The organism is Gordonia namibiensis NBRC 108229, from assembly GCF_000298235.1.
Classification (GTDB): domain Bacteria; phylum Actinomycetota; class Actinomycetes; order Mycobacteriales; family Mycobacteriaceae; genus Gordonia; species Gordonia namibiensis.
Window position 1 is genome coordinate 1 of sequence record NZ_BAHE01000044.1, and the last position, 42860, is coordinate 42860.

The 42860-nt window shown below is 68.3% G+C and carries 40 protein-coding genes and 1 tRNA gene; 28 read left to right on the forward strand and 13 right to left on the reverse strand.

What is annotated here, in order from left to right; all coding sequences use genetic code 11:
• Positions 1-471: 471 nt before the first annotated feature.
• The 9 genes from GONAM_RS18235 to GONAM_RS18275 all read left to right on the forward strand — a co-directional run bounded on the left by GONAM_RS18235 (position 472) and on the right by GONAM_RS18275 (position 10243).
• Positions 472-2004, forward strand: a complete 1533-nt coding sequence (locus GONAM_RS18235; protein WP_040536897.1) for an NlpC/P60 family protein — start codon at positions 472-474, stop codon at positions 2002-2004.
• A gap of 142 nt (positions 2005-2146) precedes the next feature.
• Entirely contained in the window at positions 2147-3367 is a 1221-nt protein-coding gene (locus GONAM_RS18240; RefSeq protein ID WP_006868233.1) for an AAA family ATPase, read from the forward strand.
• Positions 3357-4295 carry a DUF58 domain-containing protein gene (locus GONAM_RS18245; RefSeq protein ID WP_040536900.1) on the forward strand — a complete coding sequence of 313 codons (939 nt, stop codon included), beginning with the start codon at positions 3357-3359 and terminating at the stop codon, positions 4293-4295. The genes GONAM_RS18240 and GONAM_RS18245 overlap by 11 nt, the downstream gene beginning before the upstream one ends.
• A gap of 3 nt (positions 4296-4298) precedes the next feature.
• Positions 4299-5267, forward strand: coding sequence for a VWA domain-containing protein (locus GONAM_RS18250; protein WP_006868235.1), 969 nt, complete (start codon positions 4299-4301; stop codon positions 5265-5267).
• An 85-nt stretch (positions 5268-5352) separates the two neighbouring features.
• A complete protein-coding gene (gene fabG1 / locus GONAM_RS18255; RefSeq protein ID WP_005194943.1) occupies positions 5353-6087 on the forward strand; it encodes a 3-oxoacyl-ACP reductase FabG1 in 735 nt (244 codons plus the stop codon).
• 70 nt (positions 6088-6157) lie between these two features.
• Positions 6158-6997: an NADH-dependent enoyl-ACP reductase InhA gene (inhA, locus tag GONAM_RS18260; RefSeq protein WP_006868236.1), complete on the forward strand. Its 840-nt coding sequence runs from the start codon at positions 6158-6160 to the stop codon at positions 6995-6997.
• Positions 6998-7014: 17 nt separating this feature from the next.
• Positions 7015-8106, forward strand: coding sequence for a ferrochelatase (locus GONAM_RS18265; protein WP_006868237.1), 1092 nt, complete (start codon positions 7015-7017; stop codon positions 8104-8106).
• Positions 8107-8470: 364 nt separating this feature from the next.
• On the forward strand, positions 8471-9115 hold the full coding sequence (locus tag GONAM_RS18270) for a hypothetical protein (RefSeq protein WP_006868239.1): 645 nt from the start codon (positions 8471-8473) through the stop codon (positions 9113-9115).
• Positions 9116-9583: 468 nt separating this feature from the next.
• Positions 9584-10243, forward strand: a complete 660-nt coding sequence (locus GONAM_RS18275) for a hypothetical protein (protein ID WP_006868240.1) — start codon at positions 9584-9586, stop codon at positions 10241-10243.
• A gap of 23 nt (positions 10244-10266) precedes the next feature.
• Here the strand turns inward: GONAM_RS18275 and GONAM_RS18280 are convergent, their stop codons facing one another.
• Positions 10267-11097: an Rv1486c family protein gene (locus tag GONAM_RS18280; protein WP_006868241.1), complete on the reverse strand. Its 831-nt coding sequence runs from the start codon at positions 11095-11097 to the stop codon at positions 10267-10269.
• A 119-nt stretch (positions 11098-11216) separates the two neighbouring features.
• On the opposite strand from GONAM_RS18280, the gene GONAM_RS18285 reads away from it, so the two are divergent.
• From GONAM_RS18285 to GONAM_RS18295, 3 genes are all read left to right on the forward strand, one after another.
• On the forward strand, positions 11217-12044 hold the full coding sequence (locus tag GONAM_RS18285) for a DUF3097 domain-containing protein (protein WP_006868242.1): 828 nt from the start codon (positions 11217-11219) through the stop codon (positions 12042-12044).
• A 70-nt stretch (positions 12045-12114) separates the two neighbouring features.
• Positions 12115-12543, forward strand: a complete 429-nt coding sequence (locus GONAM_RS18290; protein ID WP_006868243.1) for an NfeD family protein — start codon at positions 12115-12117, stop codon at positions 12541-12543.
• 44 nt (positions 12544-12587) lie between these two features.
• A complete protein-coding gene (locus GONAM_RS18295; RefSeq protein WP_006868244.1) occupies positions 12588-13772 on the forward strand; it encodes an SPFH domain-containing protein in 1185 nt (394 codons plus the stop codon).
• 8 nt (positions 13773-13780) lie between these two features.
• Here the strand turns inward: GONAM_RS18295 and GONAM_RS18300 are convergent, their stop codons facing one another.
• Genes GONAM_RS18300 through GONAM_RS18310 form a run of 3 tightly spaced genes read right to left on the reverse strand, consistent with a single transcriptional unit; the run spans position 13781 to position 15860 of the window.
• Positions 13781-14428, reverse strand: a complete 648-nt coding sequence (locus GONAM_RS18300; RefSeq protein WP_006868245.1) for a hypothetical protein — start codon at positions 14426-14428, stop codon at positions 13781-13783.
• Complete coding sequence (locus tag GONAM_RS18305; protein ID WP_006868246.1) at positions 14425-15048, reverse strand: hypothetical protein; 624 nt, start codon at positions 15046-15048, stop codon at positions 14425-14427. The genes GONAM_RS18300 and GONAM_RS18305 overlap by 4 nt, the downstream gene beginning before the upstream one ends.
• A 53-nt stretch (positions 15049-15101) precedes the next feature.
• Positions 15102-15860, reverse strand: a complete 759-nt coding sequence (locus GONAM_RS18310; protein ID WP_006868247.1) for a TVP38/TMEM64 family protein — start codon at positions 15858-15860, stop codon at positions 15102-15104.
• A 165-nt stretch (positions 15861-16025) separates the two neighbouring features.
• Here GONAM_RS18310 and GONAM_RS18315 point away from each other — a divergent pair, with 165 nt between their 5' ends.
• The 3 genes from GONAM_RS18315 to meaB are packed head-to-tail and all read left to right on the forward strand — an operon-like array spanning position 16026 to position 21240.
• Complete coding sequence (locus tag GONAM_RS18315) at positions 16026-17975, forward strand: methylmalonyl-CoA mutase family protein (protein ID WP_006868248.1); 1950 nt, start codon at positions 16026-16028, stop codon at positions 17973-17975.
• Entirely contained in the window at positions 17972-20242 is a 2271-nt protein-coding gene (scpA, locus tag GONAM_RS18320; RefSeq protein WP_006868249.1) for a methylmalonyl-CoA mutase, read from the forward strand. Before GONAM_RS18315 ends, scpA begins: the two co-directional genes overlap by 4 nt.
• Positions 20242-21240, forward strand: coding sequence for a methylmalonyl Co-A mutase-associated GTPase MeaB (gene meaB / locus GONAM_RS18325; RefSeq protein ID WP_006868250.1), 999 nt, complete (start codon positions 20242-20244; stop codon positions 21238-21240). Before scpA ends, meaB begins: the two co-directional genes overlap by 1 nt.
• 12 nt (positions 21241-21252) lie before the next feature.
• Here the strand turns inward: meaB and GONAM_RS18330 are convergent, their stop codons facing one another.
• Positions 21253-22203, reverse strand: coding sequence for an LLM class F420-dependent oxidoreductase (locus GONAM_RS18330; RefSeq protein ID WP_006868251.1), 951 nt, complete (start codon positions 22201-22203; stop codon positions 21253-21255).
• A 26-nt stretch (positions 22204-22229) separates the two neighbouring features.
• Positions 22230-23261: a nucleoside hydrolase gene (locus GONAM_RS18335; RefSeq protein WP_006868252.1), complete on the reverse strand. Its 1032-nt coding sequence runs from the start codon at positions 23259-23261 to the stop codon at positions 22230-22232.
• A gap of 149 nt (positions 23262-23410) precedes the next feature.
• Between GONAM_RS18335 and GONAM_RS18340 the strand changes: the two genes are divergently transcribed.
• The 3 genes from GONAM_RS18340 (at position 23411) to GONAM_RS18345 (ending at position 25623) form a co-directional block, all read left to right on the forward strand.
• Positions 23411-24283, forward strand: a complete 873-nt coding sequence (locus GONAM_RS18340) for a hypothetical protein (RefSeq protein WP_006868253.1) — start codon at positions 23411-23413, stop codon at positions 24281-24283.
• Positions 24280-24615 (forward strand): M23 family metallopeptidase, encoded by a 336-nt coding sequence (locus GONAM_RS23045; RefSeq protein WP_006868254.1) that lies wholly within the window; start codon positions 24280-24282, stop codon positions 24613-24615. Before GONAM_RS18340 ends, GONAM_RS23045 begins: the two co-directional genes overlap by 4 nt.
• Positions 24616-24696: 81 nt before the next feature.
• Positions 24697-25623 carry a mechanosensitive ion channel family protein gene (locus GONAM_RS18345; protein WP_006868255.1) on the forward strand — a complete coding sequence of 309 codons (927 nt, stop codon included), beginning with the start codon at positions 24697-24699 and terminating at the stop codon, positions 25621-25623.
• Between the two features lie 71 nt (positions 25624-25694).
• Here the strand turns inward: GONAM_RS18345 and GONAM_RS18350 are convergent.
• A tRNA-Leu gene (locus GONAM_RS18350) sits at positions 25695-25780 on the reverse strand.
• A 107-nt stretch (positions 25781-25887) separates the two neighbouring features.
• On the opposite strand from GONAM_RS18350, the gene GONAM_RS18355 reads away from it, so the two are divergent.
• Together GONAM_RS18355 and GONAM_RS18360 are read left to right on the forward strand one after the other, a co-directional pair.
• Positions 25888-27222: a M20/M25/M40 family metallo-hydrolase gene (locus tag GONAM_RS18355; RefSeq protein ID WP_006868256.1), complete on the forward strand. Its 1335-nt coding sequence runs from the start codon at positions 25888-25890 to the stop codon at positions 27220-27222.
• A 61-nt stretch (positions 27223-27283) separates the two neighbouring features.
• Positions 27284-27829, forward strand: coding sequence for a YbhB/YbcL family Raf kinase inhibitor-like protein (locus GONAM_RS18360; protein ID WP_006868257.1), 546 nt, complete (start codon positions 27284-27286; stop codon positions 27827-27829).
• A 14-nt stretch (positions 27830-27843) separates the two neighbouring features.
• Here GONAM_RS18360 and GONAM_RS18365 read toward each other — a convergent pair whose 3' ends face one another.
• Genes GONAM_RS18365 through GONAM_RS18375 form a run of 3 tightly spaced genes read right to left on the reverse strand, consistent with a single transcriptional unit; the run spans position 27844 to position 30362 of the window.
• Entirely contained in the window at positions 27844-28980 is a 1137-nt protein-coding gene (locus tag GONAM_RS18365; RefSeq protein ID WP_006868258.1) for a quinone-dependent dihydroorotate dehydrogenase, read from the reverse strand.
• Entirely contained in the window at positions 28974-29297 is a 324-nt protein-coding gene (locus tag GONAM_RS18370) for a DUF5703 family protein (RefSeq protein ID WP_006868259.1), read from the reverse strand. The genes GONAM_RS18365 and GONAM_RS18370 overlap by 7 nt, the downstream gene beginning before the upstream one ends.
• Before the next feature lie 3 nt (positions 29298-29300).
• On the reverse strand, positions 29301-30362 hold the full coding sequence (locus GONAM_RS18375; protein WP_006868260.1) for a hypothetical protein: 1062 nt from the start codon (positions 30360-30362) through the stop codon (positions 29301-29303).
• Between the two features lie 157 nt (positions 30363-30519).
• On the opposite strand from GONAM_RS18375, the gene GONAM_RS18380 reads away from it, so the two are divergent.
• The 6 genes from GONAM_RS18380 to GONAM_RS18405 all read left to right on the forward strand — a co-directional run bounded on the left by GONAM_RS18380 (position 30520) and on the right by GONAM_RS18405 (position 35486).
• Positions 30520-31362 (forward strand): undecaprenyl-diphosphate phosphatase, encoded by an 843-nt coding sequence (locus GONAM_RS18380; protein ID WP_006868261.1) that lies wholly within the window; start codon positions 30520-30522, stop codon positions 31360-31362.
• Between the two features lie 58 nt (positions 31363-31420).
• Positions 31421-32158, forward strand: a complete 738-nt coding sequence (locus GONAM_RS18385; RefSeq protein WP_040536901.1) for an MSMEG_4193 family putative phosphomutase — start codon at positions 31421-31423, stop codon at positions 32156-32158.
• 25 nt (positions 32159-32183) lie between these two features.
• Positions 32184-32891: a DUF3090 domain-containing protein gene (locus GONAM_RS18390; protein ID WP_006868263.1), complete on the forward strand. Its 708-nt coding sequence runs from the start codon at positions 32184-32186 to the stop codon at positions 32889-32891.
• Between the two features lie 61 nt (positions 32892-32952).
• The gene (locus GONAM_RS18395; RefSeq protein WP_245548647.1) at positions 32953-33783 is read left to right on the forward strand and encodes an SCO1664 family protein; all 831 of its coding nucleotides are present in this window, start codon (positions 32953-32955) and stop codon (positions 33781-33783) included.
• Positions 33784-33870: 87 nt separating this feature from the next.
• On the forward strand, positions 33871-35121 hold the full coding sequence (mshC, locus tag GONAM_RS18400) for a cysteine--1-D-myo-inosityl 2-amino-2-deoxy-alpha-D-glucopyranoside ligase (RefSeq protein WP_040536907.1): 1251 nt from the start codon (positions 33871-33873) through the stop codon (positions 35119-35121).
• 56 nt (positions 35122-35177) lie between these two features.
• Positions 35178-35486 carry a hypothetical protein gene (locus tag GONAM_RS18405; protein ID WP_006360419.1) on the forward strand — a complete coding sequence of 103 codons (309 nt, stop codon included), beginning with the start codon at positions 35178-35180 and terminating at the stop codon, positions 35484-35486.
• Here GONAM_RS18405 and GONAM_RS18410 read toward each other — a convergent pair.
• Positions 35467-36600, reverse strand: coding sequence for an alpha/beta fold hydrolase (locus GONAM_RS18410; protein WP_040536903.1), 1134 nt, complete (start codon positions 36598-36600; stop codon positions 35467-35469). The two genes, GONAM_RS18405 and GONAM_RS18410, sit on opposite strands and share 20 nt — an antisense overlap.
• Positions 36597-37475 (reverse strand): PAC2 family protein, encoded by an 879-nt coding sequence (locus GONAM_RS18415; RefSeq protein WP_006868267.1) that lies wholly within the window; start codon positions 37473-37475, stop codon positions 36597-36599. Before GONAM_RS18415 ends, GONAM_RS18410 begins: the two co-directional genes overlap by 4 nt.
• Positions 37476-37526: 51 nt before the next feature.
• Here GONAM_RS18415 and metH point away from each other — a divergent pair, with 51 nt between their 5' ends.
• Both metH and GONAM_RS18425 read left to right on the forward strand, forming a co-directional pair.
• Positions 37527-41117, forward strand: a complete 3591-nt coding sequence (metH, locus tag GONAM_RS18420) for a methionine synthase (protein ID WP_040536905.1) — start codon at positions 37527-37529, stop codon at positions 41115-41117.
• A gap of 24 nt (positions 41118-41141) precedes the next feature.
• Positions 41142-41930: a crotonase/enoyl-CoA hydratase family protein gene (locus tag GONAM_RS18425; protein ID WP_006868269.1), complete on the forward strand. Its 789-nt coding sequence runs from the start codon at positions 41142-41144 to the stop codon at positions 41928-41930.
• Positions 41931-42021: 91 nt separating this feature from the next.
• Here GONAM_RS18425 and GONAM_RS18430 read toward each other — a convergent pair.
• Positions 42022-42860: HNH endonuclease signature motif containing protein (locus GONAM_RS18430; RefSeq protein WP_006868270.1), on the reverse strand; the 839-nt coding region annotated here is incomplete at its 5' end.

The window sequence follows — 42860 nt, forward strand, 5'->3', positions numbered from 1 at the left end:
GCTGGGCCCGGTCGCCGCCACGGGCGCGGGCGCCGCGTCGCCCGACGGTGCGGACACCGCTCGCGACGGGACCCCGGCCGAGTCGTCGGCCTCTTCCTGACCCCTCACCACGCCTCTCTCCAGCGTCACTGACGATCGTTTCCCGCGGTCCGGTGGCGCCGGCGGCGTCGTGGTCTCGCCCGATCCGGTTCGTGTACCGGTTTGTTGCGAATTCGAGACCTGAGCCACGGTGGTGAACTATCTGCAGTTCACAGCATTTTCCCAGGTAATAACGCCTTTGTAATTCACAGGTTTCGGTTTTCTCGTGTGGTTGATGTGACGTACGGTTCTGATGTCGCATGTGTGACTTGTGTTTCCTGCAGGGGCAGATGCGACACATGTGCAGTGTGTGGTCGGGGCGGCCCACAGCGGCCGTTCGATCGAGATCCGGAGATCTTGACAGGTCCCCGGAAGGAACCGCGAGGAGTTCAGGTGAGGCGAGTTAGAACAGGTGCGTCCTGGCCGGCGCGCGTCACGGCGGCCATGGCCGCCGTTCTCATCTGTGCGGTCGGCGCCGGGCATGCCGTCGCGACCCCGAAGAAGGCGCCCGAGTCGCCGGTGACCGGACTGATCAACGAGATCGCCTCGGTGAACCAGGACATCGCCGACCTCGACGAGGCCCTCGCGGTCCGGCAGGAGAACGTCAACCGCGCGATCGTCGACTTCCAGAACTCGCTCGCCCAGCGGCGACTGGCGACCGTCGCCGCCCGCGGCGCGCGCACCGAACTCGACCGCGCCGGCCAGGCCGTCACCGAGGCGCAGAAGACCTTCGACAACTTCGTCCGACTCGCATACCAGCAGGGCGCCGAGCAGGGTTCGATGTCGAACTACGTCGCATCCCCGGATCCCCAGGCGGTGCTCGACCGGATGAAGCTGCTCGACCAGGTCGGCAAGAAGCAGCAGGAGACCATCCGTCGCCTCCAGGTCGCCCGAAACCAGAAGGCCAACCGTCTGGCCGCGGTCGAGGCGACCCGCCGGCAGGCGGCGTTCGCCGCCAAGAGTGCCGACCAGCGCAAGCGCGACGCCCTGGCCGCGGTGTCCGAGGCCAAGACCGCCATCGCCGAGCAGTCGGAGCGCAAGGCCTCGCTGGTCGCCAAGCGTGATCGCGTGCAGAAGAAGATCGACTCGATCCGCGGATACGTCCCCAAGAAGCAGGCCGCCGGACCGTCGACCCGTGACCTGCTCAAGAACATCTTCCCGGCAGCCCCGACCCTTCCGGACCTGCCGACGACCAACGTCTCCGACAACGAACTGCTGTCGATCGCGGCGCGGGCCGCCGCCCAGATCGCCGTCGACGTGGGCTCCGCGGCGCTCGGGATGGGCCTCGACGTGGGTTCGCAGATGCTCAAGGGCATCATCGGCGAGCAGCGGTTGCCGCAGTCCGAACTCCTCAACGAGCTCGGTCTGGGCGGAATGGACCTCACCGGCAGCAGCGGCAACGACAGCCTGAGCTCCCGCCTGGGATCAGGAAGCCTCGGCTCCCTGTTCGGCGGCTCCGGCGGTGGCGGTGGATCGGGCGGCATCATGCGGCCGGGTCTCCGCGGCCCGCAGGCGGTCGAGATCGTCGTGAACCGTGCTCTCTCGCAGCTGGGTGTCACCTACGCCTGGGGTGGTGGCGACGTCAACGGTCCGACGCAGGGCATCCGCGACGGCGGCGTCGCCGACAGTTACGGCGACTACCGCAAGGTCGGCTTCGACTGCTCGGGTCTGATGATCTACGCCTTCGCCGGTGTCGGCATCGAACTGCCGCACTACACGGGCTACCAGTACACGTCGGGTCCGCACTTCCCGCTGTCGCAGATGCGTCGCGGCGACATGATCTTCTACGGCCCGAACGCGAGCCAGCATGTCGCGCTGTACCTGGGCGACAACAAGATGGTCGAGGCCCCGCAGTCGGGCTCCGTCGTCAAGGTGTCGCCGCTGCGCACCAGCGGTGCGATGCCCAACGTGGTCCGCCTCCTCTGAGAACGTCCGAACGACGGGCCGCGCATCTTCTTGGCGCCTTTTCAGTTCGCACGGCTAGGCTGGCACAAACACGCGGGGGTGTCTTCGGCCCCGACGTGGCCACACCAGTGAGCAGCAGAGTTCAGACGAACAGGAGCACGGGTTGACCGAATCGCACTCCCTCGACAAGGCGGCCACGGGGGACCCGGCCGCGGCAGGCGCCGATTCGTCGGTGCTGAGCGACGCCGACGTCGCCCTGCTCGAGCGGGCCATCTACGAGGTCAAGCGCGTCATCGTCGGTCAGGACCAGCTCGTCGAGCGGATTCTCGTGGGCCTGCTCGCCCGTGGCCACATCCTTCTCGAAGGTGTCCCGGGCGTCGCCAAGACCCTTGCGGTCGAGACCTTCGCCAGGGTCGTCGGCGGATCCTTCTCCCGTGTGCAGTTCACGCCCGACCTGGTGCCCACCGACCTCATCGGTACGCGTATCTACCGTCAGGGCCGCGAGGAGTTCGACACCGAACTCGGCCCGGTCGTGGCGAACTTCCTGCTCGCCGACGAGATCAACCGCGCACCCGCAAAGGTGCAGTCCGCGCTCCTGGAGGTCATGGCCGAGCGGCACGTGTCGATCGGCGGCAAGACCTACCCGATGCCCGACCCGTTCCTCGTGATGGCGACGCAGAACCCCATCGAGAACGAGGGTGTCTACCCGCTGCCGGAGGCCCAGCGCGACCGCTTCCTGTTCAAGGTGCTCGTCGACTACCCGTCGGTGGAGGAGGAGCGCGAGATCGTCTACCGGATGGGCAACGTCCCGCCGACGGCCTCGCAGGTCCTCGACCCCGCGGCGATGCTGCGTCTCCAGAAGACCGCCGCGAACGTCTTCGTCCACCACGCGCTCGTCGACTACGTCGTCCGCGTCATCAACGCGACGCGTCGTCCGGCCGAGCTCGGTCTCAGCGACGTCGCTTCGTGGCTGTCCTATGGCGCCTCGCCGCGTGCGACGCTCGGCATCGTGGCCGCGGCCCGCGCACTCGCGCTGGTCCGCGGACGCGATTACGTCATCCCGCAGGACATCGTCGAGATCATGCCCGACGTCCTCCGGCACCGCCTGGTGCTGTCCTACGACGCGCTGGCCGACGAGATCGACGCCGATCAGGTCATCACCCGCGTGCTGCAGACCGTGGGACTCCCGCAGGTCGGTGCGCAGCCGGTGCAGGCGTCGTACCCGGCGGCGCCCCAGGGGCAGGGCCAGGCCGGCGCACCCCAGACAGGTGCGCCCCAGACAGGTGCACCCCAGCCGGCTCAGCAGGGCGCCAACGGCTATGCCGGACAGCAGGTTCCGCAGGGCTCCGGTCCGGTGAACCCGAATGCGCGGTATGGCGGCTAATCGCGACCTACCCAGCCTCAGTGCCGGGCTGCTCGAGGAGCCCCAGCTGACCGCGGCTCTGAAGATGTTGGAGCTCACCGTCCGTCGCAAGCTCGACGGCGTGCTGCAGGGGGAGCATCTCGGACTCATCCCCGGCCCGGGTTCGGAACCCGGGGAGGCGCGTGCCTACCAGCCCGGTGACGACGTCCGTCGGATGGAATGGTCGGTCACCGCCCGCACCACCCAGCCGCATGTGCGCCAGATGATCGCCGACCGCGAGCTCGAGACCTGGCTCGTCGTCGACGCGTCGGCGAGCCTCGACTTCGGCACGGTCGGGTGCACCAAGCGCGACCTGGCGGTGGCCGCGGCCGCCGCGATCGTGCATCTCACCACCGGTGGCGGCAACCGGCACGGGGCCCTCGTGGTGACCGGCGACGACGTCGTACGGGTGCCCGCTCGGGCCGGCCGCGCCCATGCCCAGAACCTTCTCAAGGCCATCGCGACCACCCGTCGCAGTGCTCCCGGTGTCCGTGGCGACCTCAAGGCCGGCATCGAGGCACTGCGCCGTCCGCAGCGCCGCCGCGGTCTCGCGGTCGTCATCAGCGACTTCCTCGGACCGATCGACTGGGAACGCTCGCTGCGTGCCATCGGCGCCCATCACGAGCTGCTCGCGGTCGAGGTCCTCGACCCTCGCGACCTGGAACTGCCTGCGATCGGCGAGGTCACCCTGGCCGACGCCGAGTCGGGGGAAATCCACGACGTCACCGTCACCGAGGAGCTGCAGCGCGATTTCGCCGCCGCCGCCCGCGCCCATCAGCAGCGCGTGCATCGGACGCTGCGCAGTTGCGGGGGAGCGACGCTGTCCCTCCGCACCGACCGCGAGTGGATCACCGACACCGTCAAGTTCATCGCCCAGCGACGCCGCGGCCTGGCCGCCGGGGTGGGGTAGCCGATGCTGTCCAGTCCCTTCTGGTTGTTGCTGCTGCTCGTCGTCGCCCTGCTCGGCGCCGCGTACGTGTACATGCTGCGTCGCCGCAAGCAACGGGCGCTGACCTTCGCGAACCTCGATCTGCTGAAGTCCGTCGCACCCGCCGACCGCAACCGGCTGCGTCACGTGCCGATCGCGTTGCTGATCATCTCGCTGATCCTGCTGACGGTCGCGTTGTCCGGGCCGCAGGCCGACCGCAAGGTGCCGCGCAACAAGGCGACGGTGATCCTCGTGATGGACGTGTCGCGGTCGATGAACGCGACCGACGTCTCGCCGTCGCGTATCAAGGCCGCGCAGGAGGCGGCGAAGAAGTTCGCCGACGAGTTGACCGAGGGCATCAACCTCGGCCTGATCTCCTTCGCCGGCACCGCGGCGAGCCTGGTCTCGCCGACCCCGGACCACAACGCGACCAAGGTCGCCGTGGACAAGCTGAGGCTCGACGACAAGACGGCGACCGGCGAGGGCATTTTCGCGGCGCTGCAGCAGATCAGCACACTCAACGCCGTTCTCGGTGGCGGCGAGGCGGCCCCGCCGGCGCGGATCGTGCTCCTGTCGGACGGCAAGGAGACCGTGCCCGACGACCCCGACGACCCGCGCGGTGCCTTCACCGCGGCGCGGAAGGCCAAGGAGGAGAAGATCCCGGTCTCCACGATCTCCTTCGGCACGCGGACGGGCACCGTCGAACTGGAGGGTGATCGCGTCCCGGTTCCCGTCGACGACGATTCGCTGCGCAAGATCGCGAACCTCTCCGGCGGCGACTTCTTCACCGCCGCGAGCCTCGACGAGCTCAACAAGGTCTACGAGAAACTGCAGAACGAGATCGGTTACGAGACACGACGCGGGGACAACTCGAAGCCGTGGCTGATCGCGGGTACGTTGTTCGCGCTGGTCTCGGCGTTCGCAGCGCTCGCGATCAACCGCAGGCTGCCCTGACCCGACCCCGGGACCGGGTGACGGCGAGCCACATCCGACGACCACCGCGACGCCGACCCAAACAGAACGGATAGGTTAGACACCCATGACGGCATCCAGCAACGAAGCGCAGAACCCTTCCCGTTCGGTCCTGGTGACCGGCGGCAACCGCGGGATCGGTCTCGCCGTGGCCCAGCGCCTCGCCGCCGACGGCCACAAGGTCGCGGTCACGCACCGCGGCTCCGGTGCCCCCGAGGGACTGTTCGGCGTGAAGTGCGACGTCACCGACTCCGAGTCGGTCGACGCGGCCTTCGCCGAGGTCGAGGCCCACCAGGGTCCGGTGGAGATCCTCGTGGCCAACGCGGGCATCACCGACAACATGCTGCTCATGCGACTGTCCGAGGAGTCCTTCGAGAAGGTCCTCGACGCCAACCTCACCGGCGCCTTCCGCTGCGCGAAGCGCGCCACCAAGGGAATGCAGCGCGCCAAGTGGGGCCGCATGATCTTCCTCGGCTCGGTCGTCGCGATGTCGGGTATCCCCGGCCAGGTCAACTACGCGGCGTCCAAGGCCGGTCTCATCGGCATGGCGCGTTCGATCGCCCGTGAGATCGGATCGCGCAACATCACGTCCAACGTCGTCGCGCCGGGCTTCATCGAGACCGACATGACCGCGGCCATGGAGGATCGCTACATCGAGATGGCCAAGCAGGCCATCCCGTTGGGTCGTACCGGCAAGCCGGAGGACGTCGCCGCCGCGATCAGCTTCCTCGCCTCCGACGAGGGCGGCTACATCTCCGGCGCGGTCATCCCGGTCGACGGCGGCATGGGCATGGGCCACTGACCCTGCGGGTCACCAACGGCCGACGGCCACACCACATCTCAACCAACGTCGATCTCAGGAGCACATCTTCGTGAGCGGAATCCTGGACGGGAAGACCGTCCTCATCACGGGCATCATCACCGATGCGTCGATCGCCTTCCACGCGGCCGCCATGGCGCAGGAGCAGGGCGCGACGGTGATCATCACCGGTATCCCGGAGCGGCTTCGGCTGATCGACCGGATCGCCAAGCGCCTGCCGAAGGAGGTGCCGCCGGCCATCGGTCTCGACGTCACCAGCGAGGAGGACCTCGAGTCGCTCGCCGGCAAGATCCGCGAGATCGCCCCGCAGGGCATCGACGGTGTCATGCACTCGATCGCGTTCGCACCGCGCACCCTGATGGGCCCGGAGGCCAAGCCGTTCCTCGAGGGCCCCGGCCCCGACGCCGCCAAGGCGTTCGAGATCTCGGCCTGGAGCTACGCGTCGCTGGCCCGCGCCGTGCTGCCCGTCATGAACGAGGGCGGCTCGATCGTGGGTATGGACTTCGACCCCCGCACCGCCATGCCGTACTACAACTGGATGGGCGTCGCCAAGGCCGCCCTCGAGTCGGTGAACCGCTACGTGGCGCGAGAAGTGGGCAACGCCAAGAACATCCGCTCCAACCTGGTCGCCGCCGGCCCCATCAAGACCCTCGCGGCCAAGGCCATCGCCGGCACCGCGACCGACGACGCCAAGCAGCTGAACATGCTCAACGAGTACTGGGACGGCGCGTCGCCCATCGGCTGGGACGTCGACGACCCGACCGTGGTCGCCAAGTCGGTCTGTGCGCTGCTGAGCGACTGGCTGCCCGGCACCACCGGCTCCATCGTCTACGTCGACGGCGGCGCCAGCCACAACACCTGGTTCCCGGAGGGCATGACCTCCGGGTCGTGAGCCCGGGGAGAGACGCCGTGGAGACCGCCTTCGATTCCGTCCTGTTCCTGTCCTTCGGTGGTCCCGAGGGCCCCGACGAGGTCATGCCGTTCCTGGAGAACGTGACCCGGGGCCGGGGTATCCCGCGGGAACGCCTGGAATCGGTGGCGGAACACTATCTGCACTTCGGCGGGGTGTCGCCGATCAACAGGCTCAACCTGGACATGATCGACGGTCTCCGCGCCGACCTGGCACGTCGCGGCGTCGACCTTCCGGTGTACTTCGGCAACCGCAACTGGCACCCGATGGCCGAGGACACCCTGGCCGAGATGTACCGGGCCGGGCATCGCCGCATTCTGGTCTTCCCGACCTCCGCGTGGGGCGGCTACTCGGGGTGCCGTCAGTACCACGAGGACATCGACCGGTCCCTGCAGGCGCTGGCCAGTCGTGAACCCGCGTCCACGACACCCGAGGGTGCGGTGGTGCTCCGCAAACTGCCGCAGTATTGGTCGCACCCGGCATTCACCGCGGCGGGCGCAGACGCCGTCCGTCGCGGGATCGAGAAGCTTGGTGCGTCCGAGGACTCGGTCCGCCTGGTGTTCACCGCACATTCCGTCCCGAGCTCGGCCGATGCCGCGTCCGGACCGGCCGCCGAGGGCGGGAATCTCTACTCCCGCCAGGTGATGGCCGCGTCGCAGGCCGTTGCCGACGCCCTGGGCGTCGACGACTTCGACCAGGTCTGGCAGTCGAGGTCGGGACCCCCGCAGATCCCGTGGCTCGAACCGGACATCTGCGATCACCTCGAAGATCTTGCGGCGCAGGGTGTTCGCCGGGTCGTGGTCTATCCCATCGGGTTCATCTCCGATCACCTCGAGGTGATCTGGGACCTCGACAACGAAGCGGCCGAGACGGCGCAGCGACTCGGAATGGATTACGTGCGCGCCGACACCGTCGGCACCGATCCTCGATTCATCGAGATGATCGGCGAGTACGTGGAGAACTACGTCGGCGGCCTGGGAGATCTCACCGCGATGGGTTGCGGGGACAACGGTCGGGTGTGCCGGGACCGGTGCTGTGTGCCCGCCGCACGGCCCTCGCGGCCGTCGGCCCCTGCGGCCGATGCCACTTAGCAGCGGTCGATCGCAAGTCCATTGTTAACGATCGTTCCTGCGCGGCCGCTCTGATCGTTTGCGTAGATAACAATCGAGTAACAGGAGATGGCACGTGTGGCCATGTTCTTTGTCAGATGACATTCTGTGGATACGCTACCTTCCCCCGGGTGGCGATCTCAGAGAGGAATCTGTAATGGCAGATAAGCTTATCGACATGGACGATGCGTTGCTCGGAACGATCCTGGACACCATCCTCACCGGTTCTCTCGAGGAAGACGACCCTGCGTAAGAAACGCTTGTCGGGTGGGCCGCGTCGACGACGCGGCCCACTTGTCTTTTTGCGGGTTCTTTTTGAATTTCGTGCCGAGAATTGCGGGTTTCGATGATCGATGAACAGCACGAAACGATCGAAACGGGCACTCTCACCGGTGACGATCTCGACGCGGCCATTGAATTGCTTGCCGACGGCCTCGACGAGATACCGCTGTACGCCTGGTTGCTCGGCGAACACATCAACGACCGCTCTCTGCGGAAATGGTTGGCGAACATCCTCGTACGGCCATTGCTGAACGCGGGATATGTCATCGGCGCCCGAAGGGGCGACCGTCTTGTCGGCTTGCTGGTCTTCCAGCCGCACGACGCCGATCTCTCGGTCGGCGGCAAGCCGCCGCTGACGCCGGCCGACTTCGCCGCGGTCGCAACCGTACCCGGAGTGCGGGAACGCGTCGCAGATCTACTGACGGGTTCGAGGCTGCAACCCCCCGCGGAGGACGCGATCAACCTCCGGATCGGGGTCGTGGCGCACACCGAACGCGGCGGCCGGGCAACGGTCGCCATGATGCGCGAGCTGGAGCGGTTCTGTACGGCCGCAGCTCGCCCGTTCTACGCGTGGACGGGCTCGGAGAGCCTGCGTCGCTATTACTCCGAGGTCTGGGGTGCCACCGAGTTCGCGATCGAGAGCTGGAACGGCATCACGATGTATGGACTCGTTTCCGACGGGGCGCCGCGTTCCCGGCGTGCGCTCTAGGGCGAACTCTGCGCTGCAGTGAGGGGATCTGGACGAGTGACCATTCTGCGGGAGCACAATGGGTCGAATGACCATATTCAGCACTCTTTTGAAGTTGATTTCCTTCCGTGAATGGCTGGTCATTTGTCCATATTAGTGGATCATTTGTTCAAATATAACGAATAGTTAACGAAGAATGTCAATCTGATCGGGACCGCCGTATTACGGTGTGACTCTTTCCATTGCGCAGCCCGACCGGGCAGCGAATGTCCAGAGAGGATTTCCCAATGGCTGAAGGACCCATCCGGCTCGAGATCGACGTGCTCGGCCCCCTCCTCGAAGCGATCGTCACCGGTTCCACCAGCGGCAGCGACGACGCAGGGTCGTCTTCGTAGGCAGTCATTCCGGGTGGGCCGCGTCGAGATGACGCGGCCCACCCGCTGTTTATGGAAAAGGCGAAGTATTGTCGTCGATGAGGACGGGTGCGAGATGGAAACGCGACTTCGACAATTCGGGGAAGTGGAGACGTCGACGCTCACCTATGATGATCTCGGGTGCGCGATCGAAGTGCTCGCCCGTCACGTCGACGAGATTCCCCTCTACCGGTGGCTGCTCGGCGAGCATATTTCGGATATCGACCTACGGAAATGGTTGGCCGAGATTCTCGTACGCCCGCTGCTGAAAGCGGGATGTGTCCTCGGTTCGCGGCGCGACGGTCGCCTCGTCGGGCTCCTGCTCTTCCAGCCACACGATGCCGACCTGTCGCCCGACGGTGAACCGCCGCTGGTGCCGGCCGACGTGACGCGCGTGGCAACGATGCCGGGACTGCGCGAGCGGTTCACCGAACTCCTGACCAGTTCGCAGCTCGCGCCGCCCGTTGACGACGCGGTGAGTCTCCGGCTCGCGTTGGTCTTGCCCGAGGAGCGCGGCGGTCGAGCGCTCATCGGCATGATGCGCGAGATCGAACGGTTCTGTACGGCGGCATCGCGTCCGTACTACGCATGGACGGGTTCGGAGACTCTGCGTCGCTACTACACCGAGGTCTGGGGTGCCAACGAGTTCGCAGTCGAGGACTGGAACGGCATCACGATGTACGGCCTCGTCTCCGACCGGCCACCACGACGCCGGACGGAGTCCGGTCCGGCCTGACGCGTTCCCGCGTCGCACGTGAATCAGCGGCGGAGCAGTTCACCGATCGTGGAATTCACCGCGGCCGCACGTGCGGTCCGGGTGAGGGTCTGCAGACCGCGTAGGGCGGAATCGCCCGAATCCCATTGTCCCGCAGTGTCGCCGATCTCGACCCGACGGGTCCCCGCCAGGTCGACGATGGCCTCCACCTGGGCGGCGGTGTCGATGAGTCGCGTGGAGCGGGCGTCGAGTGCGTGCGGTGGCAGCGCGACGCGATGCCGGGCGGTGAGGGCGGCGAGCTCCTCGCGCAGATCACCCGCATCGACCGACCGGCGTCCACCGAGACCCCCGATGATGGACGCCGCATCGCGGACCGCCTGGCGCAGGTCGTATTCCAGGTCACCCGCGGACGGGCCGGATGACACCAGATGGTCGAGGTCGAGCCGGTCGGCATACCGGAAGGTGGTCCACCGGCAGGTCACGTACGGGGGATCGACACCGAGGGTGGAGAACTCGGGGACGAGTGCGAGGGTGCCCGCCGTGTCCGAATCGTCGACCAGGAGAACCTCGCCGGCGGTGAGGGCCCTCGACGTCGCGGGGTTCGGGGGCAGACCCTGCGGATCGCCGGTCGACGGCAGGCGCACCGCCAGGCGTCGGGCCGGTTTCAGCAACCCCAGCAGGTCCAGTACGCCGTTCCCCGATCCCGTTGGGGTCGTGGGCTGTTCGGTCGGCACCTCATGCCGGTCGGCGGATTCGGCGAGCGCCTCGATCACGTCGTCGGGGGAGCAGCGCCCGGTGAGCCACGCGGCCGCCCACGCGCCCAGGGCGCAGGTCGGCCACGCGACGGTGGAGGGGAGGATGTCGCTGCGATTCATCAAGGAACAACGATACCGCCGGCCCCGGAACGGGCGCCGGGCGTGGCAACCCGCCGCCGGGGGCCCGGGCGCTTACGGTGTTGGGCGCAGATGTCCAGGGACCGAAGAGGTGGAACGCGATGGATGACCGGTACGGGCGCGATGTGCTGTCTCAGCCACGCCGGACCAAGCCGCGTCCGGTGGAGGTCGCGGCCGAACGTGACCTGGTCGTGGAGGACGCCGCCTCCGGTTTCTGCGGTGCCGTCGTCGGGCTCGAGAAGAGCTACGCCGGTGACCTGGTGCGCCTCGAGGACCGGCACGGCCGGACCCGCGTGTTCCTGATGAACCCCGGCGCCTTCCTGATCGACGGCCGCACCGTGACCCTCGTCAAGCCGCGCACGCGCGGACCCCAGAAACCGGCGACGACGGCGTCCGGTTCGCGCGCCGCGCCGCGCACCCGCGCGCGCACCGCACGTGCCAGCCGGATCTTCGTCGAGGGCGTGCACGATGCGACGTTGCTCGAACGGGTGTGGGGCGACGACCTACGGGCCGAGGGAGTTGTCGTGGTCAGTCTCGACGGTCTCGACAACCTCGACGCGGCGCTCGCCGAGTTCCAGCCCGCGCCGCATCGCCGCGCGGGCGTTCTCGTCGACCATCTCGTGGCCGGTTCGAAGGAGGCCCACCTCACCGCCGAGGTCGGCGAGCACGTACTGGTGTGCGGTCACCCCTATATCGATGTCTGGGAGGCGGTGAAGCCCGCCTCGGTCAAGATCTCGGCCTGGCCGAGGATTCCGCGCGGCACCGACTGGAAGACCGGGGTGTGTGCCCAGCTGGGATGGGGTGACCCGCGGGACGGCTGGCGCCGGGTGCTGAGCGGGGTCAGCAGCTTCCGCGATCTGGAGGTGCCCCTCCTGCGGTCGGTGGAGGAGCTCATCGACTTCGTCACCGCTGCCGAAGAGGCCGGATAGCGACGGCAGCCCACTCGTCCGCGCCGTCGACGAACCGAGGCTGCTCGGACATCTCTGGCAGACTGGACACATGAGCGCCCTGCTGTGGTTGGCGGCCGCGATCGTCTTGGCGGTCGCGGAGATGTTCGGTGGCGAATTGGTGCTGCTCATGCTGGCCGGCGGCGCCTTCGCCGCGGCCGGTGTGGATTTCGTGTGGGAGCCGCCCCTCTGGGTGGACGGCCTGGTGTTCGCGGCGGTGTCGGTTCTGCTGCTCGTAGCCGTGCGTCCGATTGCCAAGCGCCACATGCTCAATCGCCCCGCCGTGCTCATGAACACCGAGGCCCTGGAAGGGCAGCCGGCGGTCGTCACCGAGACGGTCGACGGCGACGACGGCCGCGTGAAGATCGGCGGCGACATCTGGTCGGCGCGGTCGGTGGACCCCGCAGCGGTGCTCGAACCCGGAACCCATGTGACCGTCGTCGAGATCGACGGTGCGACCGCAGTGGTGTGGCGCGCCTGATCGCTCGACCCGACCTGCTCGACATTCCGCGAGAAAGGTGAATTGTGGACGACTTACAGATCTTCGGCTTGGTGGTGGTGGTACTGCTGGTCGTGTTCGTGGCGGTGGTGCTGGCCAAATCGGTGGCGCTGATCCCACAGGCGGAGGCCGCGGTGATCGAGCGTCTCGGCCGCTACACCCGCACCGTGTCCGGGCAGTTGACGCTGCTGCTGCCGTTCATCGACCGGATCCGTGCGCGGGTCGACATCCGTGAACGGGTCGTGTCCTTCCCGCCGCAGCCGGTGATCACCGAGGACAACCTCACGCTGTCCATCGACACCGTCGTCTACTTCCAGGTCACTAATCCGCGTTCGGCCGTCTACGAGATCGACAACTACATCGCCGGCGTCGAGCAACTCACCATCACCACGCTGCGCAACGTGGTCGGCGGTATGACTCTCGAAGAGACGCTGACCTCCCGTGACTCCATCAACGGGCAGCTGCGCGGCGTGCTCGACGAGGCGACCGGCCGCTGGGGCCTGCGCGTCGCCCGCGTCGAACTCAAGTCGATCATGCCGCCGCCGTCGATCCAGGAGTCGATGGAGAAGCAGATGAAGGCCGATCGCGAGAAGCGCGCGACGATCCTCACCGCCGAGGGCCAACGCGAGTCGGCGATCAAGACCGCCGAGGGCAACAAGCAGTCGCAGATCCTCGCGGCCGAGGGTGCCAAGCAGGCCGCGATCCTCGCCGCCGAGGCGGAGCGGCAGTCGCGCATCCTGCGTGCCCAGGGTGATCGTGCGGCCGCCTACCTGAACGCACAGGGTGAGGCGAAGGCCATCGAGAAGACGTTCGCGGCGATCAAGGCGGCCAAGCCGACTCCGGAACTCCTTGCCTACCAATACCTCCAGCAGTTGCCGGAGATGGCGAAGGGCGAGGGCAGCAAGGTCTGGGTGGTGCCGTCCGACTTCGGCTCGGCGCTCCAGGGTTTCGCGAAGTCCTTCGGCATCCAGGGCGACGACGGCGTGTTCCGGTACGAGCCGACCGACTCGCCGCCCTCGCAGATCGACGAGTCGGAGACCAAGGACTGGTTCTCGCTGGCGTCCGATCCGAAGGTCGCGCAGGCTGTCGCCGAGGCCGAGGCGGTGGCCCGCAAACCTGTCGCCCCCGAGATCGGTACCGGCGTGGGCCGGTCATCACGTTCCGCATCGCTCGACGCCGCGGTCGAGGAGACCGGCACCACCCCCGGTTAAACCGGCGGTCAGGCGGTGATGAGGTGTTCGATGCCGGCGAGGCCGATGGCCCACAGCACCGACGCGAAGGTTCCCATGATGAACTGCTCGGACGCCTGCGGCGCACGTAGCTCGGGATATCGCGCAAGGCTCTTCACCGCCAGGATGATCGCGAGTCCTTCCGGCCACCCGGCCATCAGCGTCGTGACGACGGCCAACCGCTCGAGATAACCGATGACGCGGCCGCCGCGGAGCGGCCCGACCTCGTTCGGGTCGGATGGTGCGGTGTCCGCGTCGTCCGGGGTCTCGGCGTCGTCCGGGGCCTCGGTGTCATCGTCGTTCTCCGAGGCGGGCGTCGGCGCCGGGTCCCCCCGGACGCCACCCAGTTTCAGTACCGCCCGCACCACGGGGCCGCCGCCGGTGACCGCCGCGACAGCTGTGATCACGGTCGCCGTCGCGGCGGCGAGCCCGATCGCGGGTCCGGCGGTGGCGGCGACGATAGCCGTCGCCGTGGCGAGTCCCAGCAGGACCGTCAGGCCGATCGCGTGCACGATGGTCGCCGACCGCGGCACGGTCAGACCCTCGAGTGCGCGGTGACGCAGCAGCTGCTCCACCCCGAGCCACAGCACAGGCGTGACGGCGGTCAGGACGAGGAGGGTGAGGGCGATCGCGGTCATCGGACCACCGTCGCATCCGGGGCCTGCTCGCCGACATGCCGGCGGTCGGCCTCGGCGAGTGCATCGGCGAGCAGATCCAGGGAATCGGGTTCCAGATCCCAGCCGGCGGCGCGGAGTCGTTGGCTCATCGCCTGGGGTGTGATGTCGAGGACGCCCGCCGCGTCCGCCTGGGTGAGTCCGCGTCGCATGAGGGCCACCGCCTCGATCCCGGCCGCACTTCGGGTGGCGACGATGTCGCTGATCAGGCGGCCTGCGGTTTGAGCGTGGCGGCACCATCGGGCATCGGGACCGCGCACGCACAGGGGTATGCGCTGGCGCTTGGCCGCCTCGACCGCGTCCCGGGCGTGGACGAAGGCGGCTCCACGTCCAGCGCGGGTGGACGAGGGGAGAGGCTGTTCGACATCCCCGGTGCCGATGCCGACGCTCCAGTGACCGTCGGCGGTCAGTTCGACGGCGAGCTGTGCCAGGGTCTGCGGGTCGTCGAGGACGCCTTGGATCTCGTCGCCGGCGGTGCGCTCGAAGGGGCGAACCGTGTCGACGTCGCGGAGCCGTTCCAGAACGGCTTCGACCCGGTCGACGTCGGTGCGGCTGCCGCGCTGGTCGACGGTCATGACGAACATCACACAAGCCTACGGACTTGAGCAACTGCGATCAAGCCTTAGGGCTGGATTAATCAGGCTTGTGAACTTGATTCGACCTGATCAAGTCCGGAGGTTTGAGTGCTTCCGGTGGATACCGGCAACCGGGCGTCGAGGATCAGCCCGGCGATCCCGACCGCGAAGAGTGCTCCGCTGACCAGCAGCTGGGCGGGGTTGGCGCCGCCGGTCAGCGAATCGCCGAGCATCACCACGGCCGCGGTTCCGGGAGCCATGCCGATGATGCTCGCGACGGTGAACGGCAGCGGTCGTACGGAGGACAAGGCAGAGCAGTAGTTCGCGACCGAGAACGGGCAGGCCGCGATCAGGCGGAGCGAGCCCACGGCGAGCCAGCCGCGCCGTTCCAGGCGGTATTCGACGGCCTTCACGACCGGCTTCTTGAGGAACGGTCGAACCCGATCGCGGCCGAGGACCCGCACGAGTCCGAAGGCGGCGACCGCCGCGATCGACGAGGCGATCATCGCGCCGACGAAGCCGACGAAGGGTCCGAAGAAGATCCCGGACATGACGGTGAAGGTCGAGCGGGGGATCGGCGCGATCGTGACCACGGCATACGCCGCGAAGAACAGCCACGGGAAGGCCGGGCCGAGGTCGTCGCCCCATGCGCGAACGCTGCCGATCGAGGGGAGCGGGATGAAGTAGGAGCCGAGCAGGACCACTGCCACGACCGCGGCGGCGACGAGCGCGCGCCGGACGACCCGGCGGTCGACGGCGACCCGGCGTCGACTGCCCGTCACGTCTGGTGTCACCTCGGTGACGGGGGCTGGCTCGGGCACCCAGACACTCTACTCTGGAGTTCACCGGACCCCTCCACGTCGCGACCAGCTCGCACCCCTCCGGGTGGCGTAGCTCACGCCGACCTCGTTGATGGGCCGAGCGAGCGATCGGCTAAGGTCGTGTACGCGCTCGCACAGAGCATTCACGGAGGTGTGCTTCCCCACATGCCACAGCAAACTGACCAGCCCAAACCCGAGTCAGATCTCGGCCGTACAGAACTCGATCAGGCCTACCAGGCGTGGTCGAAGGCCGCCGCGGCCGTTCTGGCGAAATCACGTCGGGTCGACGTCGACGAGCTCCCGGATACACCGGAAGCACTGCTCTCGACCGACACCGCCGACGGGCTGACCATCCGGCCGCTGTACACACGTCGCGACGAGACGACCGAACCCGGTCTGCCCGGTCGGTTCCCGTTCGTCCGCGGTGCCGACCCCGCGCGGGACGTCACCACCGGGTGGCGTGTCACCGAGCGGTTCGGCGACGACGAAACCCCGGCCGAGGACGCCAACGAACTCGTTCTCGAGGCGATGGCCAACGGCACCAGCGGACTCTGGCTCTCCATCGGCAAGCCCGGTGGCGGTCTCGGTGTCGCCGACCTCGCCACGGTGCTGCGCGGCGTCTACCTCGACCTCGTGCCGGTGACGCTCGACGCCGGCACCGAGGGCATCGCCGCCGCCCGGGAGCTGCTGTCGCTCAAGGAGAGGGCGCAGGCCGCGCCGGTCGCCGCGCCTCTCACCGCCGCGACGACCCATTCCTTCGGTCTCTCGCCGCTGACCGCGGCGTTCTCCGGACGGGCCACCGTCGACGCCGACGAGGCCACCGCCCTCGCCGCGTCGAACCTGCCTGCCGGGGTCCGGACCTTCCGCGTCGACGGCAGCGACTTCGCGACCGCCGGCGCCGACAACGGCCTCGAGCTCGCCCTCGTGGTGGCCGCAGCCGTCGCGCACCTGCGTGACCTGACCGCCGCCGGTCTGTCAGCCGACGCGGCCCTGGGTCAGATCACCTTCGGGGTCTCCGCCGACGACGACCAGTTCGCGACGATCGCCAAGTTCCGTGCGCTGCGCAAGATCTGGGCCCGCGTGGCCGAGGTCGTCGGCGCACCCGACGCCGGCGGTGCGCTGACCCACGGCGTGACGGACCTGTCGATGTACAGCCAGCGCGACCCCTGGGTCAACATGCTGCGCAGCACCATCGCGGCCTTCGGTGCGGGTGTCGGCGGCGCCGATCAACTGACGGTCCTTGCATACGACGCGACGATCCCGGCCGACAAGCGCACCTCGAGTGCGTCCTTCTCGCGCCGCATCGCCCGCAACACCCAGCTGCTGCTGCTCGAGGAGTCCAACATCGGACGCGTCCTCGACCCGGCCGGCGGTTCGTGGTTCGTCGAGTCGCTGACCGACGACCTCGCCGCCAACGCCTGGAGCGTCTTCACCGAGGTCGAGGCCGCCGGTGGCTACCGCGCCGCCCTCGACAGCGGCTGGATCGCCGAGAAGGTCGACGCCTCGCTGGCCCGCCGCGATGCCGAGGTCGCGCACCGTCGCATCTCGGTCACCGGTGTCAACGAGTTCCCGAACATCGACGAGCGGGCCCTGTCCGACGCCCAGGGCGCCTCGGCGTCCGGCGTGACCGACGTGGTCACCGGAACCCCGAAGCTGGCCCGTGTCGGCCGTGCCTTCGAGGAGCTGCGCGACCGATCCGACGTGGCGTTGTCCGAGAAGGGCGCGCGCCCGTCGATCCTGCTGATCCCGCTGGGCAGCGTCGCCGAACACAACGGGCGTACCACCTTCGTGGCCAACCTGCTGGGCGCCGGCGGCATCAGCGTGGTCAACCCCGGCCCGCTGAGCGCGGACCAGATCGGCGACGCAGTCGCCGGTGCGAACACCCCGATCGCGGTCATCTGCGGCACCAAGGCCCGCTACGCGGAGGAAGGTCCGGCGGCCCTCGCCGCCGCCCGTGCGGCCGGTCTGTCGAAGGTCCTGCTCGCCGGTCCCGACAAGGAATGGCCCGAGTCCGACGATCGCCCGGACGGTTCGCTGCGGGTCGGCATCGACGCGGTGAGCACGCTCTCCGAACTCCTCGATCAGCTTCTCTCAACCTCGGGAGCGACGGCATGACCCAGACCGAACCCAATCCGACACAGTCGATCCCGAGCTTCGCCGGGGTCGAGCTCACCGACGGCACGGCTGCTGCGGCCGCCGGTCCCGGCGCACCCGTCACCGAGGAACTGGCGTCGGCGCACGGCTACTCGGTCGACCAGGTCACCTGGAACACTCCCGAGCAGATCGACGTCGCCCCGGTGTACACGCGCACCGACCGCAACGCGATCCTCGACGACGCCGAGCACCCGTACCCGCTCGACTCGGTCCCGGGTGCGGCGCCGTTCATCCGCGGTCCGTACCCGACGATGTACGTGAACCAGCCGTGGACGATCCGCCAGTACGCGGGCTTTTCGACCGCCGCCGAGTCCAACGCCTTCTACCGCCGCAACCTCGCGGCCGGTCAGAAGGGTCTGTCGGTGGCCTTCGACCTCGCGACCCACCGCGGTTACGACTCCGACCACCCGCGCGTCGCCGGCGACGTCGGTATGGCCGGTGTGGCGATCGACTCGATCCTCGACATGCGTCAGCTCTTCGACGGCATCGACCTGGGCAACGTCTCGGTGTCGATGACGATGAACGGCGCGGTGCTGCCGATCCTGGCGCTCTACGTCGTGGCGGCCGAGGAGCAGGGTGTGCCGCCGGAGAAGCTGGCCGGGACCATCCAGAACGACATCCTCAAAGAGTTCATGGTCCGCAACACCTACATCTATCCGCCGAAGCCGTCGATGCGGATCATCTCGAACATCTTCGAGTACACCAGCCAGAAGATGCCGAAGTTCAACTCGATCTCGATCTCCGGCTACCACATCCAGGAAGCCGGTGCGACCGCCGACCTGGAGCTGGCCTACACGCTGGCCGACGGCGTCGAGTACATCCGCGCCGGTCTCGAGGCCGGTCTCGACATCGACAAGTTCGCACCGCGTCTGTCCTTCTTCTGGGGCATCGGCATGAACTTCTTCATGGAGGTCGCCAAGCTGCGCGCGGCGCGTCTCCTGTGGAGTGAGCTCGTCGCCGAGTTCGGTCCGAAGAACGCCAAATCGCTGTCGCTGCGCACACATTCGCAGACCTCGGGCTGGTCGTTGACCGCGCAGGACGTGTTCAACAACGTGGCGCGCACCTGTGTCGAGGCGATGGCGGCGACCCAGGGTCACACCCAGTCTCTGCACACCAACGCGCTCGACGAGGCGATCGCCCTGCCGACCGACTTCTCGGCCCGCATCGCCCGCAACACCCAGCTGTTGCTGCAGCAGGAGTCGGGCACCACCCGCCCGATCGACCCGTGGGCCGGCTCGAACTACGTCGAGACGCTGACCCACCAGCTGGCGCAGAAGGCGCGCAAGCACATCCGCGAGGTCGAAGAGGCCGGCGGCATGACCCAGGCCATCAACGAGGGCCTGCCGAAGCTGCGCATCGAGGAGGCCGCGGCCCGTACGCAGGCCCGCATCGACTCGGGTCAGCAGCCGCTGATCGGCGTCAACAAGTACCAGGTGGCCGACGACGAGGAGATCGAGGTCCTCAAGGTCGAGAACTCCAAGGTGCGCGCCGAGCAGCTGGAGAAGCTCAACACCCTTCGCGCGCAGCGTGATTCCGCTGCGGTCGAGGCGGCCCTGGCCGACCTGACCCGCGCCGCGGCGTCGTCGGAGGGCGGCCTGGAGAACAACCTGATGGCCCTGGCCATCGAGGCCGCACGTCATCAGGCGACGGTCGGGGAGATCTCCGAGGCGCTCGAGAAGGTCTACGGTCGTCATCAGGCCGAGATCAAGACGATCAGCGGCGTGTACCGAAATGAGGCGGGCGAGGTGAGCAACATCGACGCGGCACTCGAGGCAGTGCGCCAGTTCGCCGAGGCCGAGGGCCGCCAGCCGCGCGTGCTGGTGGCCAAGATGGGCCAGGACGGTCACGATCGCGGCCAGAAGGTCATCGCGACCGCCTTCGCCGACCTGGGCTTCGACGTCGACGTGGGCCCGCTGTTCGCCACGCCGGAGGAGGTGGCCGCGCAGGCCGCCGACAACGACGTGCACGTGGTGGGTGTGTCCTCGCTGGCTGCCGGTCACCTCACCCTGGTTCCCGCGCTGCGGGAGGCGCTCAAGGAAGTCGGCCGCGAGGACATCATGATCGTCGTCGGCGGCGTCATCCCGCCGGGTGACTTCCCCGAGCTGTACGAGGCCGGCGCCGCCGCGATCTTCCCGCCCGGATCGGTCATCGCCGACTCGGCCGTGGAGCTCATCGGCAAGCTGGCCGACACCCTCGGCCTGGAACTGCCCGGGGTGGCCGCGAACTGATGGCGGACGGTACTCGGCGTCGGGTCGACGTCGACGCGCTGGCCGATGCGGTTCTCGCCGATCGCCGCGCCGATCTGGCGCGTGCGATCACCCTGGTCGAGTCCAAGCGTCCCGATCACCGGGCTGCGGCGCAGAAACTGCTGCTGAAGCTGACCCCGCACGCGGGTAACTCGTTCCGGGTCGGCATCACCGGTGTCCCGGGCGTGGGCAAGTCGACGACCATCGAGGCGCTTGGCATGCACCTGGTCGAACTGGGGCACAAGGTGGCGGTCCTCGCCGTCGACCCCAGTTCGACGCGTACCCGCGGCTCCATCCTGGGCGACAAGACGCGCATGGGCCGGTTGTCGACGGAGAAGAACGCCTACATCCGTCCCTCGCCGACCTCCGGCACGCTCGGTGGGGTGGCCAAGGCCACCCGTGAGTCGATAGTGCTGGTCGAGGCCGCCGGTTTCGACGTCGTGCTCGTGGAGACCGTCGGCGTCGGGCAGTCCGAGGTGACCGTCGCCAACATGGTCGACACCTTCACCTTCCTGACGCTGGCCCGTACCGGGGATTCGTTGCAGGGCATCAAGAAGGGTGTCCTGGAACTCGCCGACGTGGTCGTGGTGAACAAGGCCGACGGCAAGCACCTCAACGAGGCGAAGGGCGCCGCCCGCGAGCTGCGCAACGCACTCGGGCTGATCTATCCGCACGACGCCCTGTGGACCCCGCCGGTCCTGACGATGAGCGCGATCGAACGGACCGGCGTCGACGAGTTCTGGAACACGGTCGTCAAGCACAACCAGACCCTCAGGGAGGCAGGCGAGTTCACCGCCCGTCGCAACCAGCAGCAGATCGACTGGACGTGGTCGATGGTCCACGACATCGTGCTCAGCAGGCTCGCGGAGTCGCCCGGCGTCCGCGACATCCGCGACGAGGTCGAGGACGAGCTGCGCGAGGGCGTGCTGACACCGGCACTCGCCGCGCAGCGCATCGTCGACGCCTTCGACAATCGCTGAGGGCGTCCCCGCTCAGCCGAGCAGCGGGGCGAGTGTCTCGCCGAGCAGTGAGACGCGCCCCGGTACATGGCCGTTGGCCGCGGCGTTGACGGTGAAACCGTCCACACCGGCCGCCAGCATGTCTGCATAGCGCGCCGCGACCTCGTCGGGGTCACCGATGATCGTCATACGGCGCCGCACCTCGGCTGCCGGGGTTCGCTCGACATATGCCTCGTACTCGGCAACCGCCTCGTCGTGCGTGGGCGCCATGCAGACGTAGGTCTGGATGCTCACGGTGATCTCCGAGCGCTCCCGACCGCGCCGGTCGCAATGTTCGGCGAGGACGTCGAGCTTGCGTGGGATGTGGTTTGGCGGACACAACAGGTTCGACTCGTCGGCGTACTGTGCGACCATTCGCAGGGTCTTCTGTTCGCCGGCCCCGCCGATCATCACCGGGATCCTCGACAGCGGCGCAGGAACGTTCAGCGCCTCGGACACCTGGTAGCGCTTGCCGTCGAGGCTCGGTCGCTCGCCCGCGAGCATGCCGCGGATGATCTGCAGTGCCTCTTCGAGACGCTCGAACCGGTCGGTGAAGGTGCCGAACTCGAAGCCGAGCGAATCATGTTCGAGCTCATACCATCCCGCGCCGATCCCGAGTTGGCCCCGGCCGCCGGACACGATGTCCAGTGCGGTGACCGTCTTGGCGAGCAGGGTGGGGTTCCGGTAGGTGTTGCCGGTGACGAGCGACGACAGTCGCACGGCCGAAGTGTGCTGGGCGAGGGCCGACAGCAACGTGTAGCACTCGAACATCGGGTCGTGCGGCTCGCCGAGCATCGGCAGTTGATAGAAGTGGTCCATCGCGAAGACCGTGTCGAATCCGGAGTTCTCCGCTTCCTGCGCCTGCGCGACGACGGTGGGGAAGAGCTGATCCGCGGGAACGTCCGGGTAGGTGAAGTTGGCGATCTGGTATCCGAGTCGGGTCACGGTTCAACCCTAGGTGGACACGCGTCTCAGATCCGGGCGAAGGCGCGGGCGAAGGCGCCGATCGTGTCGATCAGGTCGTCGAAGACGGCGTCGAGGTCGGTGGCGGTGGCGATCCGGGCGTTGGGGCCCAGCGGCGACATCCAGCGTTCGTCGGCGACGGTCATTCCGCGGGTGAGCGTGCCGACGAGCTCGACGTCGACCCGTGCCGGGATGGTCGTGACGAGATCCGGGTTCAGGGCCACCATCGCCGCGAACGGGTCGTGGAGATGGGCGATGTAGCCCTCGTCGTGGTCTTGATGGAACTCGAAGTAGAAGCGCAGGGCGTCGGTGAGATGCCGGATGATCTCGTTGTCGGCGACCGAGCGCAAGCCCCGTTCGTCGCCCGGGTCGGGGCATTCCAGCGGTGAACTCCCCGATGCCGCGGCGAGACGCACCACATGGTCCGGGGTGAGCACGACCTGTTCGGTGAGATCGAGCGCGCACACGATGGGTTCCGGTGCGCCGGCGGTGCCGAATGCGGCGAAGACCTCGGCCGCGGCCTCCGGGTCGACGGCGACGTTCCATTCCGAGGTCGGCGTCGTGTTGCCGTGGGTGTGGAAGGCCCCACCCATGATCACCAGGCGTCGGAGACGGGAGGGAAGGCCCGGGTCCCGGCGGATCGCGGTCGCCAGCGACGTGAGCGGCCCGGTCACCAGCCCGACCAGTTCGCCCTCGTGCGCTCGTGACGCCTCGATCCACGCATCCGGGGCGTCGAGGTGGTCCGGCGTGATGGTCGGCGTGGGCAGCTCGGCGTGGCCGACGCCCAGCGGGCCGTGCGTGTCCTCGGTGGTCATGAGTTCGGCGACGAGGGGTGCGACCGGCCCGACGTGCACGGGGATCTCCGGACGGCCGCAGAGTTCGAGCCAGGCGAGGTTGTTGGTGGTGACCACGTCGACCGGGACGTTGCCGGCGGTCGAGGCGATGCCGACGAGCTCGACGTCGGCGCGTGCCAGCAGGTAGAGCAGCGCGACCGAGTCGTCGATGCCGGTGTCGCAGTCGAAGAACAGGCGCTGGGTCACGACACAATTGTGCCCGGTGTGCGGCGAGGGCCCGCGTGTCGCCCCGGGACTCCCTAGAATTCGACGCTCAGGGAGCCGGGCGGATCGCCGTCGGCGCGGCCGCGGAGGAAGCGATGCACAGACCACGACGTCCATTGGCGGTCCTTGGCGTGTGCGCGGCGCTCCTGCTGTCCGCGTGCGGCGGCGAGGACAAGGGGAGTGGTACGTCCGTGCCGGTACCGCCCGACCCGGTCCTGACCCCGGTGGTGGGGTCCGTGTTGTTCGCGCCGACGCCGTTCGCCGGGTCGGACGGTTCCGATCATCTCGTCTACGAGGTGTCGCTGACCAACTTCATGCGCACCCCGGTCACGATCACCGGGGTCAAGACCCTCGACGCCGGGGCTGCGGGCACGCCCGAGTTGAGCGGCCTCGACCAGACCGGGGTCGCGGGACGGCTCAAGCCCACCGGTGCGCCCTCCGTCCCGCCGAGACCCGATGTGCCCGAGGGCTATTCCGAGGTCCTCGCACCGGGGCAGAACGGTGTGCTGTTCCTGCATCTGCAGTTCGAGGGTGAGGCCCCGAAGAAGCTCGTCCACGAGATCTCGGTCCGTGCCGACGGGGCGCCGCCGCAGATGCGGGAGACCACCGAGCGGATCGCCGAGGTCGAGGTGAACGACGCCGTCGTCCCGGTCCTCGGTCCGCCGCTGATCGGCGAGGACTACATCGCCGCCGACGCCTGCTGCGACGCGGTCCGTCACACGCGCGCGATCCTGCCGTTGGACGGCACCCCCGTCGTCGCCCAGCGGTACGCGGTCGACTGGGAGCAGGCCGGACCCGACGGGAAGATCTTCGTCGGCGACGCCAAGGACCCGGCGAGCTACCGGATCTACGGCGACGACGTGCTCGCCGTCGCCGATGGAACCGTCGTCGCCAGTCGCAACATCTGCCCGAGCAGGTACCGGGGGAGTTCCCCGCGAATCTGCCGATCGCCGACGCCGACGGCAACAATCTCGTCCTCGACATCGGCGACGGATTCTTCGTGAACTATGCGCACATGCAACCCGGCTCGGTGCGGTTCAAGCCGGGGGATCGGGTACGACGCGGCGACGTCATCGGCAAGGTCGGCAACACCGGAAACTCGGTCGCACCCCACCTGCATGTCCATGTCATGAACGGACCCTCGTTCCTGATGTCCCAAGGTGTGCCGAGTGTCACCGACCTGTTCATGATCACCGGCCGGGTGGACGACACGGAGGCGTTCGACGCCTCGGAGAGCACCGGCGTCCCGCTCGAGATGGCGCCCGGTGTGACCGTGTCCACACAGCAGGACCGGATGATCCTCGATCAGAACGTCGTCACGTTCCGCGCAGGCTGACAACGGTTTTCGGCGTAGGCCGCGCCGATCTCGGGGCGATCACGACTGGACAACGATCTCATCGTCCGTACGGTCGGGGTCATGACCATTCAGAACCTGGCCTTCGAATGGACCGAGACGAATCGCGAATGGATCATCGAGAATCCGATCCGGATCGTGGCCTACATCCTGGTCGCGCTCATCGTGCGTTTCGCCATTCACCGCACCATCGACCGGGCGACCCGTCCGCGGTCCCGAGACGGCGAGAAGTCGCGCGGAGCGACCCTCATGCGCGGTCTGCGGCCCAAGACGGTGACCACCGAGCGCAGCGCCCAGATCGCCGCCAGACGCGCCCAGCGGGCGGCGACGATCGGTTCGGTGCTGAAGTCGACGGTGTCGATCGTGCTGCTCGTATGGGTGGTGCTGTCGGTGTTGAGCGTTCTCGGGGTGAACATCGCGCCGTTCATCGCCTCCGCAGGCATCGTCGGTCTGGCGATCGGTTTCGGTGCACAGAACCTGGTGCGCGACTTCGTCACCGGTGTCTTCATGCTGCTCGAGGACCAGTACGGGGTCGGTGACATCGTCGACCTCGGCGAGGCCATCGGCGAGGTGGAGACGGTGGGACTGCGGGTCACCACGCTCCGCGACATCGACGGCACCCTCTGGTATGTCCGCAACGGCGAGATCGCCCGCGTCGGCAACATGAGCCAGGAGTTCGCGGTCGCCCGCGTCGACACCCCGGTCGCACCGGGTGCCGACATCGACAAGGCGCAGCAGGTCGCCGCCGAGGCGGCACGTCGGGCCGTCGAAGACGACGACACCGACATTCTCGGAGCGATCGAGATGCTCGGCGTGCAGGAGGTGTCCTCGGAGCAGATCGTCCTGCGCCTGACGGTCAAGACCAAGCCGAACGGACAGTGGGCCGTACAGCGCCGGCTGCGTCGCGCGATCCTTCAGGCCTTCGTGGAGAACAACATCGCTCTGCCGTACTCGCGGTGGGGATCACTCCTGGAGACTGCCGGTACCTGAGCCCGGGATATCGAGCTCCGACGACGAGAAAACCCCCGGCCGGAGCCGGGGGTCTTCTCGTCGTTCTGCGGTGTCCGAGGGGGGACTTGAACCCCCACGTCCGTTAATAGGACACTAGCACCTCAAGCTAGCGCGTCTGCCATTCCGCCACTCGGACTTGCTCTGCTGCGTTGCTCCGGCGGGGATTTCTCCTCGCCATCTCGCGGCAGCGGGATAACACTAACCGAGGTTGCCCGTGTATCCCAAATCCCGTAGGAGTGAGGGGTGTCTTCACAGTCTGCGACCACTGAAGTAGTCGATCTCGTCAGCCGGTTGATCCGGTTCGACACCTCCAACACGGGGGAGCCGGAAACCACGAAAGGCGAGGAAGAGTGCGCCAAATGGGTGGCGCAGCAACTCGAAGAAGTGGGATACACCACACAATACGTCGAATCGGGTCGTCCGGGCCGCGGGAACGTCTTCGCACGGCTCGCCGGACCGCCCGATTCCGATCGCGGTGCCCTGCTGATCCACGCACATCTCGACGTGGTGCCCGCCGAACCGGCGGACTGGAGCGTCCACCCGTTCTCCGGTGCTGTCAAGGACGGTTACATCTGGGGACGCGGCGCGGTCGACATGAAGGACATGGCCGGGATGGCGCTCGCGCTCGCCCGCCAGTTCAAGCGCGACGGCACGGTCCCGCCGCGCGAGATCGTCTTCGCGTTTCTCGCCGATGAGGAGGCCGGCGGGGCCTGGGGCGCCCACTGGCTCGTCGAGCACCGCCCCGACCTGTTCGAGGGGATCACCGAGGCGGTCGGCGAGGTCGGCGGCTTCTCGTTGACCGTCGACCGGCCCGACGGCACCCAGAAGCGCCTGTACCTCGTCGAGACGGCGGAGAAGGGCCTCGGGTGGATGCGCCTCACCGCCGACGCGCAGGCCGGCCACGGGTCGTTCCTGCACTCGGACAACGCCGTCACCGAGGTCGCCGAGGCGGTGGCGCGCATCGGCCGACACACGTTCCCGCTCGTGATGACCGACTCGGTGAGCCAGTTCCTCGCCGAGGTCAGCGCCGAGACCGGTCTGGATTTCAACCCGGAGGCGCCAGATCTCGAGACCTCGCTGTTCAAGCTCGGCAACCTCGCCCGCATCATCGGGGCGACACTGCGCGACACGGCCAACCCGACCATGCTCAAGGCCGGGTACAAGGCCAACGTCATCCCCCAGAAGGCCGAGGCCGTCATCGACTGCCGCGTGCTGCCCGGACGGCAGAAGGCGTTCGAGAAGGAGATCGACGAACTCATCGGGCCCAATGTGACCCGCGAGTGGATCACCCACCTCGACTCGTACGAGACGAGTTTCGACGGCCACCTCGTCGACGCCATGAACGACGCCATCCTCGCGCACGACGAGCACGGAAAGACCGTGCCCTACATGCTCTCTGCGGGCACCGACGCCAAGGCGTTCGCCAAGCTGGGCATCCGTTGCTTCGGCTTCGCGCCGCTGCAGCTGCCGCCCGACCTCGACTTCGCGGCGCTCTTCCACGGCGTCGACGAGCGCGTCCCGGTCGACGCGGTTCTGTTCGGCACCAAGGTGTTCGAACACTTCCTGCTCCACAGCTGAACCCTCACATAGAGTGAGAACCAGATCGTTCCGATGCGCGAAACGTCAGAAAGGTGAACACATGTCGTCCTTCGACCCGTACTCCCCGCTACCGAGCCTGCCCGGTTTCACGCTGACCTCGGAAAGCCTCACCGACGGTTCGCCGCTGGCCAACGGTCAGGTGAGCGGGATCATGGGCGCGGGTGGAGAAGACCTCTCACCCCAGCTGAGTTGGTCCGGATTCCCCGCTGAGACCAAGTCTTTCGCGGTCACCGTCTACGACCCCGACGCACCCACCGCGTCCGGTTTCTGGCACTGGGCAGTCGCCGACATCCCCGTGTCGGTCACGAGCCTCCCCGAGGGCGCCGGTGACGAGGACGGCACGGGTCTGCCCGACGGTGCCGTGACCCTCACCAACGACGCCTCGCTGCGTCGCTACATCGGGGCCGCGCCGCCGCCCGGACACGGACCGCACCGCTACTTCGTCGTCGTCCACGCCGTCGACACCGAGTCGCTGAACCTGCCCGAGGCGGCCACCCCGGCCTACCTCGGGTTCAACCTGTTCTCCCACGCGATCGCCCGCGCGACCCTGGTGGGCACCTACGAACAACCCGGCGAGAACGTCTGACGCGGGGCGATTCGCTAGGGCTGGTGGGTGGCGGCGCAGCCGACGGCGTCGGAGATGGACGCGAAGCCGCCGGCGCGCACCCGCTCGGCGAGACCGGCGTGCAGCTCGTACAGCCAGAGCGGTCCGCCGTAGATGAACCCGGTGTAGACCTGCAGCAGATCGGCGCCGGCGCAGATGCGTTCCCAGGCCTGATCGACGGTCTCGATGCCGCCGACACTCACGATCGCGATCTTCCCGCCCACGCGGTTGTAGAGGCGCCTGAGGACGGCCAGCGACCGGTCGGCGACCGGGGCACCCGACAGTCCGCCCGCACCGATCTCGCGCACCTCGGCGTCCGGGGTGCGCAGGCCTTCGCGGCCGATGGTGGTGTTGGTGGCGACGATCCCGGCCAGTCCGAGCTCGACGGCGAGGTCGGCGACAGCGTCGATGTCGTCGTCGACGAGATCGGGTGCGATTTTCACCAGGACCGGGACGTGGACCTCGGCCTGCACCGCGGTGAGGATGGGCCGCAGCGAGTCGACGGCCTGTAGGTCACGCAGGCCCGGGGTGTTGGGTGAGCTCACGTTGACGACGACGAAGTCGGCGAGGGGCCCGAGAAGGCCTGCCGAGAGCCGGTAGTCGTCGATGGCCTCGTCGAGCGGGACCACCTTGGTCTTGCCGATGTTGGCGCCGATCGGTGCGGACACCGGACCGCGCCGGACCTCTTTGAGGTGCTCGGCGGCGACGTGCGCGCCCGGGTTGTTGAAGCCCATCCGGTTGATGAGGGCGCGGTCGGCGGGCAGGCGGAACAGGCGCGGCTGCGGGTTGCCGGGTTGCCCCTGGCCGGTGATGGTGCCGATCTCGGCGAAACCGAAACCGATCTGCCCCCAGGCGTTCACGGCTCCGGCGGTCTTGTCGAAACCGGCCGCCAGACCGATGGGCACCGGGAAATCCACACCGAACACCCGGCTGCGTAGGACCGGATCGTGGTGGGCCAGCAGTTTCGCCACCGGGAACGAGATCACCGAGAACCGGCTCACCGCACGCAGCAGCACGAAGACGATGTGATGGATGCGTTCCGGCGGAAGCAGGAACATCAGTTTGAGCAGCAGGGGATAGCACCGCCGGTTGAGTGCGATCAGCACCTTCGTGGCGGTTCGTGCGGTCAGCATGCCTGGGCGCTCCGAGGATCGTGGTCGGTGGAACGGTTCTCGTCGAGTGCGCGGGCCCCGCGGGGCGGACGTTTGCGCTTCAGCAGGACCTTGCGTGTGCCGTCGGAGTAGAGGCGGACCCGCGACAGCTCCCAGCCGCCGAACTCGGCCTCGAGCGCGAGGCGCATCGAAGCGGTCACCCGGGTGACGTCCGGCGGCAGTTTCAGCAGGATGTACTCGACGTCCTCCGAGGTGACCTCCCAGCCGGCTGGGTACTTGGCGCCCACGCGGGCGAAGGTCCGCGAATGCCGCGTGTGGGGTCCTCGGTCAGCGTTCATCGATCACCGACCCGGCTCGACCGCGGTGACGCCCAGAGGGGTGCCGGGCGGCGGGACGACCTGGAGCTTGCCGTCGCGCGCAGACAGGACGTAGACGGTGCCCGCGTCGTCGACGGTGATGGTGTCGGGCTGGACGACAGACGCGAACCGCTGCTTCTCGGTGGGTTCACCGTCGTCCAGGTCATACGCAACCACCTCGTTGTTCCCGGTTGTCGACACCCAGAGCAGGTTGCGGGTGTCGTCGTAGTCTACGGCGTATGGGCCGTCGGCCACCGGGTAGCGGAATCGCATGACCAGCGGCGACCCGAAGAATCCGAGGATCTCGCCGTCGCGGGTGTTCGCGACCAGGATGCGCCCGAAACGGTCGACCGTCGAGTTCGTGGCGCCGTTGCCGGCCCGCAGCGCGGGACCGGGCTCGCCGGACTCCGGGTCGATCGGGGTCACCGACGACTGCGCGCGGTCGAGGACGACGACCTGGCCGTTTAGGTTCTCTGCGGAGGCCGGGGCGGCGGTGAGTGAGTCCACGCGGACGAACTCGCGCAGGTCGTGCTTCTTCTGGAACTCCCCGTTCTCGGACTCGGTGTCGTAGATCAGGACCCGGCCGTCGGCGGTTCCCACGACGATCTGGCCGGACGCGGCACGCACGACCGCGGTCGGTTCATCGGTGTCGAGTTCGGCGGTACGGGCGCGGCCCTCGGCGTCGACGACGACCAGCGAGCCCGGTCCGACGCCGAGGTAGCCGCCGTCGGTGTCCGGGGCGAGCGCGGTCAGGCCCGGCACCTGGACGGGGGTGGGCGGCGCGGCCATCGTCGCGGCGTCGAAGCGGAGCAGTTGGCTGCCGTCCGGCGAGACGACGGCGACCGTGCGGCCGGAGGAGGCGAGAGCCCGCGAGCCGGTGGGGGCGGGGACCGTGAGGCCGGCCGGATCGGAGGTCGCGGGTGCCTCGACCGCGGTCGCCGGGGCGACGGTCGCGACGTCGGGGGTGCCCGAGTCGTCGGCCCCGCACGCCGTGATCATCGCCACACCCACGGCGAGAGTAGCCGCCGCGGCAACCGGCCGCCGCAACCGTGCGAGACCTCTCGGGGGCTGGTGACGGGGGCGCGGTCGTCGAGACGAGTGCATGGACCCATCTTGCGTGACCGCTCGCGTGCGACGCTCAGGCGGGTCGACGCGTGTCACCGAGCCGGGTCGGCGGTCGGGGCTCCGCGTAGCATCGGGCGCCGTGACCGACACCATGAGCTGGACCCAGTCGATCGTCCTCGGGGCGCTGCAGGGTCTCACCGAGTTCCTGCCGATCTCGTCGTCCGGGCATCTCCGCATCGCCTCGGAACTCATGTTCGGGGAGGACGCCGGCGCGTCGTTCACCGCGGTCACCCAGCTCGGCACCGAGGCGGCCGTGCTGCTGTTCTTCGCCAAGGACATCGTTCGCATCATCGCGGCCTGGTTCCGTGGCCTGTTCCACGCCGAGGAGCGGAGCCTCGACTACCGCATCGGCTGGTATGTGATCTTCGCGACCATCCCGATCGGCATCATCGGCTTCGTACTCAAGGACCAGATCCGCACGACCGGCCGGAATCTGTGGCTGGTGGCGATCATGCTGATCGTCTTCGCGGGTGTGTTCTGGCTGGCCGAGCGCTACGGCAAGAAGCAGCGTCCGCTGGAGAAGCTGACGCTGCGCGACGGCCTGGTGATGGGCGGCGCCCAGTGCCTGGCGCTGGTCCCCGGCGTCTCCCGGTCGGGTGCGACCGCCAGTGCGGGCCTGTTCCTCGGCCTCGAACGCGAGGCCGCCTTCCGGTTCTCGTTCCTGCTGGCCATCCCGGCGGTGACGGCCTCCGGCCTGTTCAGCCTCCCGGACGCGTTCAATCCGAGCGGCGAGGGCATGGAAGCCACCGGGCCCCAGCTGCTGGTCGCGACGATCGTCGCCTTCATCGTCGGATATGCGGCCATCGCCTGGCTGCTGAAGTTCGTAAGCAACCACTCGATGAACTGGTTCGGCGCCTACCGGGTGATCCTCGGCGTCCTACTGATCATCCTGCTGTCGACCGGCGCCATCTCCGCGACCTGACGATCCCGACGGTCCTCGTCGTGTGCGGGTCGCCCGCGCTCATGCCTATGGTTGTGGCATGACCGTGATCCTTCTCCGGCACGGCCGTTCGACGGCGAACACCTCGGGTGTGCTCGCCGGTCGTAGCCCCGGAGTCCACCTCGACGACCGGGGCCGCGAACAGGCCGACGACCTCGTAAGCCGCCTGGGCGACCACCTCGCCGAGATCAAGGCGGTGGTGCGATCGCCGCTCGACCGCTGCGCGGAGACCGTCGCACCGTTGCTCGCCGCACTCGGCACCAACGGCGACCGCCCGCCCGAGGTCGTCGTCGACGATCTCGCCGAGGTCGACTATGGCGGCTGGACCGGACGATCGATCTCCGAGCTGCTCAAGGAGCCGCTGTGGAAGGTCGTGCAGCAGCAGCCCTCGGCGGCGGTCTTCCCCGACGGCGAGGGGCTCGCCGACGTCCAGGCCCGGGCGGTGCGCGCCGTCCGCGACCTCGACCGCATCTACGGCGGACCGGACGGTTCCGGGGTGTGGGTCGCGTGTTCGCACGGCGACGTCATCAAGTCGATCGTCGCCGACGCCATGGGCAGCCATCTCGACGCCTTCCAGCGCATCGTCGTCGAGCCGGCGTCGATCAGCGTCATCCGCTACGCCTCGTCGCGCCCGTATGTGCACACCGTCAACAACACGCAGAAGCTCTCGATACCGACCCCGCGCCCGCCCGCCGGAGACGACCAGCAGGCCTCCGACGACGCGGTCGTGGGCGGGGACACCGGTGCCACTGCGACGGTCCCGGCGACATCGGGATAATGAACACAACAATCAAGGAGGTGTGATGTCCCGAGCGATCCACGTGTTCCGCAGCCCGGACCGGTTCGTCGCCGGCACGATCGGGCAACCCGGTGACCGCACGTTCTACCTCCAGGCCGTCCACGAGACCCGCATCATCAGCGTGATGCTCGAGAAGCAGCAGGTCCAGATCCTCGCGGACCGGATCGGTGCGCTCCTCGACGAGATCCATCGCCGCTTCGGGACCCCGATCCCGCCGGCCACCGATCGGGTCGGCGACCTGAGCCCGCTCGTCATGCCCGTCGACGCCGAGTTCCGGGTCGGCACCATGGGATTGGGCTGGGACGCCGAGTCCGAGGCCGTCGTTGTGGAACTCCTCGCCATCACCGAGGGGGAGTTCGACGAGAGTGTCGTGCTCGACGACACCGACGAGGGACCCGATGCGGTGCGGGTGTTCCTGACCACCGCGGCCGCACGGGAATTCGCCGCCCGCTCGTCGAAGGTCATCTCCGCCGGCCGGCAGCCGTGCCCGCTGTGCAACGAACCGCTCGACCCCGAAGGTCACCTGTGCGTGCGCACCAACGGGTACAAGCGCGATGCGGAGTTGAGCAAGTCGATCGACTTCATCGACCCCGAGGTCTTCAACAGCCTTGCGGCGCAGACCGATCCGAGCTTCCTCGTCGACGAGGACGACGACGACCCGGAAGGACCCGACGACGAGGATCCGGGCACGTCCGGACCCTCCCAGGCGTGAGACAGGGGCACGGTCGTTGACGTCGGAGGCCGCGAGCCCGCAACCCGAGCCCTCGGACCCGGTGCCGACTGAGGTGTCGACGCTCGAGATCCTCCGCGACGGCGAGCTGACGATCCTCGGTCGGATCCCGTCGGCGAGCAACGCCACCCTCGTGTGCGACGCCGTGCTCGACGAACAGACGGTCCGCTGCGTGTACAAGCCGGTCCGCGGCGAGGTACCGCTGTGGGACTTCCCGGACGGCACGCTGGCCGGCCGCGAGGTCGCGTCGTACCTGATCTCGGAGGCCCTCGGCTGGGGTGCCATCCCGACGACGATCCACCGCGACGGCCCGGTCGGCCCGGGGATGGTCCAGCGCTGGATCGAGACGCCCGACAACACCGAACACCCGCCCGTCGAGCACCAGCCCCGCGTCGACCTCGTCGACCTGTGCCCGGTCGACCGGGTGCCGACCGGCTTCTTCGCCGTCCTGCAGGCCTACGACCCGTACGGCGAACCCGTCGTGCTCGTCCACGCCGACGACCCACGACTCCAGCGACTCTCGGTGCTCGACGTCGTCCTGAACAACGCTGACCGGAAGGGCGGCCACGTGCTCGAGGGCCTCGACGGCGGGGTCTACGGCATCGACCACGGCATCTGCCTGCACTCCGAGGACAAGCTCCGCACCGTCCTGTGGGGTTGGGCGGGAGAGCAGGTACCCGGGCACCTGGTCGCCGACGTCGCCGAACTGGCCGAGAAGTTGGAGACCGACGGGTGTGCGTTGCGGGACGAGCTGTTGCGTCACATCACCGCCGACGAGGTCGACGCACTCACGGTCCGGGCGATCGTGGTCGCCGAGAGCGAGACCATGCCGCTCCCGCCGGGCCACCGGCCCATCCCGTGGCCCCCCTTCTGACGCCCCACTGTGATCCGCGTCGCCGGACGACGCCGCTCCGACCGGGCCGTGAACACCTCGCGGTCCGTGGGCAATACAGTGGACGCCATGCAGTCGTGGCCCGATGTGGAACTTCCGGAGGTACCCGGCGAGGGACCTGCCCTTCGCCTCTATGACACCGCCGACCGTGCGGTCCGTCCGGTGACCCCCGGACAGACCGCCACCATGTACGTCTGCGGGATCACCCCGTACGACGCGACGCACCTCGGCCACGCCGCCACGTATCTGACCTTCGATCAGGTCAACCGCGTCCTGCGGGACCAGGGACACGACGTCCACTACGTGCAGAACGTGACCGACGTCGACGACCCGCTGTTCGAGCGTGCCGACCGCGACGGCGTCGACTGGCGCGACCTCGGTGCGCGCGAGACCCAGCTCTTCCGCGACGACATGACCGCCCTGCGCGTGCTGCCGCCGCGCGACTACATCGGTGCCGTCGAATCGATCGGCGAGGTCATCGAGGTCGTGGAGAAGCTGCTCGCCTCGGGTGCCGCCTACACCGTCGACGACGCCGAGTACCCCGACGTCTACTTCCGGACCGACGCCACCGAGCAGTTCGGCTACGAATCCGGCTACGACCGCGAGACCATGGCCCGGTTCTTCGCCGAGCGCGGGGGCGACCCCGACCGTGCAGGCAAGCGTGACCCCCTCGACGCCCTGCTGTGGCGTGCGAAGCGGGAAGGCGAGCCGTCGTGGGACTCGCCCTTCGGTCCCGGACGTCCGGGCTGGCACATCGAGTGCTCGGCCATCGCGCTGAACCGGCTCGGCATCGAGTTCGACATCCAGGGCGGCGGCAACGACCTGATCTTCCCGCACCACGAGTTCTCGGCGGCCCACGGCGAGGCACTCACGGATTCGCGCCGCTTCGCCCGCCACTACGTGCACACCGGCATGGTCGGCCTCGATGGCGAGAAGATGTCGAAGAGCCGCGGCAATCTGGTGTTCGTGTCGGTGCTGCGTCGCGAGGGCGTCGACCCGGCCGCGATCCGTCTGGCCCTGCTCGCCGACCACTATCGCGGTGACCGCATGTGGACCCAGACGGTGCTCGACACCGCCGTCGAACGTCTCGACCGGTGGCGCACCGCCTTCGCCGCACCCACCGGCCCCGACGCCGCGGATGTCATCGCGCGCGTCCGCCAGCATCTCGCCGATGATCTCGACACCCCGAAAGCACTTGCCGCAGTGGACGCCTGGTGCGCGGACGTGCGCAGCGGCATCGGTTCGTCGGCGGAGGCCCCGGCGGCACTCGCGGCCGCGGTCGACGCGCTGCTCGGCATCCCGGCGACCCGGCAGAACTGATCCCTCCGGGTTGTGCGGGGCGAACAGTGAGTGACCGCTCTGGGTACAGTGCTCTCGTGGCGCGCGTGCAAGAGATCAGACCAGACACCGACTCCGGGGTGTTCACCGTGGTCACCCGGACCTCCACCTACCTGCTCGATTTCGGGGAGATGACGCTGCTGCGTGCCCCCGGCGTCGGCGGCACCGACAGCGAGGACTGGACCGTCAGCCGGCTGCGCCGTGATTCCGAGGACATCCCGCTGCTCGGGGTCAAGTCCTGCCGGCTCGGCGAGTCCGCGCAGTTCTGGGTACGGGCCGCCGACGATCCCGACGTCCGCACGTGGCGGATCACCACGCCGGTCGTGTCTATCGAGAAGATCGGCTGAGCGGGGCGCGAATCCGATCCCGTAGCGCGTTCAGGGCGTCGACATACAGCGGCGGCCGCTGCCGGTGGATGTCGTGTCCCGACGGTATGCGGTCGATCAGCAGGCAGTCCGGCATGAGCGTGTGCGCCCGGACCGCGTCGTCGGAGGTCATCGCGCCCAGCAGGACGCCGTCCTGCTCATGGGCCGTCGTGTGCAACAGCGTCGTGGGTACGAGGACCCGGCTGAGGGTCTCGGCCTGCTCATATCCGGCGAGCCACGAGCCGTCGTAGAACATCTCCCCGTAGCGCAGGTCGTAGTCGCCGGTTCCGTCCTGCAGACAGGCCGTGAGTGCGATCGCGCGGTTGAGGGTCGGCGGCAGCCACCACAGTTTCGGGATCACGTGCGGATCCCGGTCGAGGCGGCGCTCCAGCGGACCCCGGACCAGGGACTCCCACGCGCGGTCGCCGAACATCGTCCGCAGGTGGCTGTGCCGGACCCAGTACCGGGTCCAGCTGTCCGCGTCCGCCGATGCGCCGGCTTCGAGATGGCGGTGGATGTTCCGGAACGTGTCGAGCCAGGCGTAGGTCGCGTGCACGCGGTCGGGTTCGGTGCCGAAGAACGGTGCGTCCTCGATGAGCACGGCGCGCACGCGGTCTCCGAAGTCGGCGGCCAGCCGCACGGCCAGGAGCCCGCCGGAGGAATGTCCCGCCACGACGACGGGGGCGCCGACGACGTTCTCGACAAACCAGGCGAGGGCCTCGGTCTGCGGCAGGGCCGGGTACAGCGACGGCTCCTTGGCCGAACCCCCGTGTCCGAAGGCGTCGACGGCGAAGACCTGCCAGTCGCGGGTGAGTGTGCCCAGCACCGCTGCGTAATCCGTCCACGAGACCTGCTGGCCGGGGATCAGCAGCAGGGGAGGGCCGTGTCGGGGTCCCTCGCCGTAGGTGATGACGGCACCGTCGGGGGTCGTGACCGCCCGCGGGCGCATCCCGCTTGACGCGAGCCGGGCAGCCTCGCGGGTGTCGTAGGTGAGATTGCGCGCGGCGTACGCCGCCGTACCGGCCCCCACCGCGGCGACACTCGCCGCGATCCCGGCGCCGGCACGTCGCGCCAACGTCGATCGGTGGCTGCTCACCCGCCGAACGGCCCCTGGCCGCGACGCTTCAGATACCGCTCGAACTCGGCGGCGAGTGCGTCGCCGTCGATCTTCGCCATCATCTCGTCGGCATCCATCTCGGCGTCGCCACGCTCTTCGAGGCCACGGACGTAGTCGGCGATCTCCTCGTCGTCCTCGGTCATCTCGGTGACCGCGCGCTCCCACTCCTCGGCCTGCTCGGGCAGGGTGCCGAGCGGGACCTCGATGTCGAGGACCTCCTCGACGCGCGTCAGCAGCGCGACGGTGGCCTTCGGGTTGGGCGGGGTCGACACGTAATGCGGCACGGCGGCCCAGAAGGACACCGCGGGCAGGCCCGCCTGCACGAAGAGGTCCTGCAGCACGCCGGTGATGCCCGTGGGGCCCTCGTAGCGGCTCTCGGTCAGGTTGTACCGGGCCGCCGACTCACTGCTGTAGGCCGTCCCGGTGACCGGCACCGGGCGGGTGTGCGGGGTGTCGGCGAGCAGCGCGCCCAGCATGACGGTGGTCTCGACCTCGAGCTCCTGGGCGAGTTCGACGATCTCGGCGCAGAACGCACGCCACCGCATGTTCGGTTCGATGCCCCGGACCAGCACGATGTCGCGGTCGGCACCGCGCGGGCTGCAGTATGAGATCGACGTCGTCGGCCACTCGATGCGCCGGGTCACGCCGTCCACCTGCTTGACAGTGGGGCGGTTGACCTGGAAGTCGTAGTATTCATCAGAGTCGATGTCGGCGAGCGGACGAGCGTCCCATTCGAGGGCGAGATGCTCGACGGCGCTGCTGGCGGCGTCCCCGGCGTCGTTCCATCCCTCGAAGGCCGCGAGCAGAATGGGTCTGCGCAGCTGGGGGAGGTTCGACATCTGCTCAGCGTTCACCGAACCAGCCTACGACCGAACACGCAGAGAGGGCGAACTACGCTGTCAACCATGTCCTTCGAAAACTCCGGCCATCGACCGAGCGACTTCGACACGACCTTCATGTCGTCGATGTCGCGGCGCGTCCTGATCGGCGACGGGGCGATGGGCACGATGCTCCAGGCCGCGGACCTGACCCTCGACGACTTCAACCAGCTCGAGGGCTGCAACGAGATCCTCAACGACACCCGCCCCGACGTCCTCGAGGGCATCCACCGCGCCTACTTCGAGGCCGGCGCCGACGCCGTGGAGACCAACACCTTCGGCTGCAACCTGTCGAACCTCGGCGACTACGACATCGCCGACCGCATCCGTGAGCTGGCCTACAAGGGCACCGCGATCGCACGCGGCGTGGCCGACGAGATGGGTCCGTCCGCCGACGGCACCGACCGGTATGTCCTCGGCTCGATGGGCCCGGGCACCAAGCTCCCGAGCCTCGGACACACGACGTTCGCCGCGATCCGCGACGCCTATCAGGAATGCGTCATCGGCATGCTCGAGGGCGGCGCCGACGCGGTGCTCGTCGAGACGTCGCAGGACCTGCTGCAGGTGAAGGCCGCGGTGATCGCGGCGCAGCGCGCCATGGACCAGGTGGGCCGACGTATCCCGATCATCAGCCACGTCACGGTCGAGACGACCGGCACGATGCTGCTCGGTTCGGAGATCGGTGCCGCGCTGGCGGCGATCGAGCCGTTGGGCGTCGACCTGATCGGCCTGAACTGCGCCACCGGTCCGGCGGAGATGAGCGAGCACCTGCGCTATCTGTCGAAGCATGCGCGCATCCCGGTGTCGGTCATGCCGAACGCCGGTCTGCCCGTCCTCGGCGCGAAGGGTGCCGAGTACCCGCTGACGCCGGAGGAACTGGCCGAGTCGATGGCCCAGTTCGTCGGCGAGTTCGGGCTCTCCTTCGTCGGCGGTTGCTGCGGCACCACGCCGGAGCACATCCGCCAGGTCGCCGAGGCGGTCGCGCAGGTCACCCCCGCGACGCGCGCGCCCCAGCACGAGTCGGAGACGTCGTCGCTCTACACCGCGGTGCCCTTCGATCAGGATGCGAGCTTCCTGGTCATCGGTGAGCGCACCAACACCAACGGGTCCAAGGCATTCCGTGAGGCGATGATCGCCGAGGACTACCAGAAGTGCCTCGACATCGCCAAGGACCAGACGCGCGACGGCGCGCACATGCTCGACCTGAACGTCGACTACGTCGGTCGGGACGGCGCCGCGGACATGACCGCTCTCGCGAGCCGCTTCGCGACGTCGTCGACGCTGCCGATCATGCTCGACTCGACCGAGCCGGAGGTCATCCGCGCGGGTCTCGAGGCGCTCGGCGGTCGGTGCGCGGTCAACTCGGTGAACTACGAGGACGGCGACGGGCCGGACTCGCGGTTCAACAAGATCATGCGTCTCGTCGTCGAACACGGTGCGGCCGTTGTCGCCCTGACCATCGACGAGGAGGGGCAGGCGCGTACCGCGGACTGGAAGGTCCGGGTCGCCGAGCGTCTGATCGACGACATCACCGGCAACTGGGGCCTCGCCGAAGAGGACATCATCATCGATGCCCTGACCTTCCCGATCTCGACGGGTCAGGAGGAGGTCCGCCGCGACGGCATCGAGACGATCGAGGCCATCCGCCGGCTGCACGAGTCGCATCCCGATGTGCACTTCACGCTCGGTATCTCGAACATCTCGTTCGGCCTGAACCCGGCCGCGCGGCAGGTGTTGAACTCGGTGTTCCTGCACGAGTGCGTGCAGGCCGGCCTCGACACCGCGATCGTGCACGCCTCGAAGATCCTGCCGATGGCGCGCATCCCGGAGGAGCATCGTCAGGTCGCGCTGGATCTGGTCTACGACCGCCGGAGCGAGGGTTACGACCCGCTGCAGAAGCTGATGGAGCTGTTCGAGGGCGTCTCCGCCGCCTCGGCTCGCGAGTCACGCGCCCAGGAACTGGCCAAGCTGCCGCTCTTCGAACGGCTGGAACGACGCATCGTCGACGGTGAGCGCAACGGCCTGACCGACGATCTCGACGAGGCGATGACCCAGGTCCCGCCGCTGTCGATCATCAACGACACGCTGCTGTCGGGGATGAAGACCGTCGGCGAGCTCTTCGGCTCGGGTCAGATGCAGCTTCCATTCGTGTTGCAGTCCGCCGAGGTCATGAAAGCCGCTGTGGCGCACCTCGAACCGCACATGGAGGCGACCGGCGAGGACGGCAAGGGCCGTATCGTGCTGGCGACCGTCAAGGGCGACGTCCACGACATCGGCAAGAACCTCGTCGACATCATCCTGTCCAACAACGGCTACGAGGTCGTCAACATCGGCATCAAGCAGCCGATCACGACCATCCTCGATGTCGCCGCGGACAAGAAGGCCGACGTCATCGGCATGTCCGGTCTGCTCGTGAAGTCGACCGTCGTCATGAAGGAGAACCTCGAGGAGATCAACACGCGTGGTCTCGCCGAGGAGTACCCGGTCCTGCTCGGCGGCGCGGCGCTGACGCGTTCGTACGTCGAGAACGACCTGTCGGAGGTCTACGAGGGCGACGTGCACTATGCGCGTGACGCTTTCGAGGGCCTGCGGCTGATGGACGACATCATGGCGCGCAAGCGCGGCGGCGGACCCGACCCGGACAGCGACGAGGCCAAGGCCGAGGCGGCCAAGACGGCCGAGCGCAAGGCACGCCACGAGCGGTCCAAGCGCATCGCCGCGAAGCGCAAGGCCGCCGAGGAGCCCGTCGAGGTGCCGGCGCGCTCGGACGTGACCGCCGACAACGAGATCCCGACCCCGCCGTTCTGGGGTTCGCGCATCGTCAAGGGTGTGCCGATCGCCGATTACCTGCAGCTGCTCGACGAGCGTGCGCTGTTCCTCGGCCAGTGGGGCCTGCGCGGCGCCCGCGGTGGCGACGGCCCGTCGTATGAGGAGCTCGTGGAGTCCGAGGGCCGGCCGCGTCTGCGTTACTGGATCGACCGGCTCGCGACCGAGAACATCCTGCAGCACGCCGCGGTGGTGTACGGCTACTACCCGGCGGTCAGCGAGGGTGACACCGTCCACGTGCTCACCGAGCCCGATCCTGATGCGCCGGTTCGGTTCAGCTTCTCGTTCCCGCGCCAGCAGCGGTCGAGGTTCTTGTGCATCGCCGACTTCATCCAGTCGCGCGAGGCCGCGAAGGCCGCCGGCCGGGTCGACGTCCTGCCGTTCCAGCTCGTCACGATGGGACAGCCGATCGCCGACTTCGCGAACAAGCTGTTCGCCGAGGATGCCTACCGCGACTACCTCGAGGTGCACGGCATCGGTGTGCAGCTGACCGAGGCGCTCGCCGAGTACTGGCATCAGCGTGTGCGCAGCGAGCTGAAGTTCGGTGACCGGTCGATGGACAGCGAGGATCCCGAGCACGCTCAGGGCTTCTTCGACCTCGAATACCGCGGTGCGCGTTTCTCCTTCGGTTACGGTGCCTGCCCGGATCTCGAGGACCGCGCGAAGATGATCGAGTTGCTCGAGCCGGAGCGGATCGGTGTCCGGCTGTCGGAGGAGTTGCAGCTCCATCCCGAGCAGTCCACGGATGCGTTCGTGCTGCACCATCCGGAAGCCAAGTACTTCAACACGTAGGTGTTCGACGACTGACCGGGGGCGATGGGCGTGTCGAAAGTGATCGAACGGTCGCAGGGGCCGGTCCGGATCATCGGGATCGATCGTCCCGACCGCCGCAACGCCGTCGACCGTGCGACCGCCGACGCCTTGGCCGATGCGTTCCGTCGGTTCGACGCCGACGAGTCCGTATCGGTGGCCGTGCTCTACGGCGAGGGTGGGACGTTCTGCGCGGGAGCCGATCTCAAGGCCATCGCCGACGGAACCCCGAACCGGGTGGAGGCCGACGGTGACGGCCCGATGGGCCCGACCCGGATGCGGTTGTCCAAGCCGGTGATCGCGGCGATCTCCGGTCACGCCGTCGCCGGTGGACTCGAACTCGCCCTGTGGGCGGACGTGCGCGTCGTCGAGGAGGATGCCGTGTTCGGCGTCTTCTGCCGGCGGTGGGGCGTCCCGCTGATCGACGGTGGGACGGTGCGGCTTCCGCGGTTGATCGGGGAGAGTCGTGCGATGGACCTGATCCTCACCGGTCGTGCGGTCGCGGCCGACGAGGCGTTGCAGATAGGACTCGCGAATCGCGTTGTGCCATCGGGGACCGCGCTCGACGCCGCCGTCGAACTCGCGACTCAGATCGCGCAGTTCCCGCAAACGTGCCTACGCCAGGACCGGATGTCTGTTCTCGAGCAACACGGCCAGGACCTCGACGCCGCGATGAGCAACGAGTTACGGCACGGCATGGTGTCGCTCGCGTCCGACACCGTCGCGGGAGCCACCCGCTTCGCCGGCGGCGCGGGGCGTCATGGTGAGGGCGTCGCCTCTGCTCCCGAGGTGTGAGGAGCGTTAGCGACGTGCACTCCCCGCTCCCTGAGGTGTGAGGAGCGTAGCGACGAGCCACGAAGGGCTGGTGACCAGTGCTCGACACTCCTCACGCACGCGGGTACGCCGCGGCGAGGAGGATCGAGGCGAGGGTGGCTTCGGCGTCGGAGGCGTTGCGTAGGTCGATGACCTCGCGCAGGTGTAGGCGTGGGGTATCGCCGGACTCCGGTTGGGGTCCGTAAATTTCGTTGCGCACTTGTTGGAGGTGTTCGGCGAATCGGCGGGGTATGTCGGGTCGCCGGTTGATGCGTTCAGGATTCGGTGGTGCGCCGGGTTCGGCGTTGAGTCGCCAGGCGCAGCGGCCCTCGTCGGGGCCTTCGCGCACCATGCGTGTGGTGTAGCCGCCGGGTTGGTTGCTGACCATGCGGTTGTGTTTCGGACACGCCGGAGCGAGGTCGGTGATGTCGGTGAGTCCACCATCGGCCCAATCCAGTTGGGCGTGATGCATCTCGACGTGTGCGGCGGCGAGGTCGCAGCCAGGGGTGGAGCAGCTTTCGCCGTCGGGTCGTGCGAAGGACACCAGTCGTTGTTCGCGGGTGGCCAGGCGTTTGCCGCGTCCGAAGTACAGCGGGACCGCGGTGGCGTCTTTGAACACCGCCAACCAGGGCTGCGCATCGGCGGCCATGTCGATGAGCTCGGGGATGGGGATCAGCGTGCCGGTGGCGGTGGTGGCGAACCCGGCTTCGCGTCGGAGGTCGTTGAGGTCGGCTTTGATGATCAGTTGGGTCGGCAACCCGCGGTGACTCTTACCCAGGAGTCCGTCCTCGAAGACAGCTTTGAGCAGGGCGTTGAACGCGTCGTGATTGAGTTGGGCGGAGGTGCGGTCGTCACGTTCGGCCGCAGCAGCAACCGTGTCGGGGTCGGCGTCTTCGATTGACCCGTGTGGAG

Excerpts from the sequence above, each read along its gene's own strand:
- GONAM_RS18345 (WP_006868255.1), top strand. The coding sequence starts at position 24,697 with ATGACCATTCAGAACCTGGCCTTCGAATGGACCGAGACGAATCGCGAA.
- GONAM_RS18245 (WP_040536900.1), top strand. The coding sequence starts at position 3,357 with ATGGCGGCTAATCGCGACCTACCCAGCCTCAGTGCCGGGCTGCTCGAG.
- GONAM_RS18425 (WP_006868269.1), top strand. The coding sequence starts at position 41,142 with ATGGGCGTGTCGAAAGTGATCGAACGGTCGCAGGGGCCGGTCCGGATC.
- GONAM_RS18250 (WP_006868235.1), top strand. The coding sequence starts at position 4,299 with ATGCTGTCCAGTCCCTTCTGGTTGTTGCTGCTGCTCGTCGTCGCCCTG.
- meaB (WP_006868250.1), top strand. The coding sequence starts at position 20,242 with ATGGCGGACGGTACTCGGCGTCGGGTCGACGTCGACGCGCTGGCCGAT.
- GONAM_RS18370 (WP_006868259.1), bottom strand. The coding sequence starts at position 29,297 with ATGAACGCTGACCGAGGACCCCACACGCGGCATTCGCGGACCTTCGCC.
- GONAM_RS18305 (WP_006868246.1), bottom strand. The coding sequence starts at position 15,048 with ATGTTCGTCATGACCGTCGACCAGCGCGGCAGCCGCACCGACGTCGAC.
- GONAM_RS18285 (WP_006868242.1), top strand. The coding sequence starts at position 11,217 with ATGGATGACCGGTACGGGCGCGATGTGCTGTCTCAGCCACGCCGGACC.
- GONAM_RS18275 (WP_006868240.1), top strand. The coding sequence starts at position 9,584 with ATGGAAACGCGACTTCGACAATTCGGGGAAGTGGAGACGTCGACGCTC.
- GONAM_RS18315 (WP_006868248.1), top strand. The coding sequence starts at position 16,026 with ATGCCACAGCAAACTGACCAGCCCAAACCCGAGTCAGATCTCGGCCGT.
- GONAM_RS18365 (WP_006868258.1), bottom strand. The coding sequence starts at position 28,980 with ATGCTGACCGCACGAACCGCCACGAAGGTGCTGATCGCACTCAACCGG.
- fabG1 (WP_005194943.1), top strand. The coding sequence starts at position 5,353 with ATGACGGCATCCAGCAACGAAGCGCAGAACCCTTCCCGTTCGGTCCTG.
- GONAM_RS18270 (WP_006868239.1), top strand. The coding sequence starts at position 8,471 with ATGATCGATGAACAGCACGAAACGATCGAAACGGGCACTCTCACCGGT.
- GONAM_RS18360 (WP_006868257.1), top strand. The coding sequence starts at position 27,284 with ATGTCGTCCTTCGACCCGTACTCCCCGCTACCGAGCCTGCCCGGTTTC.
- mshC (WP_040536907.1), top strand. The coding sequence starts at position 33,871 with ATGCAGTCGTGGCCCGATGTGGAACTTCCGGAGGTACCCGGCGAGGGA.
- GONAM_RS18280 (WP_006868241.1), bottom strand. The coding sequence starts at position 11,097 with ATGAATCGCAGCGACATCCTCCCCTCCACCGTCGCGTGGCCGACCTGC.
- metH (WP_040536905.1), top strand. The coding sequence starts at position 37,527 with ATGTCCTTCGAAAACTCCGGCCATCGACCGAGCGACTTCGACACGACC.
- GONAM_RS18385 (WP_040536901.1), top strand. The coding sequence starts at position 31,421 with ATGACCGTGATCCTTCTCCGGCACGGCCGTTCGACGGCGAACACCTCG.
- GONAM_RS18300 (WP_006868245.1), bottom strand. The coding sequence starts at position 14,428 with ATGACCGCGATCGCCCTCACCCTCCTCGTCCTGACCGCCGTCACGCCT.
- GONAM_RS18290 (WP_006868243.1), top strand. The coding sequence starts at position 12,115 with ATGAGCGCCCTGCTGTGGTTGGCGGCCGCGATCGTCTTGGCGGTCGCG.
- GONAM_RS18390 (WP_006868263.1), top strand. The coding sequence starts at position 32,184 with ATGTCCCGAGCGATCCACGTGTTCCGCAGCCCGGACCGGTTCGTCGCC.
- scpA (WP_006868249.1), top strand. The coding sequence starts at position 17,972 with ATGACCCAGACCGAACCCAATCCGACACAGTCGATCCCGAGCTTCGCC.